We start from the raw sequence: 48,968 nt of genomic DNA on the forward strand, positions 1-48,968 counted from the left end.
CTCGTTCTGACGGAGGCCACATGCAACTGGACAAGCTGCGCAGCGCGCTGTTCGTGCCGGGAGATCGCCCGGAGCGCTTCGCCAAGGCCCTGGCCAGCGGCGCCGATGCCGTGATCGTCGACCTGGAGGATGCCGTGCAGGCGTCCGCCAAGGCCCAGGCGCGCGAACATCTGCGCGCTTTCCTCGACGCCCACCCCGACGCCGGCGTCTGGGTACGGGTGAACATGGCCGGGCACCGGGAATACGATGCGGACCTCGACCTGTGCCGTCATCGTGGCGTGGTCGGCCTGCTGCTTCCCAAGTCGGAAAGCGTCGAGCAGGTGGTCAATGCCGCCACGGTCGGCAAACCGGTACTGCCCATCGTCGAGAGCGCCCTGGGCCTGCGGGCGTTGCCGGAAATGGCACGGGTTGCCGGCGTGCAGCGCCTGACCTTCGGCGGCCTCGACCTGTGCCTGGACCTGGGCATCAGCGCGGGTACCCCGGTCGCAACACGCCTGCTCGACCAGGTGCGCTACGAGCTGTTGCTGCACACCCGCCTAGCCGGCCTCGCCGCGCCACTGGACACCGTGTTTCCCGAGATCGCCAACCTCGAGGGCCTCGCCCACTTCGCCCGCGATGCCCGAGATGCCGGTTTCGCCGGCATGCTGTGCATCCACCCGCGCCAGGTGATCGGCGTGCACCAGGCGCTGGCGCCAACCCGTGAACAGTTGGATTGGGCACAAAAGATCGTCGGCGCGGCCCAAGGCAATGGTGCTTTCCAACTGGACGGGCAGATGGTCGATGCACCGGTGATCGAACGCGCCCGGCGCCTGCTCGCGCTGCACGACTGACAGTACCGACCTCGCTTGCGCCGGCCCTCGTGGCCGGCTTTTTTTTACACCGCCGCCAAACCACAGATGCGCTTGCAGGTAGATATCCAGGCAGCGCAAACACGAACGCCCGGTCCATCGTGGAGACCGGGCGTGCGTTTACCTCAGGGTCGGGATTCCGGCATCGGCAAGGGGTGGCTCGCCGTCCGGGCGCACCGGGCAAGCCGGTGGATCGGGCAGCCGCCTTCTTGTGGAAGGCGGCCCCGCGACTCATTTCAGCGACAGCGTGTAAGAGAGGATCAGGCGATTCTCGTCCAGCTCGCCGGCGCCATCGGAGCGCACCGTCGCATTGCGCCAGCGCACGCCGAAATTCTTCAGCGGGCCGCTCTGCACCACGTAGGTGATGTCCAGGTTGCGCTCCCATTCCTTGCCGGCCTTGCCGCCGATCTCATAGCCGTCGCCACGGATGTAGCGGTTGATCATGGTCAGGCCGGGGATGCCGAAGGCGCTGAAGTCCAGGTCATGGCGCACCTGCCAGGAGGTTTCCTGCGCACGGGTGAAATCAAGGATCTGCACCACGTTGGCGCCGTAGGTGTCGGCATCCTGCAGGTACGGGAAGGGGCTATCGCCGCTGTTGTCCTGGTAGCCGACACGAAAGGTCTGCGCGCCATAGTTGGCCGAGAGCATCGCGGTGGTCAGGCCGTTGTCGATGTCCCCGCCACGGGCAGCGCCGTTCTCCGAGGAATCGAAGTAGCCCAGGTTGGCGCTCAGTACCCAGTCGCCCACCTTGCGGCTGCCCTGGAAGCCCAGGTAGTTCTGCTCGTAGACGTCCTGCAGTTCGGCACGCCAGTAGGCGAGGTTGACCGTCGGCGAAAAGGCGTAGGTAGCGCCGAAGTAGTCGAAGTGATCACCACTGACGTTGTAGTTGCCGGCGATGATCTCGTCGTGGTTGCCACTGGAGTTGCGGAAGTTGACCTTGTCGAAACGGCCCAGGTCCAGGGTCAGGTTGTCGATGTCGCTGGAGGTCAGCGTGGCGCCGTTGTAGATCGGCGGCAGCAGGCGCGCATCGCTGGAGAGCAGCACCGGCGTCTTGGGGGTGAAGCCGCCGACCTTCAGCTCGGTCCTGGCGATCTTCATCTTCGCCACGCCCGAGAGGTCGCTGTAGCTGCCGGGGCCGGAATCGCCGAAGCGGTTGGGCAGCAGGCCGGTACCGGCGCGGGCGTCGGAGGAATCGAGCTTCAGGCCCAGCGCGCTGTACAGCTCCAGCCCCACGCCGACGGTGCCTTCGGTGTAGCCCGACTTGGCGCTGAACATGAAGCCCTGGGCCCATTCCTCGCGCTTGGATTGCGGCGCGTTGTCCTGGCGGAAGTCGCGGTTGAAGTAGATGTTGCGCAGGCCGAGGTTGACGCTGCTGTCCTTGATGAAGTCGGCATGGGCCAGCGCCGGGAGCGCCAGGGCCGGCGGCAGCGCGAGCAGGCCGCAGAGCCGGGCCAGAGAAGGATTCTGCATGGAGGTATCCGTGTTGGTTGTTGTTGTTTTCGAATGACCCGGAAGGGGAACGCCGGGGTGCGCAGAAGGATGCAAACGCGAAGGCACGGACAGGTATTGGGTTTTTCTTAAGGAGCCGTTTCACGAAAACGAAGAGCGCCTCGCAGCCCAGGCGGGCGCGGCGACTTAAGCAATGCGGAAGGCAGGCTTTTGCGATGCGAAATTGCCCCGCCCGCGTCACCTTGCCCATGCTGGCTGGCATTCCCCTGGCAAGCCCATTCCCCCAAGAACAAGGCCGACCCCATGCACGACGCGCTGATCGTTTCTCCCCTGCGAACCCCCATCGGCAAGTTCGGCGGCGCCCTCGCCCCGCTGACCGCCGACCAGCTCGCCGCCGGCATCATCCAGGCCCTGCTGCAGCGCCTGGACATTTCCCCGGCGACGCTGGACGAGGTGATCGTCTCGCAGTCCTATGCCTCCAGCGAGGCTCCCTGCATGGGCCGCTATGCCGCGCTGGCCGCCGGCCTGCCGCTGGAAGTGCCCGGCTATACCCTCGACCGCCGCTGCGGTTCCGGCCTGCAGGCACTGGCCGACGCGGCGATGCACGTGCAGACCGGCCACGCCCAGGCGGTGCTGGTGGTGGGCGTGGAGAGCATGAGCAACATCGAGTACTACAGCACCGACATGCGCTGGGGCGCCCGCGCCGGCAGCGTGAAGTTCCACGACCGCCTGGAGCGCGGCCGCGAGCGCTCGCAGCCGCACGAGCGCTTCGGCTACATCTCCGGCATGCCCGAGACCGCCGAGAACCTGGCCCGCGACTACGGCATCAGCCGCGAGGAAGCCGACCGCTTCGCCGTGCGCAGCCACCACAATGCCGCCGCCGCGTGGCGTGACGGACGCTTCGCCGAAGAAGTGGTAGCGATCGACGTACCCGGCAGGCGTGGCAGTCGAACCACCGTATCGATGGACGAAGGCATCCGCGAGGACGCCAGCCTGGAAAGCATGGCCGGCCTGCGCGTGCTGCTGCCTGACGGCGTGTGCACGGCGGGCAATTCCAGCCAGCAGAATGACGCTGCGGCGGCCTGCCTGGTGGTCTCGCCGGACTATGCCCGACGCCACAACCTCAAGCCGCTGGCGCGCCTGGTGGACTGGGCGGCGGCCGGCTGCGACCCCGCGCGCATGGGCATCGGCCCGGTGCCGGCGGTGGAGAAGCTGCTGCAACGCACCCGGCGCACGCTGGCCGAGATGGACCTGATCGAGGTCAACGAAGCCTTCGCCGCCCAGGCACTGGCCGTGCTCAAGGCCTGGGGCCTGGAGGATGACGAGCGGGTCAACGTCAACGGTTCGGGCATCTCCCTGGGCCACCCGATCGGCGCCACCGGCGTGCGCATCATGACCACCCTGCTCCACGAGATGCAGCGCCGCGGCGCACGCTACGGACTGGAAACCCTGTGCATCGGCGGCGGCCAGGGCATGGCCGCGCTGTTCGAACGGGTGTGAGGACGGGCATGAACTGGATCGAAGTCAACCAGGCCGCCCTGCGCTACCAGTTGCTGCCAGCCGAACGCCCCGACACGCCGGTGCTGGTACTCATCCACGAGATGGGCGGCAGCCTGGAAAGCTGGGACGACCTCTGCGCCACCCTGGCCGGCGAACTCACGCTGCTGCGCTACGACACCCGCTGCGCCGGGCTGTCGGAAAAATTTCCCGGCGAGTTGGCCATCGACGATCACGTGGCCGACCTGGCAGCCCTGCTCGACGCGCTGCGGATCGATACCCCCGTCGCGCTGATGGGTGTCGCTGTCGGTGCGGCCATCGCCATCCGTTTCGCCGCCCGGTATCCCGGGCGCTGCCAGCAGCTGATCGGCCTGGCGCCGGCCTGCGGGGTCGCCGCTTCGGCTCGCGATGCCACCCGCCGGCGCGCTGCCGCGTTGCGTGAAGAAGGCCTGGGCGAACTGGTGCCGGCGCTGCTGGAAAAAACCTGGCCTGCCCCGCTGCGCACCGATGCCGGGCGCTTCGACGCCTTCCGCCTGCGCTGGCGCGCCGCCGATCCCCAGGGCTTCGCCGCGACCTTCGCCATGCTTGCCGGCCTGGAACTGGAAAACGACCTGCCCCGCCTTCCGCAACGCACCCTGCTGGTGGCCGGCGAATACGACGCCCTGCGGCCCCCGTCAGAAATAGACCGCCTGGCCCGATGCGCTGCACAGATCGAGCCTTTGCAGGTAGCCTCCGGGCATTTCATGCCGCTGCAGAGCCCCCGACTGGTCGCCGCGCTGGTGCGCGGTTATGTGTGCGCCGGGTTGTCCGGCTCGACGCTCTACCGGGCGTTCATCGAGCACCCGCAGCACCGCGTCGGCGCCAGTGGCCATGCCGCCTGAAGCACACCGTGATAGCAGAACAACGACAATGAGGAACCACGCCCCATGATGCAGTCGCGCAAGATCGGTGACATCAAGGTCACCCGCATACTCGAATACGCAGGCCCCACCCACGACCCGGCGTTCCTCTTCCCGCAGATGGACAGCCAGGTGCTGGAAGAACACCGCGAGCTGATGGCGCCGAACCACTGGATTCCGCACATGAACAAGCTGATCGTCACCATCCAGTTCTGGATCGTGCACGTGGGCAGCGAGATCGTGGTGATCGACACCGGCGTCGGCAACTTCAAGCCGCGCCCGGGCATCGCGCGGATGAACATGCTCAACGGCCTGGTGCGCGAGTGGATGATTGCAGCCGGCGCGCCGCCGGAGAAAGTCACCCATGTGGTCATCACCCACCTGCACGCCGACCATGTGGGCTGGAACACCACCTGGAAGGACGGGCGCTGGGAGCCGACCTTCCCCAACGCCACCTACCACTTCCCCAAGGACGACTTCGACTTCTGCCACCAGGGCAAGAACAAGGAAGGCGGTGTCATCGACGTGTTCGGCGAATCCTTCTTCGACAGCGTGATGCCCATCGTCGATGCCGGCCTTGCGCGGATGATGGTACCCGGCGAGGAAATCGCCGACTGCCTGCAGGTGCAGGCAGCGCCCGGCCACAGCCCCGGCCAGGTAATCTTCAAGGTACGCTCCGGCAACGAGGAAGGCATCTTCTGCGGCGACATCCTGCACAGCCCGGTGCAGATCGTCCGCCCGGACATCAACTCCGGCTACTGCATCTGGGAAGACACCGCCCGGCAGACGCGCCTGGCCTTCCTCAATGAAGCCGCCGACTCCGGCGCGCTGATCCTGCCGGTGCACTTCGGCGAGCCCCATTGCGGCTTCATCCGCCGCCAGGGCGAGGGCTTCCGCTTCGAGGCGGCGCACTGGTGAGCCCGTCGCCCGCGCCGCCCCATGCGGCGCGGGCCGTGCATGGCGGCGCCGGAGCGACGAACACCGTCTATGCAGGCCATTCACCAGCCAGTACCGTGGCATACCACTTGGCAAGAAGTACCTGACCATGGCGATGCATTTCGATATCACGGATTTCCGGCTGTTCATCAACATCGCGGAAACCAGCAGCCTCACCCGCGGCGCGGAGCGCTCCTTCCTCTCCGTGCCAGCCACCAGCAACCGCATCAAGAACCTCGAGGACAACCTCGGCATGCGTCTGCTGGAGCGCTCGCCCCAGGGCGTGACCCTGACCAACGCGGGCAAGACCTACCTGCAGCACGCGCGCATCATTCTTTCCCAGCTGGAGATGCTCACCGGCGACCTGCAGCAGTACGCCGAAGGCCTCAAGGGCCAGTTGCGCCTGCTGGCCAACACCACGGCCATTACCGAATACCTGCCGCCAGTGGTGGGCGAATACCTCAAGACCCACCCCGACGTGCACATCGATATGCGCGAGCGCCTGAGCGACGACATCGTGCGCTGCATCCGCGATGGCAGCGCGGACCTGGGCATCGTCTCCGGCAGCGTGGTCACCGACGGCCTGCAGAGCGTGCCGCTGGTGAGCAGCCGGTTGATGGTCATCGCCCCCGAAGGCCACCCGATCCTCGAAGGCGGCGAAGTGTATTTCAAGCAAGCCCTGCAATACGCCTTCGTCTCCCTGCTCGAAGGCAGCGCCATCCACGTCTTCCTCAGCCGCGCGGCGGCGGCGCTGCACATCCCCTTGACCATCCGCGTGCAGGTCGCCAGCTCCGATGCCATCTTCCGCATGGTCGAGGCCGGCGCCGGCATCGCCATCGTGCCCCAGGCCGGCTTCGAGCGGCTCAAGGGCAGCCAGAGAATCGGCTCGTGCAAGCTGCTCGACCCCTGGGCGGTGCGCACCTTCCAGCTCTGCGCCCAGGACTTCGACGGCCTCTCGGCCTTCGCCCGCGACTTCGCCGACAGCCTGATCGACTGCTATCGCGCGGCTTAACCCCAGGTTAAGTCCCCCTTTCGAAGAGGCCAATTGTCCACCCCAAGCGAGTCTGGGAGCCTTGTTGCACAAGGACGCGCCACGTTCCGGGGCGCTCCGCCACCAATAATGACAAGGACCACCCATGGCCGAACAACGCTGGAAGAAACGCCCCGAGGGCTCGAACTGGGGCGACTTCGGCCCCGACGACCAGAGGGGCCGGCTGAACCTGCTGACGCCGCAGAAGGTACTGCAGGGCATCGCCGAAGTGCGCGAGGGGCTGGCCTTCTGCCTCAGCCTGCCGCTGGACTACCCGGGCGGCAACGCGATGAACGTCAACCGCCTGCCGCCGATCCTGCGCCCGCTGTTGCGCAAGGGCGGGGTCAACATGAACTACCAGTACCAGTGGATCCAGGAAGGCCGCCCCGACGTGCTCAGCGATGATCTGGCGATCCTCCACCTGCAGTACTCCACCCAGTGGGATGCGCTCTCCCATGTCGGCGCGCTGTTCGACGCCAATGACGACGGCGTCCCCGAGCCGCTGTACTACAACGGTTTCAGCGCTGGCGGCGACGTCGAAGGCCCCAGCGACCTCCAGGACTGCGGTATCGCCGGGCCGATCAAGCCCCACAGCACCTCCTGCGCCCACGCGCTGGGCATCGAGCGCATGGCCGAGACCTGCGTGCAGGGCCGCGGCGTGCTGATCGACCTGCACCACCACTTCGGCCTCGAGCGCACACACATCGGCTACGACGAGCTGATGCGGGTGATGGACGCCGACAACGTGGAAGTCGAGGCCGGCGACATCGTCTGCCTGCATACCGGTTACGCCGAAGCCCTGCTGGGGATGAACCGCAACCCCGACCCGGCGGAACTGGATCGGCTGGCCGCCGTGCTCGACGGCCATGATTCGCGGCTGCTGAACTGGATCACCGACAGCAACCTGGTGGCCATCGCCGCCGACAACTACTCGGTGGAAATCTTCCCCGCCGGCCATGCCGGTGATTGCTGCTCGGTGATGCCGCTGCACCACCACTGCCTGTTCAAGCTGGGGGTACACCTGGGCGAACTCTGGCACCTCACGCCGCTGGCCAACTGGCTGCGCGCCAACGGCCGCAACCGCTTCCTGCTCACCGCCCCGCCACTGCGCCTGCCCGGCGCCGTGGGCGCCCCGCTCAACCCCATCGCCACAGTCTGACGGAGTTCCATCATGCCCAGAGAACGCGTGCTCATTACCGGAGGCGCCTCCGGTATCGGCGCGGCCATCGCCCAACGCTGCCGCGATGACGGCTTCGAGCCGGTGATCATCGACCGCATCGGCGACGGCCTGATCGCCGACCTGAGCGATACCCGCGCCACCGCCGCCGCCCTCGAACAGGCCCTGGCCGATGGCCCGATCACCCGCCTGGTGAACAACGTCGGCATGGTCTGCCCCAATCCCGCCGACGAGCAGAGCTTCGAAGAACTGGAGCGGGTCTGGGCGCTGAACGTCCGCTGCTCGCTGCAGTGCATGCAGGCGCTGCTGCCGGGCATGAAGGCCGCCGGCTTCGGGCGCATCCTCAACATGTCCTCGCGCGCCGCGCTGGGCAAGGAGCTGCGCAGTGCCTACGCGGCCACCAAGGCCGGGTTGCTGGGCATGACCCGCGTCTGGGCGCTGGAGCTGGGCCGGCATGGCATCACCGCCAATGCCATCGGCCCCGGCCCCATCCGCACCGAGCTGTTCGAGCGCGCCAACCCGCCGGACAGCCCGCGCACCCGGGCGATCATCGACAGCGTGCCGGTCAAGCGCCTGGGCGTGCCGGACGACATCGCCCAGGCGGCCTCGTTCTTCCTCGATGCACGCGCTGGCTTCGTCACCGGCCAGGTGCTCTACGTGTGCGGCGGCATGACCGTCGGCGTAGCCGCCGTCTGACCTGCATCACCCCGCTGGCCCGCCTCATCAGCGGGCCAGCAGCTTGTTAATCCGCGGTTAAACACCCCTTCCGCAGACTGAAATTGTGACCCCCAGGGCGCGCTGGCAAGCTGGTTTCCAGGCGTGATGAAGGCCGGAAAAGGCCGCATCCGCCCGCGATGAAAACGAAAAAGGACCCGCAGTCATGATCGACAAGCTTTGCCCCAGTGCCGCCCAGGCGCTGGCCGAGATTCCCGACGGCGCGATCATCGCCGTGGGCGGCTTCGGCGGTGCCGGGATGCCCGAAGACCTGATCGACGCGCTGATCGCCCAGGGCGCGCGTGACCTCACCCTGGTGAGCAACAACGCCGGCCAGGGCGATACCGGCCTGGCCGCTCTGCTCAAGGCCGGCCGCGTGCGCCGCATTCTCTGTTCCTACCCGCGCATGGTCGGCTCCCACGTGTTCGAGGAACTGTACCGTGCCGGCAGAATCGAGCTGGAGATCGTCCCCCAGGGCAACCTCGCCGAGCGCCTGCGCGCTGCCGGCTGCGGCATCGGCGGGTTCTTCACCCCCACCGGCTACGGCACCCTGCTCGCCGAAGGCAAGGAAACCCGCCTGATCGACGGCCGCCACTACGTGTTCGAAACCCCGATCCACGTCGACTACGCGCTGATCAACGCCGAGGTCGGCGACCGCTGGGGCAACCTGGTGTACCGCAAGACCGCGCGCAACTTCAGCCCGGTGATGGCCATGGCCGCGCGCCACACCATCGCCTCGGTGGGCCGCGTCTGCGCCCTGGGCGAGATCGACCCGGAGCAGGTGGTCACCCCAGGCATCTTCGTCAAACGCATCGTGCAGCGCACCCGCGCCGTCGCCCCCAGTGAAGTCGACCGCAGCAAGGCAGGTTGAGCATGGACAAACAGACCCGCAACGCCATGGCCGCCCGCGTGGCCCGCGACATCCCCGAAGGCGCCTACGTCAACCTGGGCATCGGCCTGCCGACCCTGGTGGCCAACCACCTGCCGGCGGACAAGGACATCTTCCTGCACAGCGAGAACGGCGTGCTCGGCCGCTGGACCGGTGCCAAGCCCGGCGAGGAAGACTGGGATATGATCAACGCCGGCAAGGAACCCATCTGCCTGTCGCCGGGCGCGGCGTTTTTCCACCATGCCGACTCCTTCGGCATGATGCGCGGTGGCCACCTGGACATCTGCGTGCTCGGCGCCTTCCAGGTTGCGGCCAACGGTGACCTGGCCAACTGGCACACCGGCTCGCCGGACGCCATCCCTGCCGTCGGGGGCGCCATGGATCTGGCCATCGGCGCCAAGCGTATCTTCGTGATGATGGAGCACTTGGCGAAGGACGGAGCGTGCAAGCTCATCGAACACTGCACCTACCCGCTCACCGGCATCGGCTGCGTCAGCCGCGTGTACACCGACCTCGCCACACTGGAGATCACCGCCGAGGGCGTGCAGGTCATCGAGCTGGCGGGCGAGACCACGGCCGAGGCGCTGCAGGCCGTCACACCGATCCCGCTGGACTTCTCCACGCTGCGCAGCCGCCCTGCGCGGGCCTTGAGCCCGAGCGCCGAGCGGGCGCTGGGCTCCACCTGAGGACGCCGCCGTGAGCACCTTCGACCGTGCAAGAGCCTGGGATCAGGGCGATCTGACACAGCTGCTGAGCCTGGAAGACGGCCCGCAGGACACCTTCCGCGCCACCGTCAACGACAGCAACGTCAACGGCCGCGTGTACGCCGGACAACTGCTCGGCCAGGCCCTCTGGGCCGCCGCGCAGACCGTGCCGCACCGAGTGCCCAGTACCCTGCAGGCCACTTTCCTGCAGGGCGCGCGCCCCGAGGACGCGCTGGAATACAAGGTGGAAGCGCTGCAGGATGGCCGGCGCTTCTCCAGCCGGCACATCTATGGCGTGCAGGGCACCGCGCTGGTGCTCAGCGCCCACGCGACCTTCCAGCACCCCGGCGAATGCATCGATGCGACACCACGCCTAGAGCGCGAGGTCCCGCCCCCGGAAAGCCTGCCGGACCTGCGCGAACTGGCCGAGCGCTACCCCGGCCAGGGCGAGGCGGCGCAGGTGCGTTTCACCGGGCAACCACTGCTGGATATCCGCCCGGTGAACCCCGCGGTGTACTTCGGCCGCACACCGTCGCAGAACGAAATCGCCTACTGGGTACGCCTGCTGCAACCGCTGACGGCCGAAGGTTGCCTGCACCATGCGGCGCTTGCGTATCTCTCCGACTGCTGGTTCAACGGCGCCCTGACACCCCCTGCGGGTGCGAGGGAGCTGTGGCAACGGCACTACGTCGCCAACCTCAATCACACGCTGTGGTTCCACACCCCCGAACCGGCCTGCGACGACTGGCTACTGTTCGTCAGCCAGGCCACCCGCAGCCTGGCCGGACGCGGCCTGGCGCTGGCGCACATCTACCGCCGCGACGGCCGTCTGATCGCCAGCATGGCCCAGGACCTGCTGATTTCTCCGAGGACCGACTGACCGCTTAACCCGACCCAAAGGCAGGCTTTCGCAAAGGCAAATGGGCGCGCGAAGCAATCTGCCGCATGCTCGCTTCACGAACTGAGCCCCCGCCCGCCTGGCGGTCAGCTCGCACGACGAGCGCCACCCAAACGCGGCAACCGCGGCCACGCGCCGCGAACCGACACCCAATAACAATAAGGACGGTAATCACCATGTTCGACTGGTACAAAACCGGCTCCCGGCAGGAGCGCAAGACCTTCTGGGCCTGCTTCTCCGGCTGGGCGCTGGATACCTACGACGCGCAGATGTTCAGCTTCCTGCTGCCGGCGCTGATGGCGGTCTGGCAGATCTCCAAGGGCGAGGCCGGCATCGTCGGCACCGCCGCGCTGCTCTCGGCCTCCCTAGGCGGCTGGATCGCCGGCATCCTCAGCGACCGCTATGGCCGTGTGCGCATCCTGATCTTCACCATCTGCTGGTTCACCCTGTTCGGCTTCATCGCCGGCTTCACCCAGAGCTATGAGCAGATGCTGGTGATCCGCACCCTGCAGGGCCTGGGTTTCGGTGGTGAGTGGGCGGTCGGCGCGGCGCTGATGGCCGAGGTCATCCGCCCGGAACACCGTGGCAAGGCACTGGGCTTCGTGCAGAGCGGCTTCGCCCTGGGCTGGGCCGCCGCCGCGGTGATCATGACTGGCCTGCTCGCCTGGCTGCCGCAGGATCTGGCCTGGCGCGTGGCCTTCTGGGTCGGCGTGATTCCGGCTGGCTTCGTGCTGTTCATCCGCCGCCACGTGAAAGATCCGGAGATCTACCGGCAAGCCACCGCCAAGGTAGAAGAGAAGGCCTCGATGCTCTCCGCCTTCCGCCCCGCCGTGATCCGCCTGACTCTGCTGGCCGCCGTACTGGTCACCGGCCTGCAGGCCGCCGCCTACACCATCATGGCCTGGCTGCCGACGCTGATGGTCTCCGAGCGCGGGCTCAAGCCTGGCCCGGTGATCTTCACCATGCTGATCATGTGCGCGGGCGCTTTCGCCGGCTTCATGGTCACCGCCTGGATCGCCGACCGCTACGGCCGTCGCCCCGCCCTGCTGCTGTTCAGCGTCGGCGCTTGGATCTTCACCGTGGTCTACATGCTGGTGCCGATGAGTACGGAACTGCTGATGGCCATGGCCTTCCCCGTGGGCGCTTTCGCCACCGGCATCTTCGCGGTGCTCGGCCCGTTCCTGAGCGAACTCTTCCCCACCCATGTGCGCACCACCTGCATGGGCTTCTCCTACAACCTGGGCAAATCCCTGGGCGCGCTGTCCATCGCCGGCGTCGGCGTGCTCTCCGAGAAGATCGGCCTGGCGCAGTCCATCGGCACGTTCTGCCTGGTGGCCTACGCACTGTCCGTGACCGCCGTGCTGCTGCTGCCCGAAACCCGTGGCGTACGCCTGCAGGATGTCGACGCCAAGGTCATGAACGACGGCGAAAGCGAGCCCTCCAGCGGCGCCCAACTGTCCCAGAGCAAACTCTGACACCCGAGGAATCACCATGCTGTACTGCGTAAGAATGGACGTGAACATTCCCCGCGATATCCCGGCCGAGGAAGTCGAGGCGATCAAGGCCGCCGAGAAGGCCCGCGCCACCGAAATCCAGCGTTCGGGGAAATGGCCGCACCTGTGGCGCGTCGTCGGCCAGTACTCGAACATCAGCGTGTTCGACGTAGAGAGCAACGACGAGCTGCACGCTCTGCTCTCCAGCCTTCCGCTGTTCCCCTTCATGGCGATACAGGTCACCCCGCTGGCCAGGCACCCCTCCTCCATCGCCTGACTCTGGCGGCGGCTCTTCCGGGCCGCCGCCGTCTTCCCACGACTTTCAGGATGCGGCCACGCCATGCCAATGCTGCTGCAAGCGGACGCGCTCGACCTCAGTGAACTGATCCGCCCCGGCGACACCGTGCTCTGGGGCCAGGCCAACGCCGAACCCCTGCCACTGACCCAGGCGCTGATGGAGCAACGCGCGCGCATCGGCCGCTTCCGCGTCATGCTCGGCATCGCCAGCAGCCGGACCTGTGGCCCCGAACATGCCGACGTGGTCGATTTCCTCGCCTACTGCGGCGCCGGCGCCAACCGCGAACTGGGCAACGCCGGGGTGCTCGACATCCTGCCCAGCCACTATTCGCAACTGCCCGGGCTGATCGCCAGCGGAGCCCTGCGCATCGACGTGCTGATGCTGCAACTGGCACCCGCCGACGCCAATGGCCGCTACAGCCTGGGCATCGCCCACGAGTACCTGCTACCAGCGCTGGATCATGCGCGGGTGGTCATTGCCGAAGTGAACCAGCAGGCGCCACGCACCTTCGGCGAACGCACACTGGGCGAGGCAGACCTCGACGCCATCCTGCACACCGACCGGCCCCCACTGGAAAATCCCCCGGCGCGCATCCGCGAAGCGGACACCCGTATCGCCGCGCACATAGCCGAGCTGATCGACGACGGCGCCACCCTGCAGATCGGCATCGGCGCCATCCCCGACGCGGTGCTCGGCGCCCTGCGCGCCCATCGCGACCTGGGTGTGCATTCGGGCAGCCTGGGCGACAGCGTCGCGCAACTGATGCAGGCCGGCGTGATCACCAACGCCTGCAAGAGCCGCGACCGGCATGCCAGCGTAGGCGGGGTGCTATTGGGCAGCCGGGTGATCCACGACTACGCCCACGACAACCCGGCCATCCAGTTGCGCTCTACCGCCTATACCCACGACGCGGACGTGCTCGCCAGCCTGGACCGCTTCGTGGCGATCAACTCCGCCGTGGAGGTCGACCTCACCGGCCAGATCAACTCGGAAGTCGCCGCCGGCAGCTACGTCGGCGCCGTGGGCGGCGCCTTGGACTTCCTGCGCGGCGCTGCTCGCGCCAAAGGCGGCCTGCCCATCATCGCCCTGCCCTCCACCGCAGGCAGCGGCAGCCGCATCGTCGCCCGACTCAACGGCCCCGCCACCATCCCGCGCAGTGACGCCGGGTTGATCGTCACCGAATTCGGCGTCGCCGACTTACGTGGCAAGACTATTCGGGAAAGAGTGGCATGCATGCTGGAAATCGCCCACCCGCGACACCGTGCGGCGCTGGAGGCACAGCTCTAAGCTCGCGCTGGGCATGACGCTCGACTTCCGCTTTTAACGACCCAGCAATCCGCCATGAAGAAATCGAAGCTTCGAAGGAATGTCCGCTGAGGCTCGGAAACGATCCTTGACGCCGGCCCCAGCCAGGCAACTGCCCTCCTCGGAACTTGCCATGCACGGCCAGCACCGGCTTGCGCGGTTCACCGTGGAGGTTGCCGTTGGCGGAAGTGCCGACGGTTTGGTGGCAGCCCTTGTCGAACCGGTTGTCGAGGTTCGGCGTCGTCGACCGGTGCTCATGGCGTCCACTAGGGAAAAATGGGATTGCCCCGCAATCTATCCATCGCCTCTCGAATGCCTGGCGGCCCAGGCAAGTACAGCCGATAGCCGCCGTTGTGCCCCTCCGCTATCGGCCCGGGCTAGCGAGTGCTCTGCGCGTTATGGAAGATCTTGAAGAGGTCCGACTGCGACTTGATCTTGAGCTTGGCGTAGACGTGCCGCCGGTGGACCTTCACGGTCTCGGCGGAAATGTCGAGCTTCGCCGCCGCCTCCTTGTTGGAGCAGCCGCTGAGGACGAGCCGGATGACGTCCAGTTCCCGGGCGGTCAGGGGCGTGCCCAGGCGCGCCATCATCTGCTCCAGGTTGCCCTGCCAGCGTTCGCTTGGCCGTGAGGGCGGCTCGTTGACGCCGGCCTCGAAGAACAGGCGCTGGCGCATCAGCGCGCAGACCCAGGGGCGTATCAGCTCGAGCAGCGCGATCTGCTGCGGCTCGAAGCGCGAGCGGCTGCCCAGCGACAGGCACAGGCTGCGCTCCCCATCGAGGGCAACGTTGTACTGCACCTCGTCCTCGACCACGTTGTGGGTGAAGTACAGCCGGTAGTATTCCGTGTCGCGGAAGCATTCCGGGGCCACCTCGCAGAGGCGGAACAGGCCGCTTGCCGGCTTCTCGCGGTTGGCGACGTAGAAGGGGTCGAGCAGGTACAGGCCCTGCACGTAGTCGTGGAACAGCGGGTCGGGACCGCCGCCCTCGTAGGGGCTTTCGGCGAATATCCGCGGGCGGTCGTCGCTGAACAGCAGCGCCACCCAGCTGCCCAGCGCCATGTGGTCGCCCAGCACCTGGGCCATGGCGCGCCAGAAATCGGGCTGGTCGAGGCGTTCGGCCAGTTGCCCGAAGGCCCGGTGCCAGCCCACGTCCAGGAGCGTCAGGTTCATGCGGGTACCCCCGGGGTTAATCAATCGGCGGAATAGGAAATTCGGTGGCGGTTCGCATACTTGCAGCGGCCCCTCGGAAAAGTCCCCGACTTTCCCACTGTGGCCCCGGTTCATCAACAAGGTCCGAACAATGAAGCTTGAACTCGTGCAACAAGCCGCCCGCGACGGCGACACCCCGTACAACCTCCACCGCATCCTGCAGGCCATCGCCGGCTGCTCGCCGGACACGGACATCGTGGTGTTCCCCGAGGCGCAGATCACCGGCTTCCTCAACGCGCAGAACATCGCCGGCAACGCCGAACCGCTGGATGGCCCGAGCCTGCAGGCGGTACAGCGTGCCGCACGGGAGCGCGGCGTGGCAGTGGTCGTCGGGTTGATCGAGAACGACGGCGGCAAGTTCTACAACACCACGGTATTCGTCGCCCCCGAGGGCCTGCTGCTGAGCTACCGCAAGACCCATCTGTGGGTCTCCGAGCCGGGCCTGGTGCTGCCTGGCGACCGCTTCGCCACGCTGCAATGGCGCGGCGTGCGCATCGGCCTGCTGATCTGCTACGACAGCGAGTTCCCCGAAAGCGCCCGCGCCCTGGCCGAGCTGGGCGCCGAGCTGATCCTGGTCAGCGACGGCAACATGGAGCCCTTCGGCCACGTGCACCGCACCTCGATCGCCGCCCGCGCCCAGGAGAACCAGGTGTTCGCCGTGGTGGTGAACCGCGTGGGCGAAGGCGAGGACGCCATCACCTTCGCCGGCTGCAGCGCGGTGGTCGACCCCTTCGGCCATACCCTGTTCGAGGCCGGCAACCGCGAGTGCCGGCACTTCGTCGAGCTGGACTTCAGCCAGGTCGCCAGCGCCCGCGGACTCTACGACTACCACGCGGAAAAGCGCTTCCGCCTGCCCGGGGAACGCATCGAGCACGCCGATGGGCGTCATGAACTGCTGATTCCCTGACCTCACCAGCACCTTTCGCTACCTGCCAACAAAAGCACACCGCCGGCCGTCTCCCCTGGGACAGGCCGGCCAGGAGCCCCCATGAAACACCTGCGTCTTTTCTCGCTCGGCCTGGCCTCCCTGCTCGCGCTGGGCAATGCCCATGCCGAGCCGCCGACCGTGCACCTGTACAACTGGTCCGACTTCCTCGCCCCGGAAACCGCCAAGGAGTTCCAGGCCGCCACCGGCACCACGCTGGTCCAGGACGTCTTCGACGATGCCGAGGTGATGGAAAGCAAGCTGATGGCCGGCCGCAGCGGCTACGACGTGGTCATCATCCCGGACGACCTGATCCCCAACTTCGCCAAGGCCGGCGTGCTGCAGGAGCTGGACCGCTCGCAACTGGGCAACTGGCCGCACCTGGACGCCGAAGTGCTGCGCAAGCTGCAGGTGAACGATCCGGGCAACCGTTACGCGGTACCGTACATGTGGGGCACCACCGGCATCGGCTACAACCTGGACAAGGTCGCGCAACGGCTGGGGCCCGATGCCCCGGTGGACTCCTGGGACCTGATCTTCAGGAAGGAAAACATCAGCAAGCTGAGCGAGTGCGGCGTGGCCATGCTCGACGCGCCGGTGGAGATCATCCCCATCGCCCTGCACTACCTGGGGCTGCCGCCCAACAGCAAGAACCCCGACGACTACAAGAAGGCCGAGGCGCTGCTGCGCGACATCCGCCCCTATGTCCGCTACTTCGACTCCTCGAAATTCCCCTCCGACCTGGCCAACGGCAACATCTGCGCCGTGGTCGGCTGGGGAGGTTCGGTCTACGGCGCCAAGCAGACCGCCGAGCGCGCCCACAACGGCATCAGGATCGCCTACAGCATCCCCCGCCAGGGCGCGCCGGTGTGGGTGAACAACATGGTGCTGCTGAAGGACGCGCCTCACCCGCAACAGGGCTACGCCTTCATGGACTACATCCTGCGCCCGGAGATCACCGCCAGGAACTCCAACTACGTGGGCTACCCCAACGGCAACAAGGACGCCACCGCCCTGATCGACGCCCAGCTGCGCGACAACCCGGCGCTGTACCCGTCCAAGGAAGTCATGAGCACCCTGTACCCGCTGGAAACCCTGCCCCTGCGGCTCGAGCGCGTGCGTACCCGCATGTGGACCAGGATCAAGACAGGTACCTGACGGGCTGGGTCCAGGCCATGGAGGATGTGCGAGGAGTGTCTTGCGCATCCTTTTTGGGTCGATTGGCGTCGCAGGGCACTTTACTGCTGAACAATTGTTCAGTTATAAGATCGCAACCTTCCGGCTCTGCGCGGCACCACCCTGTGGGGTCGATTTCCTTTGCCCGGCTCGGCTTGCCCGCCCCGTGTCGTGAATGAACTGGAGTGCTCCCATGCAAAGCCCATTGTTCAAGACCCGTATCACTGAAATGCTCGGCATTCGCCATCCCATCCTTTGCGGAGGCATGGGGCCTGGTCTCTCCGACGCGACCTATGTCGCGGCTGTAGTCAACGCCGGCGGAATGGGATTCATCGTTGCCGCCGGCTTCCCTGATCCGGAAGAATTTCGTGAGCAGCTTCGGAAGTGCCGCCAGCTGACTTGCGGAAAGCGGTTCGGCGTGAACCTCTACATTTCAGGGCAAGCCAAGGCGGCTGGTCGCCTGCAGGAGCAAGTGAAGATTCTCGCGGAAGAGGATGTCCTCTGCGTCGAGACTTCTGGCGCAAGTCCCGAAGGTATTCTTCCAGCCCTGCGGGATGCGGGTATCAAGGTGCTGCACAAGGTTCCCGCGGTCCGTTACGCGCGTTCGGCTGAACGGCTTGGCGTGGATGCAGTGATCGTCGTCGGCAATGACTGTGGAGGCCATCCGGGTACTTATGGCATCAGCAGCATGGTCCAGGCGCCCCATGCCTCAAAAGAGATATCCATTCCGCTGGTGATTGGCGGAGGAATGGGAACCGGCCGCCAGTTGGCTGCCACGCTCATGATGGGGGCGGACGCCGTCCTGATGGGTTCGAGGATGCTGGTCTCCGAGGAACTGTGGATCCACCGCCAATACAAGGATCTGCTGGTTGAAAGCGATGGTACCGATAGCGTCATTGTAAAGACCGGGCTGCGACAGCATCACAGGGTGCTGAACAACGAAAGCGCAAAAGCAGTTGCAGCCCTGGATGCGACGGGGACCAGCGACTTCGAACGCTACCGCCCGCATGTCATGGGGGCGCTGACCACCCAGGCATACCTGACCGGCGACAGTAGCCTTGGCATGCTCGACTATGGCCCGTCAGTGGTATTTGCCGATGCCGTACAGCCGGTGGAAGCCATCTTCGATGAAGTTCTCGACGATGCACGGCAGGCGATGCTTCGCTTTGAAGGGCTCCGCTGCCAGGCCTGAACGTCCGCTGCAGGTCGAAAACCAACGTCGACAATCGATTCGCCCTCCCCTTCGTTGAGCGCCCACGCAGGTACGGCGAGAACGCCGGATACCCGCGGGCGTTACATATGTGCACGGCATTTCTGCCGTTGCATCGAAGGCCGAGATCTATGCCCCAGGGCTAATCAACCGCCGCAGCCATGTCCACATTGGCAGCCGTCTTTCTTGCGCAGAATTTCGTAGAGTTCGTCCTTGAGCTGCAGCTTCTGCTTCTTCAGCGACTCGATGGTGTCGTGGGTTGCGGGAGTGATGCCAGCTTCCATGTTCTTGATCTCCTGGTCGAGATCGTTGTGGCTATGGAAGAGCTTTGCAAAATGCGGATCCTCGGTCTTGAGGCGGGAAATCTTTTCGCGGAATTCGGGAAACATGAGGGTTCTCCAGGAGAGTGAAAAAGCACTTTGCAGGATCCGGGCTGGGCCAGTGTTGAGGTAGATCACTGAAGGCAGCGCAAAGAAAGGGCGTGTCCGCTCCTGGCCGGTGTCTGCCGGATCCCACCGACTGACTCGAGCCGAAAACCAACGGCAACAATCGATCCGCCCTCCCCTTCGTTGAGCGCCCACGCAGATACGGCGAGAACGCCGGCTGCCCGCGGGCGTTACAATGGCGCCAACGCCGATTTCCCGATCGGGCATGCCCGGAGCCAGCTTCAGATGTTCACCCTTGCAAACCTCGACACATCGCCACCCGAATCCCTGAAGAGCCAGGTTCTGCAGATGGTGGTGGACTACTTCAGCGACATCAGCCCGGTGCCGCTGACGCCCAGCAATCCGCTCTATCAGCTGTACCAGTACGTGATCGGCTACGAGGTACACCTGTACCTGCAGGCCATGAACGGCACCCCGGAGAGCCCCGCGCGGCTGATCCTGGCCCTGGATGACGACGATCCCTCCCAGGTGCTGGGTTTTGCCCTGTACCTGCCGAGCCTGGATGACGCCGAGGCCTGCACGCTGGCCTACCTGGCCGTCAAGGCCAGCCACCGCCGCCGCGGCATTGCCCGGGCCATGTTGCGGCAGATGGTCGAGCACCGGCCCCACGCCGAGCTGGCCTGCGTAGCGGGCAAGGTGCCGGTCTTCGAGTCGCTGGGCTTCCAGGTACTGGCGGCGCAGGGGCCGCAGGTGCTGCTGAACACCCGCGACCACCGCTCGGACGGCATGGTGGCGGTACAGGACCTGGCCCCGATCTACCAATCCAGGGAAGTGCGGCAGATCCACGCCTACCTGCTGCAGCAACGCGGCAAGAAGGCCATGAGCGACGCCGAGAACAAACGCGACCGCCTGCTCGACCAGTTGGCCTACCAGGCTCAGGCATTGGTGAAAGAGCGTTTCCCTACGCTTCACTGAGGGTCGATTTTTCCTGCCTTGAATGTCCGTTTCCGGCCAGGAGCGGACGTTCACGGAGGGCCGAGTACAACCTCATCAGATACTTTTTCATCGACCCATTAAGTGAAAAGCCCGGCATGCCAGGCTTCTCTTATCTGAGAAATATTTCTCTCAATCTATCTGGAAGCACTGGAAGAGGATGCGCATCATCAAGACTGAGCCGATCAACATCGTCAGCCAGTCCTAGAACGCCACCATCCGGATCGCAACGTCACCCCAGAATATTTCGATTGATAGGTCTCGCACCCGGATCTTGAAGCCAATCGCTCAGTGATCCACCTCTTGAATAGCGTTGGAAATGTGGGGTTCCCAATACGTATAAAGAGGCAAGCAAACAAGGTGGAAAATAATCCAACACGCATATATAGCGGCCGGCTGGAAGCACAAACCCGTCGTAAACTTCCCATGAGCCATCTCATGCCTCAACATGTGCCCGCCCTTTAAGTTGAACAAAAGATGTATAACATATACAACATCGGAGCCAAATATGCTTTCAAGTTCATCCCGTTTATTCGAATACATCTGACTGAGAGATTGATCCTCCTGGGTCAGATCCACATTCATTTTGGCGGTGCTCTTACCCTGACTGTTTAAAACATGTCTGAGAGAGTTTTCCAACTGAGGAATTAGGAGATGGCAAGCAGTAACCATATCCCCCTGAATCAGCCGAGCAAAACCGGTCGCAAATACCGCTTCATGCCCGGCAGGGACAAATGGGCTATTAAAAGTCAACGACTCCAAATGCCGCTCATCAATCGATTGATATCGAGACATTGTTATACAGGCCGGCTTTACATGAGCTTCAACCGCGTAATTAATCTCCACATCAATCTTGGATAGGCTTTCGTAGTCAAACCACTCAACAGAAGGATTTACATCAATTGGAGTTGAGGGCACGTTAGCAATTACCTTCCCATTCGCATCTGAAAAGCTCTTTCCAAAAAATGAAGAGAGGAATGAATTCTTTCTCCCTTCCAAGCACTGCCTGTGAAGCTCGAACTTTTCAGGAATACGTATAATGAATGCCAACCGAAATAGCATTTCATGGACGTCTAGACTCTCAAATTCGTCGATGGTGGCTTGGCGTTCCGCAGTCAAATCCATCGGAATTCTGAACGTCCCAAACTCAGAAAGAGATGCCTGCTCGAATTCCTGCAACTCTCTTTTCAGAGCGTCAATCCGCTCCTGTGCATTACCAATTTTTCTGAGCGCGCCAATTGCATCCCTCGTCCAGGTCGCTTTCACAATCGCGGAGGTCGCTCCATCGCGCATTCGCAGTATCTGATCTACTGCTCGCTCCTTGCAGTTCCTGGCAGCAGCACTATCACCAACTCTGCTGTAGGCATAAGCAGCCAACTCCCAGACTTTTTTTACCGCCTCGGGATGCTTTTTTGCCAGATTCTTTGAAGCCAATTCCTCGGAGTCTTTAGATATTTTATTCCAACTAATTAGCGCATGCGGCTCGCCAAGATTAGCCAGCCTGCAAAATGACACTAGATCTCCATTTTCTTGAGCTTTTGTATACGAGACCGCAAAGATCTCCTTCATCTTAGCTGAAGGTTTTTTGCGCTGACCGATGAATGCGCTTATCGAAATGGCTCTTTCGATAAGATCAACCACCTTGTGGGGCACCCAAGACTCGGACTCGTACTGGAACAGAAGTTCTTTCTTGAAAAATGACTCAACAGCTGAGAAGTAAGAGTCGATGGCAAGCCTAGCCATCGCATAGAGTTTCTTTTGAACAAACCAGCAACTATCAGCAACCCGAGCCCTAACCAACGGGTGATCAATCTTTTCGGCGACCTCTACCAGAACATCCTGCTGAGCGCCAAAATAGTCGGACGGAATCAAGGTTCTCTTCCCATCCATCACAATCTGCGGCGTGAACGTATCGGCTCTAGTTGGATTGAAGTGATAACCACATACAACAGCAAGAACTCTATAAGCTCTTCCGCTGGAGGAATCGCCCCGCCCATCAGCCTCGCCCGCCGCGTCCTGGAACACTCGCTCTAGGGTGTGGAAATGCAAAGAGTTGCTCATGGAGAGGATCGACCTAGCGAGGATCACTTCGAAATCCTCCGCGCTAGCTAAATCCATAGGGCTTACTGGTTTCTCATCGTCCTGTTCTGTCATTTCGTGCGATCCATCCGAAGTAAGATAAGCAAAGCTTATCTCACTTTTCCTGAGGCGGAATGGGGCTAGTGGGTTGAGACACTTATCCGGCTAGGAACGAACTTGCGAAAAATCCGCTGCGGGTCGAAAGCAGCCCCTGCACAGGGGAACACCATTGATAGCCAGGGAAGGGAATGTCGTTCAATTCACATAGACGAAAGCTGCTGGATGAAAGCCAGCCATTCTCGCACCGCGCTTCGCACGCGCGCTCGTGCGCCCTTCTGGTGGCCCGGAAGTCAGGGCTGAAGCGGGATGCTCTCCTCGAACTGGTGGAGAGCAAAACCGGCGTCGATCTGCATGCCTCCAAGTCAGCCGCTGAACTGCTGATTGCCCTGGAGGCACTGGAGAACATGCGCTTAGGTCGAGAGTGCCCTGTCGACTCGGAATTGCTGCTATCTGGGGCAGCAGCCGACCAGGAAGTGGGCTGACGCCAAGGTCTGCTTCCGAAGGCAGGATCGGCGGCGGGCTGCAATGAGCTGGAAACAACCCGTTTGAGGCGAGCTGGTCGGGGGCAAGTATCGACCGCTGGCTGATGCAATTGCTTCATGGTAAAGGCATAATGCCATCACCCGCCTCCGCTGCCCAGGACAGGTCGCCTACCCCTATCCCCGTGGCCTCCGCTTCAATCCCACGCCAGTCATTCGAAGTGCCCTGGCAGATTTTTCTAAATGGAATTTACCTTGAGTTCTTCGTTACTTTCGCACAGGGAAAACAACCGTGTATCAGGCATGACGCGCAAGGGGCCAGCCCTTCGATGCGTAGTCGCTTTGGTCATGCTGCTCCAGGCCACCCTCGCACATGCCTTGTCCACGGCCTGTTCGACACTGAACGCGAACAGTGGCACCACCTCCTACACCGGGCGGTTCGCCAGCACCGACTTCGACAGCGGCGAAAGCATCACTTTTTCGTATACCGACAATGGCCAGGGTGCAGGTGGCAGTCCGATAACCTCGGATCTCGTGAACCTGCGTTCACGCACCATAACCACTGTCTATTCCGACTACCGCAGCTATACCGGCAGCGCCGGGTCGTATACGGCGACGGTTTCCTCCGCCCAACTGGCGGCTGGCGGCCTTTACGCGCAGATTTCCACCGGCACGTACATCAGTGCGGTCAGCATCACCTGCTCCGCGGCCGTAGTCGCCGACGCCTCCCTGGCCGGCCTGAGCTTGTCCGTCGGCACGCTGTCGCCGACGTTCGCAACCGCCACCACCACTTACACGGCAGCCGTGAGCAACAGCGCCAGCGCGGTCGTGGTGCGACCTACCGCCCGGGCCAGTGACAGCACCATTACGGTCAATGGCGCTGCAGTTGCCTCGGGCTCGGACTCGTCGGCGATCAGCCTGGCGGTCGGAGCGAACACGATCACCGTGGGGGTCACCGCCGCCGATGGCCAGACGACCAAAACCTATTCCATCACCGTGACACGCACCGAAGCAGCCCCGCTGGCGACCGACGTCACAGCCGGCGTGGCAGCCAACTCGACCAACAATGCCATTACCCTGGCGATCACAGGCTCCCCCACCTCTGTGGCCGTCGCCTCCGCGGCCAGCCACGGCACGGCCACAGCCAGCGGCACCTCGATCACCTACACCCCGGTCGCCGGCTATTCCGGCACCGACATCTTCACCTACACCGCCACCAACGCTAACGGCACCTCGGCCCCAGCGACCGTCACCATCACCGTCAACGCGCCGACCCTGGCCATCAGTCCGACCACTCTGCCCAACGCCACCGCCAGCAACAGCTACAGCCAGAGCCTGAGCAGTGCCAACGGCACGGCGCCGTACAGCTACGCCGTGACTGCCGGCGCCCTGCCGGCCGGGCTCACCCTGAACAGCGGCGGCACTCTCAGCGGCACACCCAGCGCCGTCACCACCGGCAACTTCACCATCACCGCCACCGACGCCTACGGCGCCACCGGCAACCGCACCTACAGCCTGACGGTGGATGCCGCGACCATCGCCATCACGCCTACCACCCTCGGCTCGCTCGCCGTCGGCTCGGCCTACAGCCAGAACCTGAGCGCCAGTGGCGGCAACGGCAGCTACATCTGGTCGACCAGCGGCACGCTTCCGCCGGGTATCACCGTCAACAGCAACGGCCTGGTCAGCGGCACACCGACCACCGCCGGCAACTACAGCTTCATCGTCACGGCCACCGACAGCCTGGGCTCGCCCGGCTCGCGCGGCTATAGCGTGACGGTCAACGAGCAGGCGCCGGTCGCCGGCAACTCGAGCCTGACCGTACAGGGCGGCAGCGGCAGCACCCCGGTCCCCCTGAACCTGAGCGGCGGCTCGGTGACTCTGGTCACCATCACCACCCTCGCCACCAACGGGACCGCCACCGCAACAGGCAGCGGCATCACCTATGCCCCCAACCCGGGCTTTGCCGGCAGCGACAGCTTCAGCTATACCGCCACCGGCCCAGGCGGCACCTCCAGCGTCGCCACCGTCAGCGTCGCGGTCACGGCACCGACCATAATCATTTCCCCAGCCACGTTGACCAACGCGACGCAGAACACCGCCTACTCGCAGACCCTCACCGCCAGCGGCGGCACCGGGCCGTACACCTTCAGCGTGGTCACCGGCAGCCCGCCAGCGGGCTTGAACGTGTCGTCCGCCGGCGTTGTCAGCGGCACCCCGACCGCCACCGGCACCTTCAGCTTCACCGTGCGCACCACCGACAACGGCGGCTTCAGCGCCAGCCAGGCCTACACCCTGGTGGTCACCGCCGACCAGACCCCGGTGGCCGGTCCGGTGAGCGCCACGGTGGCGGCCAACAGCTCGGCCAACCCCATCACCCTGAACCTGAGCGGCGGCGCCGCCACCAGCGTCAGCGTGACCGGCAGCCCGAGCCACGGCAGCACTGCGGTCAGCGGCACCACCATCACCTATACCCCCACCGCCGGCTACTCGGGCAGTGACAGCTTCACCTACAGCGCCACCGGCAGCGGCGGCAGCTCGGCGCCAGCCACGGTAAGCCTTACCATCTCGGCACCGACCCTGGCACTCACGCCGGCCAACCTGGTCAGCGCCACAGCGAACACGGCCTACTCGCAAGGCCTTGCTGCCAACGGCGGCACCGCGCCGTACAGCTTCAGCGTGACCAGCGGCGCCCTGCCCTCCGGCGTGAGCCTGTCGTCCGCCGGCATCCTCAGCGGTACTCCGAGCGCCGCCGGTACCTTCAACTTCACCGTGCAGGCTACCGACAGCCTCGGCGCAACCGGCTCGCAGGCGCTTGCCCTGACGGTCGCCTACCAGGCGCCGGTCGCCGGGCCGGTGAGCGTCACGGTGGCAGCCAACAGTTCCGCCAATCCCATCACCCTGAACCTGGGCGGCGGCGGCATCACCGGCATCGGCGTGGCCAGCGCTCCAAGCCACGGCACCACTTCAGTCAGCGGTACCAACCTCAGCTATACCCCCACCGCCGGCTATTCGGGCAACGACAGCTTCACCTATGCCGTCACCGGCCCAGGGGGCACCTCGGCAGCGGCCACGGTGAACATCACCGTCACCGCGCCGACACTGGTCATCACGCCGTCCACACCGGGCCTGCCCGGCGCGACCCAGAGCATGGCCTACAGCGCCAGCCTTGCCGCCAGCGGTGGCATGGCGCCCTACAGCTATGCGCTGAGCGGCAGCCTGCCAGCAGGCCTGTCCCTGGACAGCGCCACCGGCGCCATCACCGGAACGCCCACGGCGGTGGTCAACAGCAACTTCACCATCAACGTGACGGACGCCAATGGCGCCAGCGGGACCCGCAGCTACAGCCTGACGGTCGTGGCCCAGGCCGTCGTGGTGCCGCCTTCCAGCGAAACGCTGGCCCCGGGCCAGAGCGCCAGTGTCGATCTCACCCGCGATGCCAGCGGCGGTCCGTTCCTGCGCGCGCGCCTGTTGTCGGTGAGCCCGGCGTCGGCGGGCACCGCCAGCCTCAGTGGTCCGTTCACCCTGCGTTTCGTGCCGGCCGCCGCCTTCGCCGGCAGCGCAGTGGTGAGCTTCAGCCTGGAAAACACAGGCGGCAACACGGCAACCAGTACAGTGACCTTCAGCGTGCAACCGCGCCCTGACCCGACTCGCGACGCCGAAGTGATCGGCCTGCTCAACGCTCAGTCGCGGGCCGCAGAGCGCTTCGCCAGTACCCAGATGGACAACTTCAACCGCCGCCTGGAGCAACTGCACCGCCCGACTTGCGACCGCGATTCGTTCAACGCGGATGTACGACGCGGGCGCGACAACCTGAACCTCGGCGGCCTGGGCAAGGCGCTGCGCGACGAACTCGAAGGCAACGGCGTCGACGCGGACGACGACGAACAGCGTCGCAAGGAAAAGGACAGCTCTCGCGCCAGTGCCGGCGAATGCTCCGAAGAAGCCCTCGCCTTCTGGACCGACGGCTTCATCAACAGCGGCTCCAACCAGGCACGCGGCGCCAAGGACAACAGCTTCACCACGTTTGGCCTGAGCGCCGGCATGGACTATCGCCTCTCGCCACGTACCGTGGTCGGTCTAGGCGTCGGCTACGGTAACGACCGTACCGACATCGGCGAGCACGACAGCCGTAGCGAAGGCGATGCTCTGGGACTGGCGGCCTACCTGAGCGCCAACCCGCTGTCGGAGGTCTATATCGATGCCCTGTTGGGCTACAACCGCATCCGTTTCGACTCGCGGCGCTACGTCACGGCCGACCCTTCCAACGGCTATGCCAGCGGTTCCCGCGACGCCGACCAGTTGTTCGCCTCACTGACCGCCAGCTACGAATATCGCCAGGGCGCGCTATCACTGGCGCCATACGCCCGGGTGAACAGCAGCTACACCCGCCTCGACGGGTATAGCGAGCACGGTGGCGGGATCTATGCGCTGTCCTATGAAGAACAGGATCTGCGCTACTTCACCTCGTTCCTGGGATGGCGCACAAGCTATGACATCCAGACCAGCCTGGGTGTGCTGACCCCGCGCGTGGGCCTCGCCTGGGGCCACAACTTCAACCGCAATCAGGACTACCGCGTGCGCTACGCCGACCAGGGCGATGACGGCATGCTCTATCGGCTGTCGCCCGACCCGATGGACACCAACTTCATCGACATGGACTCCGGCCTGAGCCTGAGCCTGGGCCGTGCCTGGCGCGTCGCCCTGTCGTACAGGAGCGCGCTGGGCACCAACGAGCGCAACGAGATGTTCCGCATCGGCCTGGACGGGAAATTCTGATCGACGTCCAGCAACGAAAAAGGCCACCGCAAGGTGGCCTTGATCTTTGGCTCAGGGGCATTGTTGAACGACAGCTATCGGCCAATAGCTGCCTGTCGTAATCGGCTCAAATCGACCCAAAGCAGAAGTTCGATTTGGAAAGTCCGATGGCTGCTTCGCAGCGGGAGCGATCGATCGTTAGGCTGCTACGAACGCTAGCCACCGGCGGGAAGCAGCCCTCCGGGACAGCCAGCTCGAGCCAGCATGGCCCCTCTCGCTTGACATCGCCGCTGAATCTGAATGGCTTAGATTGAGTAGCCGTTCTTCGCCGTCTTCAAGAGAGACTGCCCGTAGCTGCTCGGTTGCTTGATTTGCCTGCTTGCGAACACGCTGATGTCCAGGTCCGGCTTCCCACGGGCAGTGGTGACCTGTTCGATGCCTACTGACGTCAGAACGAGGTAGCAACCCTCGCCCCACAGAGACTCCGCATCGATATCAACCGGGCCGGCATCACGCCACCAGTAGAACCTTGCGACCACAGCGCCACTCGGGTCGAGGAAGACGCTGGGCTCCTCGTCATGCGCGCTCCAGCGAAGCCGCTTCACCCAGTTCGGGCACAAAGCGAACGAATAGGCCGCTGCGTCAAAGCCCATGTCCACGGAGCAAACTACTCGCCTTACCAGCGTTGGCGCCAGATCATTGTCAAGTGCGACATACTGGCCTAGCCAAACAGCGATGGGCAGCCTGGCATAGCAGTCGTCGAAGTCTTCACTGTCAATCTCTGTCGAGGGTGCTCTAAAGCGGTAGAGGCGGTGCTCCGACAGCCGTGGCTTGAGGATCTTGAAGCGGGATACTTCGGCCACGACTAGGCCGTGGCGGTCTGCTGGGAAGGGGGCAACGTCACCGCCGACTTCGTCAATCCACTTCCGCTCTCGCTCGGACCAACCCGCACTTCGGTCAAGCAGCGGCATGCGAATCCATTCGGGACGCACTCGCGGGAGCCTCAGCGGCCGAGGCGGAAGCGGGCAACCCAAACGCTCCAACAGCGTCGTCCTGTCGCGGCCTTTCAGCTTGCCGGCCAGCCGCAGTTCTCCCGCGACGTGGCGAAGGGCGGCAATGGCAATGTAGGCGTGGGGCTTCAGGTAAGTGATCTGCATCTCGAGGACGCGAAGCTGAGCCTCAAGCCTCTTGACGCCAGAGAGCCCGAATGCCTCAAGTCCACCCCAATCCTGGATGAACATCGCCGCGCGTCGGCGGACTGTCATCTCCTCAATGCCTGCCGCCTTCGCAATGTGACGTGCCGTCGAGCGCAACATCTCGGTCCAGCCAAGCGGCGACTCGACGCGCATTGCACCAGTTCTCTCGTCCGTGAATGCCTGGTCGCCCTCTGGCGGGTGCTCGAGTTCGAGGCGATAGAAGAGCGGAAGTGGCATCGCGTCCAAGGGGACAGCCAGCCCCCACCAATGCGACAAGAGCACGGCTGACTCTGCCACCGCTATGTCACGGTGACTGACCAACGCAGCCACGGCGCTGCCCAACTCGGGTGCGAGGTCCGCACTGTCAGCAGCCAGCAGCGTTCCGAGCGCCTGCAAGGGGGCATCTAACTCGCCGGCCATAAGTCGCCGCATAAGGGACTTGAACAAAGCTTGGCCGAGTCCGGCTTGCCTTGCCAAGCTCAACGTGCAATTGCGTGCGTGCCGCTGAACTTCTGCAACGGGCAGCCGATAGGCAAAGTGCAGCAGATCCTCCAAAAGTTCCGTGTCTCTGAGCGGTAGCTCGCTCGGCTGGAAGGGCCGCCCCAGTTGGAACTCGCGAGTGCAGGTCATCTGCTCCTCAAGCAGAGACCAGATGGCTGGCCAATCCGGCGTCGCGCTAATTACCGGCAGTATCGAATCTAGCTCTGTCAGTAGCGACTGGGTGCTCTCCTGGCCCGCCGTCACTGAATCGACGATGTTCTCGAAGGCAGCAGGGCATGTGGATGGGCCCTGCAAGAGCTTCTTCGCCTCAAAGTAAAAGAACTTGCCGCCACCCATCCACTGGCTCCAGGAGCTCCAGGGCTCCTTGCTTGACTCGTAGCCTTGTATCAGCTTCTTGGCGTACTCGACCTCCCCAGCCGCAGCCAACTTTCTAACCATCAGGAAGCGGCAGCGCGCGTCATCCTGCAAGACCTGCCAGCGCTCAAACATCCTCCGCACCAAATGAAGCGGGGCCGTCTCGGCCAGATATCTGAAACGGTACGGGGCGTTGTAGTTCAGTTCGTCGCCATCCGCTTCAAACGCGCGCTCAAGCTGCTCGAGAGTAGTCTCCGAGTCGTACTTGCTTGGCGTATACGAGTGTCGAGGTTCCGGCGCTTCTGACGTCCACCGGGCTACGGCGGCATCGAGCTCGGCCGATGAAAACCCATGTCTTCCGGCAGCGGTGTCAAGGCGCTGGAGCAGTCCGACCCTCTCGTGTGCCCTGCTGGCTACCTCGATCGCCCCCAAAAGCATCCGCGTGAGCGGTTCAATCTGTCTGGGTCCTGCGGCGTCGGCGGCGATGTCGATGAAGTCGCCGACGTGGTACGGGTCCCGGTAGTGCGGTTCCATGTAGAACGGCAGACACAGACCGCACCAGACCGTCGCGCAAGCCAAGACGAGTTCAGGGCTTCGCCGGACCATCCCCGTCATGAGCAGGTCGACGCGGTTCGGCCAGCCAATCAGATGCCAATCCGCCAGTGTCTTTGACACCTCGAAGCCGAAGCGAGGTCCGACCTGCGTCGCTTCCTCGATTAGCGACATCGTCAAACGATGCGCGGCCGACGACCCTTCCGTTTCGGTCATGCCACCGACCTGGCGCATCAAGGTCGAGACTCGCTTGACACGGGTCTCCGGGTCAGCGGCGTTCGCAAGGACCAGGATGTCTTGCCAGATTGCGTACTGCGGGTCTTTCTTGGGGGCCAACGCGTAGCCAAGGCATTGCTCGGGAACCGTCGCCAGCAACTGTTTCGCCCGCGCTAAGTCCCCGACCGCAGCCAACGCGATGGCCAGATCCGCCAACCCGTCGATCTGCTCGCTCGGCGTGCTCTCCTGAAGCTCCGCCACGAGTGCGTTGAGTCGATCGACGGCCGCCACCCGGTCACCGTCAACCCGATACGCATCGACGGCCAATCTGCGTCGCAGGTACGCAGTGCCCCCCAGTGTCGATGAGGCGATGGCTGCGTCAATTTCCCGAAGTACCGCACGGTACTCAGTCTCGCCGCGCATGGCACCGAGCCTCAGCAGCGCTTGCGCGAGAATGGGGACCGCTTTGAAGGCCTGCTGAATGCGATATGACTCGCTGCCGCCATCTGAAGTCAGACGTAGGACGTACCCAAGGGCAATACGAGCTTCGTCCTGGATGATGCCAGCCGGCAAGGACGCGATGTCGATGGTGGCGCGACCTAGAAGCACGCCTATCGTCGAGGCGTGCTGCTGGAACGGATGAAGGAAGGTGTGCTTCGATAGTGTCGCGCTTGGCAGCGGCTTATTGAGCAGCGTGCAAAGCCTCGCGTGATGCATCACCGCGCCGACCAGATTACCCAGCCCAGCCAGGTCCGTCTCGTCGTCGCACATAGAGATCATCGGTGCGACCAGCTTGTCGAACAGGGCCTCGGCTAGGTCACGACGGTCAGCTTCGAATGCAATTAGTGCCATCCGGCGTCGGTAGCCGTTGGGTACCTCTACGAAGCCAGGAAGGGCGGCGGCAGCATCAAACAGGGCAAGCGCTTGCGCAACGTCGCCACGCCGACTGGCCACAAGACCTGCGTGAACCATCACCGAAGGCTTGTCTTCGTTGGCTACCCCGAGATTGCTGCAGAGGTCTTGTGGATCGGCGCCAACCTTCTGAAGGAGCATCGCCTCTGCGGCTTCCCTCCTCAGATGCAGTTGCAGCGCGGCGACAGTTTGCGGATCCACCTTTTCGGGCTGGCGGAGCCCCTCTGCGGCGAGGTGGTCAATCGCTATCTGGATCTGCTCGGTGTCTCGGAAGTGGACGGCGCGCCTTGCCCACCTCTCGAACTCCGTTATGTTGTGGTCGTGCCCGTGGTCCTGGAACTTGGACGTATGGAGCTGCGACAGTGGCTCGAGGCTTTCAAACAGTTCCTTCGCCCGCTGGAAGTCCCCTCGCGCTAACAGGGCGTCGACGACCTCGTAGCCCTGGCTGGGGAAGTACTGCACGAAGGCCAGGGCTGCATCAATGTCCCCAACCGCCAGCATCGCCAGCGGAAGCTGGTTGGCGTACTCAAGGGCAGTTTCCCGCCGCCCCACTTCGTCACGACACAGCAGCAGCCGTGCGAAGGCGGTCGCGTCGTGCGTTCCACGCACTGCCAGCAGAGCCAGGCGGATATCGGCGTGGATCTCGGCGATAGAACACCCGTCAGCCAGTTGCTGCCTGAAGCGAGCGGGCATCGCCAGTGCAAGTACATCGGCACCGTCGCCGGCACGGGCGCGGTAGCGCAGCTCAAGCCAGTGCTGCGCCGATTCGGGCGGCGCGTTCTTCGCCAACTGGGCGAGGTCACGGTACACGCGCTGCGAGTATTCGGCGTCGACGCTTCCGAGGCGGGTTCGCGGTTGAGCGATGACGAACAGCCGAAAGCTGTTGTGGAAGACGCTCCACCCCTGGGATGAACTGCGGAGCAGGTGCCGTGCAACGATCAGGGCGCGTTCAATCGCGGACTCCTTGACCATCGTGGCCAGCAGCCGCAGGTCCATGGGTGCCTCAGCCCGAGCGATGAAGCCCAGCACGTCCATGGCATCGACATCGCTTGCGATCTCGCGCCAAGCAGCGGTGTACACGGTCTCAATATCGCCGTCGAACGGCATCCCGCCGCTGAGAAGGTGCTTACGGCCGGCTTCGTCCGCGTGCAACAGCGCCTGAATCAAGTAACGCGTTGCCAGCGGGTGGCCATGCGTGAGATTGCTTAGATCCAACCTCGGAATCTCGGCAGGCAGGCCAAGCGCATCCGCCATCCGGGCGACCTCCTCGCGGCCGAGAGGCCCCATGAGAACCTGTCGCTCGCTCTTCTCCGCTTGCTCTCTTACGGCGGGCTTCAGATTCGCGAGATCCAGCCGCTGTGTGCCAAGCACGAACACAACCCCGTTGGGGATGGCCGCGGGAAGAGGCAGCTCGCCCAGAAGCGAATTGGTCGGCCGCTCTTCGCGAGGCACATGGTCGAGCCCGTCGACGACGATGATTGTTCGGATCCCGTCGCGGTCGAAGCGTTCACCAGCCTGCCGCACCAGGACTCCGAACTGTTCGCGGCGCTCATGCAGCGAGTCATCGCGAAGACGAAGTCCAACCAAACCGCTGTTGCGCAGCTGCGTGCCGACGTCGATCAGGAAGTTGTCGGCCTCCCCACGACCCACGCCTTGAGCAGCGCCCGGCACGTACGCCAAGTAGCGAACGAGCCGGACATTTGCTTCAGTGGCCAGCGCAATCTGCAGGAGAGTGGACTTCCCGGAGCCAGGCGGTCCTATGAGTGAGACATAGCCCTGGTCGGCGGCATGCAGCGCGGCTAGCAGCTTGACCTCAGTGTCGCGGTTGCGCTGGACATAGGCGCCGACCGGGAACCGGTGGATGAGCAGCGTCTTGGCGGGATCGCGCCAGCCAAGCTCACTAAGCAGCTCTTCACGCGTCCACCTGTCTTTGTCGCGGGCATCGGCGACCAGCTTGGGCAGTACGCTTGCAATCTCGGATGCCTGCCGCGCCTGCTCGGCGTTCAACTTGTGCGACTGGATGAAGTTGGCCGCAGCTCCGCACACCACACGGAGGCTGTGCAAGAACTGTTCGAAGTCGTCATCGCCCAGGCCGGCTTCACGGCGCAGGTGGTTGATCAGTCGACTCCATTCCTGCGTGTACCAATCCGCTAGCGGCCGATTTGGATGCTGTTGGAGTTCCTCAAGAAATGCCGCGCTGTGGGGCGGCGTGCCATCGCCTGGCTTGTCAGTAATCGACGGAAAGTCATTAACAACCAGGCGAATCTCGACCCGGCTTCCCGGGTTGTCCTTGCGCAGGCACTGCCAAGCATGAACCAGGGGCCTCAAGAGGCCGTTGGCACCAGTAAACAGCGTCTCAACAGTGAAAGTGCCTGGGAACTTGGACGTCTTGAACTGGTGGCCGACCACCAACCCATCGAAACCGAGCACCAAGTCGTCGGCAATACCCGCGTTGCGGTCTGCGACGCCGATCCAGAGCAGCTCGTCGCGCTCGAGCGCAGCATAAATGGCAGCGCCCGCCCGCTCGTACTGGCCAATGTATCCACGGAGTGCTCGACGTTCGCCCTCCGCCGGCGCAGTTGCAGGAGCTACAGAGGTTGATGGATTCGGTTTCTTGGACATTTTTGGAGCCATGTGAATGGATTAGGTAGTTGACGCCAACTGATACCAAGAAAACTGCTTCAGCATAACCCGAGGCGTCCAGCAACAGACGGTAGATGCGGCTAAGTCATTGAGCGCTGCTCTGAAACGGAGCCTGGCCAGCCCCAATCGGAGCGGTCATTCACGAGATGGGGCGTGAATGACTAACATCAGCCTATTCCTGCCGTTCAGTCAGGAAATTCGAGCGACAGGTCGTGGCCGGTTTCTGCCTCTTACGAACGACTGCAATGGGTCGGAAGCTGTCGCTGGCCGAGGGCAGCTATCGGCCAGGAGCGGACAATGCGTGTCGCAAAAACAGGGACGGTTCATATCTGTCCACCCTCTCCGGGAGAGTGCACGGTGAACCCCGGGCTTTCCACTCCAGGATGCTGGGCCAGAATCATCTACAGCCGATTGTTCTGCACCATCGACAATTCCTGTTTGTCCTCCGCAGCTCAATTTGGCTTCGTCACTTCACTTTGATGATCACCTTGCCTTTCGCCCGCCCCGTCTCAACGTAAGCCAAGGCATCTGCTACCGAGTCGAATGGGAAGATTCGATCTACCGCTGGCTTGATGGCGCCGGACTCAATTAGAGAACTTATTTCGCCAAGTTGACTGCCGCTTGCCCGCATGAAAACAAATGTGTAGTGGATGCCACTTCGCTTTGCCTTTTTCCTGATGCCATGGCTCACCAGGCGCAGAACCTGCTTCAGCGGCCAGGCCAGCTTCTGGTCGACCGCGAACGCTGGCGTGGGCGGGCCGGAGATGGATATGAGATGGCCGCCCGGCTTAAGTACCCGTAGCGACTTTTCCAGCTCGTCGCTTCCCAGGCTGTTCAGCACCACGTCGTAGTCGCGCAGCTCGGTGGCGAAGTCCTGTTTCTTGTAGTCGATGACGACATCTGCGCCCAGCGCCTTGACCCACCCGAGGTTGCTGGTGCTGGTGGTCGTCGCGACGAATGCCCCCAGATGCCTGGCCAACTGGATGGCAATGGAGCCCACGCCACCGGAGCCGGCCTGGATGAATACTTTCTGCCCCTTTTTGAGCTTGGCGGTTTCAACCAGCACCTGCCAAGCGGTCAAGGCGACCAGCGGGATGGAGGCCGCTTCCTCCATGCTCAGGTTGGCAGGCTTGTGCGCAAGCGACCCTTCCCTGACGGCGATGTATTCGGCGAAGGTGCCGATTCGGAAATCATCCGGCCGCGCATAGACTTCATCACCCGGTTCGAACTTGCGCACGCCCGGGCCAACCCTGACGACCGTGCCGGCGACGTCATGCCCCAGCACGAGGGGCATACGATAGGGCAGGACGAGCTTGAACGCTCCGCTCCTGATCTTGACATCGAGCATGTTGACGCCTGCTGCGTGGACCTGGACCAGGACGTCATCATCCTGCAGTTCGGGCTCTCGTGCTTCGGCAATACGGCCGACTTCCTTCTTGCCGTAGCGATCGATGATGAAGGCTTTCATGGCGATGGTCTTCTCATGTTCTGGGTGCGTGATCTGTTCGCAAGAGGCTTTCGTTGCGCCATTACTCAAGGAACGCCAAGGCTTGTGCCACGAAGTCTTCGTGGTACTGGAAGATGCCGCCGTGCCCGGCATCTTCGTAGATCACAAGCTTCGAGCCCGGAATCCGCCGGGCCATATCGCGGCTCAGCGAGGTGGGTACCATGATGTCGTTGTCTCCGTTGGCGATGAGGACAGGTAGGCGCATGCGGGAGAGGTCTTGTGGTGCCTGCTGCCCCCAGTCCTTGATCGCCTTTAGTTGGCGAAGGAATGCGCCAGGTGTCGGCCCTTTGTCGCGACCGGTACTGCGCTCATTCAGGCGCTTCAGAAAGGCGCTCGCTGCCCGCCGACCATTGGCCGTTGAAGTGAAGAACAAATACGTCTTGGGATCGCGCAGCGTCAGCATGCCCTTGAGTATCAGTGGCCAGGACACAGCGCCAACACGGTTGATACCCTGACCGCCCGCCGGGCCTGTGCCCGTGAGGATGAGCCTGCGCACGAGGCCCGGCGCTTTCAGCACCACGTCCTGTGCCACGAAACCACCGAGCGAGAAGCCCAATAGATCGACTTGCTCGAAACCCATCGCATGGATGAGAGCGATGGTGTCACTGGCCATCTCGCCCACGCTCATCGGCGCATCGCCACCCGATGCGCCGATTCCTCGGTAGTCGATGGCGATAACGCGATGCTTGCGTGCCAGGCCATCCACAATGCCTGGGTCGAAGTTGTCCAGCACAGCGCCCCAGTGATTGAGCAGCACCACTGGAACAGCGTCCCGCAGGCCCAGCTCGCGGAAGGCGAACCGGGTTCCGCCGGCTTCAATTAGATGGGTCTGTGCGTTGGCATAGGAAACCGCCGACTGGGGGTCTGGATTGAAACTGCTCATAGGGGCGCTCTCTGCGGGTCAGATGGCTCCAGGCCGGAACAATGCAGCGTTCGACCCGGAGCCGGTTTGCTTATCTGGCTTCAGCCAGGGTGGGGTAGTCGGTGTAACCCGCAGCGCCGCCGCCATAGAGCGTGGCCGGGTTGAGCTGCGCCAGCGGCGCGCCGCTTTTCAGGCGTTCGACCAGATCAGGGTTGCTGATGAACGGCCGGCCGAAGGCAAACAGGTCAGCTTTGCCCGCATCAAGCTGGGCGGCGGCGAATTCCAGGTCGTAGCCGTTGTTGGCGAGGTAGGTCTGCCTGAAGCGGCGGCGCAGCGCGTCGTAGTCGAATGGGGCCACGTCGCGCGGGCCGCCCGTCGCACCCTCGACCACATGCAGATAGACAATGCCCAGCGTGCTGAGCTGCTCGACGATGTAGTCGTACTGCGGCTGCGGATCGCTGCTGGAAATGCCGTTGGCCGGTGACACGGGCGAGATGCGCACGCCGGTACGGTCAGCACCGATTTCCTGCGTCACGGCGGTGGCGACCTCCAGCAGCAGGCGTGCGCGATTTTCGATGGAGCCACCGTAAGCGTCGGTGCGCTGGTTGGCTCCGTCCTTGATGAATTGTTCCAGCAAGTAGCCATTGGCGCCGTGGATCTCCACGCCGTCGAAGCCGGCGGCGATCGCGTTGGCGGCGGCCTGGCGGAAGTCGTTCACGATGCCTGGCAGCTCGGTGAGTTCGAGGGCGCGAGGTTCGGAAACGTCGGCAAAGCCGTTGTTGACGAAGGTCTTGGTCGCCGCCCGGATGGCCGAAGGTGCGACCGGTGCGGCGCCACCCGGCTGGACATCGACGTGTGAAACCCGGCCCACATGCCAAAGCTGCACGAAGATGCGCCCGCCTCTGGCATGCACGGCGTCCGTGACCTTGCGCCAGCCGGCGATCTGTTCGGGTGTGTACAGGCCCGGAGTGTCCTGGTAGCCCTGGGCCTGGGCGGACACCTGGGTGGCCTCGGTGATGATCAGGCCGGCAGAAGCGCGCTGGGAGTAGTAGGTCGCGGCCAACTCGCTGGGCACAAGCCCGGCACCTGCCCGGTTGCGGGTCAGCGGCGCCATGACGATGCGATTGGCCAGCGTCAGAGCTCCCAGTTGGTATGGCTCGAAGAGCGCGTTCGTACTCATGTTGGTGTTCCTTCTCTCGAATTTGGGTAGGCATGGTCGATGGGCGGGTTGCGGCCGACAGCCAACCAACGAAGGTCATTGCCTGGTGGAGTGCATACCCGCTCGCGCCATTACTCCGCCAGGAACTGGATGGCGTGCTTGAGGAAGCGCTCGGGGTATTGGAACTGCGCGCCGTGGCCGGCGTCCGGGTAGATCAGCAACTGAGCGTCAGGGATGTTCTGTGCCAAGTGCCAGGAGTTGATCGTCGGGATCATCACGTCCTTGCGTCCGTTGAGCACCAGCGTGGGTTGCTGGATCGCATTCAGGTAGGCGTAGGGGTGCTCACCGGCCAGTGGCGGCAGGTAAGCGGCATGGGCTTCGCCCTGTGCCCGGGCGACCGCGGCGGAACTGGGCGGGTCCTGGTCGACGCGCTGATGGCGGCGCTCCCAGAAAGCCAGTCCGGCCTGCCTGGCTGCTTCGGAGCGCCCGAAGAACAGGTAGAGGAAGTCCTCTGCCGTAGGGACCGGACGCGGAGCGACCTCGAGCACCTCGGGCTCCATGGTCGGATCACCGCCACGCAATCCAGTGCCAAGCAGCAGCAACTTGCGAACAAGCTTCGGATGACGCAGTGCCACCTCCTGCACCTGGAAGCCCCCAAGCGAGAAACCCAGCAAGTCCACCTGGGCCAGGCCAAGCGCCTGGATCACCAGTGCGATGTCGTCGGCCATGTCTTCGATGCGGTTGCGCGGGGCTCCGGTCGACGAGGCGATGCCGCGGCCGTTGAAGAGGATGACCTCGCGGCCTTCGGCCAGTCCGTCGGTCAACAGCGGGTCCCAGTGGTCCATACCGCCACGAAAGTGTTGCACGAAGAACAGCGGTGGCTGCGAGCGGGAGGCGTTGCCCCAGCGGCGGTAGGCGAATTTGTCGCCATCGAGCTCGATGAACTGGGTAGGTGCGGTCAGGTGCGTGTGGCTCATGGTCAAGGTCCTTTCAAGTAGGAACTCAAAATATGATGACCATAATCTAATCTGTCAACGTTTTGATGATGACCGTAATCAATGTATGCTGATGGCCTCTGGCAGATAGCGAAATCACCCGGCTCGATATGAAGGTCACCAAGGCTCAAGCACAGGCAAACCGGGCTCACATCGTCGAAACAGCGTCTGAGCTATTTCGAGAGCGAGGCTATGACGGTGTCGGCATTGCCGACCTGATGGCCGCTGCAGGCTTCACGCATGGCGGCTTCTACAAGCATTTCGGCTCGAAGGCCGACCTGATGGCGGAAGCCGCTGCTTGTGGCATCTCGCAGACGGTGGCAATGACCGAGGGCTCCGGTCCTGGAGAGTTTTTGCAGCAGTACTTATCCAGGCAGCACCGTGATGCCCCTGGTCAGGGTTGCACCATGGCAGCGTTGTGCTCGGATGCTGCGCGCCAGCCGGAGTCTGTCAAAGAGGTCTTTGCCACCGGACTGGAACGCCTGCTGGCGGCACTGAGCCCTGATGTCACCGGGAATGAAGCCATGTCGCGTGAGGCGCGCGCCAGGAACATCAGCGTGATCGCGCATGCTGTCGGTGCGCTCGTGTTGTCGCGGGCTTGTCCCGACGACTCTCCGCTTGCTGACGAAATTCTGGAAACCTGCCGTTCGGCGATTCAGTCCCACTCATCGGCACGGCCTGAACGGTAGCGGCCTGGAGGCTCGGTACCGGACTACCACTCACTGAGCGTCAACTGCGCCAGCATCTTCAGGCAGCAGCCACATGGGATGATGTCGTCCTGAGTTGTCTGTCCCAGAACTGGTAGACGGGTAGTCAAGAGCTGCGGCTCAACTGACGTCCGCTATGGATCGATTGCTACCGGTGACCATGGTTCGCCCTGGATAAACGAACCATGCGCCGCTTTCCGCCAGAACCCGCCCGTCATCCGGACCAGGGAGACTCAAGGTGCCCTGGCACTGCCGCCCCGCCAGCGCGTTCGATTGGGGATGGCACGAAGAATGTCCCAAACCGGAGCCCCACAATCAGCCTCTGCACCAGCAGTTCGAACAGCCTGGCCAGGCATGGCAGGTCGAAGTGCGCGGTCATGCGTTCGGTCGAATCCCAGTACCCGGTGAGGATCCAGGTGTCGCCAGGGCCGCTTTCGCAGGCCAGGCGGTAGGCAGCACAGCCAGAGGTACGGTTCAAGTTCGCCAGCAACGCTTCCAATCTCGTTCGCAGCACCGCTGCCGAGCCGCTGGCTGGTCTGATCTCGACGGTGCTGATTGCAACTAGGCACATGGACGTCATCTCCTGCCGCTTACCGGCCCAGTAACTTGCGCGCCAACTCCAGGCCTTCCTCCCGGGTAGCGACGACCAGCAATGGGTAGCCCCAGAACGCTTCGAACTTGCCCGCAAACAGTTCGGCTGCCTTCTGCCTGGCGAGATCCGGCTCGATGAAAATCTGCGCCTTGACGAACGACCGCAAGGCGGCCTTGTGGCGCTTCATCCAAAGGGACAACTGTTTTCTTTCTTCGTGGGAATGTTCGTGCTCCTCCTGTTGCGCTCGCTCATCCAGCAGGACGAAAGGTTCCGAACGCGCCAGCAATGCTTCGAAAGCCTTGAACCCCTCGTCGTCGGTGTGAATCCCGGATGCGCCAACCTTCATCCAGACCAGCGGAAAGTGTGTGGAATCGATAACCATGCGAGCCGTCCCCTGCGTTGAGGTGGGTGGCGCCCCGGATACAGGGCGCCATCAATTCACCTGCAAGATAACTAGCCCGGCTGAAGTGCGTCATTGCACAATCTAGCCACACTGTTTCTCATTTCAGCCAACAGCTTCGGGGAGGCGTCATGGACTCCACTACCGCTGACGATCCATCGCTCACGTGGGACATCGATAGCATCGCGCGCCAGGTCACTGCGCTGAATGCATCGCAGGTTGCCAAGGACTGGGAGCATGCGCTTCACCACCATCGCAAGGCGCAGTTGATCTATTCGGTGCGCGGAGTTCTCAACTGCGAGGTGGACAGGGGCGTGTGGATCGTTCCGCCACAGTGCGCAATCTGGATTCCCGGAGACATGCCGCATTCGACCCGGGGCTCGGGAGAAACCGAGTGCTATTGCCTGTTCGTCGAACCGGACGCGATCGAAGGCCTGCCTACCCAGTGCTGCACCCTCTCGGTCTCGCCCCTGCTGCGCGAGCTGCTGCTCAAAGCGACGGGATTCGAGCAGCTGTACGCCGAGAACGGCCCGGAGGCGCGCTTGATCGCCGTGTTGCTGGACGAGCTGCGAGATGCGCCCATCGAGTACCTGCATTTGCCGATGCCGCAAAACCAGCGCCTGCGCCAGCTCGCGCAAATGCTGCTTGCCGATCCTTCGAGCAAGACGTCGATGGCTGAATGGGCCAAATGCATCGGCATGAGCGAACGCAGCATGAGCCGCCTGCTGATGCAGGAAGTCGGCATGAGTTTCGGCCGGTGGCGCCGGCAGCTGCACATCATCCTTTCGCTGCGGCGCCTGACCAATGGAGAGAGTGTGCAGGCGGTTGCATTGGACCTGGGCTACGAAAGTGCCAGCGGCTTCGTGACCATGTTCCGCAAGGCGATGGGCAAGCCACCGGCGCGCTACCTGCTCGAGCGTGCAGCCACTGCGGGGAGTGCTGGTGATGCCACGCCTGGGGGCGGCATCGTGCTGGCGCCTTGAGCGTCGGGTTGGGCAGGTTAAGCGTCACGATCGACGGTTCGTCCTGGATAAGCGAACCATGGTTCTCTTTCGTCAAAGTGCGGACGTCGCGAACCCGTCCCGGTAGAAGAAGAAAGCCAACTGGGCCTGCATCGCCGGGAATGGGGTATGTTGCTGCCTCTACGCTTTCGCACCGGCCCGCCATTATCGCTTGAGTATTCGATGCTGATCTCCACCCTTTCCAACGGTCGATCAATAACAGCCTCCCCGAAGGTCGAACCCCGTGTGCCATGGTGGAGTTTCACCAAAACGGTGTTAGCCGCGACCGCCCTGACCTTGGTACGCGACGGTCGACTCGCTCTGGATGCTGCGCTTCCTGAAACCGCTTGCACCTTGCGTCAACTTCTACGCCACGAAGCAGGCCTCGCTGACTATGGCGAGCTTCCCGAGTACCACGCCGCCGTTGCCAATCATGAACCGGCGTGGCCCGCGGACGAGATGATGCAGCGCCTGGATGGCCACCGGCTCCGCTACAGCCCTGGGGCTGGCTGGCGCTACTCGAATGTGGGTTTCATGCTTGTCGCCCGGCTCATCGAGCGTGCCGCAGACCTGCCGCTTGAAGAAGCGCTCAGGCAGCAAGTCCTGGCCCCGCTCGGCATCTCGGCGGTTCGCTTCGCAACGGAACGCGCAGACCTGAACGGGGCGTACCTCGGCAATTCGTTGAATTACGACCCCGGCTGGGTCTACCACGGATTGCTGACGGGCCCTGTTTCGCAGGCTGCCCTTTTCCTGGATCGCCTGCTCGCCGGAGAACTGCTCCCTGCCAACCTGCTTCAGGAAATGCAGGCGACACGGACATTGGGTGGCCCGATGCCCGGCCGGCCGTGGGTCACGCCAGGATATGCCCTGGGCCTGATGCGAGGGACGATCGAGGGCGGCCTGACCCTGGCCGGGCATACCGGGTGTGGCCCCGGAAGCGTGGTGGCGGTCTATCGATGCGCAGTTGGAGAAACAGCCGCCTGCTGCGCAGTTTTCTCGACGGGGTCAGATGAGGGAAGTGTCGAAGCGCTGGCCGTACAGGAAATACGCGAGGCACTTGAGATGGCGCGCTGAGACGTCGTAGGTCTTGTCGCAGCCTGCGATGGATATCACCCACTCGCCGATTCGACGTTCGTTTAGCGTCGAAAGAAAATCGCTCACTGGCAGCAGAAACCGGTCAGCAGCGAAATCGCCCCTTCTTCGCGACGCTTTCAGAAGACCAGGTAACGCCCCCAAACAACATATAAATAATGCGACCCGAAAGCATACAATCAGCCAGCCAGGGAGATTAGTTGCGAACACCGAGCTTATCTCCGACCAAAATTGGGATGACCGAAATAAATTCGCTCCATTTCAGCCCCATTTCATCCTCAAACATCTAGAAGGCTACCCTCTTGTCTCAAAGGAAAGCGATCAGAGATCACGCACACTCTCTACAGCCCATCGGACAGGCTTACCCTTCTAATAAACATAACAGCTTTTTCTGTCGACAGACTCACGACGCCATGAGCGTATAATACCGTCGGAGGATACAAATATGGAGTACTGACAAAATGGGACTGTATATGTTATATAGTAGCGAATCCCCCCACTCTCAACCTTTGAATAGTCAATTGACCGTCTGCTATTGACCCCCCTAACAAAATAGACTCTCTCCTTTCCCACCAATGATGTTTTCGGATCGAACTTCATTCCTATCAATGTATCTCTGCTTTTCTCCCAAGCATCATAGGACAGACACCCTGAAAGCCCTAAAAACAAAAAGGCACTTAAGAATGAAGCAACCATCCACTTACTAATGATCGGCAGCATTTCGGATACTCTTTATCATCTCTCGATACTTATCATACAAGGCCCCATAGTTAACCAGCATAGCCGGCGGCATACTTCCCAAGTTCTCAAGGACACTCATATTACTCCCTTTCAGAGCTTCCAAACTTATCATCCATTGGTCATGCAAAGTTGCAAAAGAATTGAAGCCTGGGACTTGATTCAAGGCATCACTTATAGGAGTACCATGACAGATCGAATAAAAGCTGGAGCAAGCGAGATCATTTAGAGGCAGGTTCAACCCAATATTCTTTCCCTCTCGATCAAGTACCATCGGGACAAAACCACCATCACTATCAAAGGCCGAGCCATTAGGTCGATCAACACCAGGCCTTGCATCTGGCCCTCGCCCAACCGAATATTGGTACAACTCCATCAAGGCTCCCGTAGCAGCAATACTCAGCCACGTATCCTTGTCGCTCCCATTAAGGATGCCTTTTAGTGCTGTATTGGCAGCATAAGCCTTGATCCGGTCGCCATAGCTGATCAGTTTGTAGTTCCCCTCGGCAGTCAACTCCCTACCCCAGCCCTCCGTATAGCCAGCGCCGAATCCCGCAATAAGTGCCGCAGTGGCAAAACCTTTCAGGCTGTCCTCACTGGTGATGTCCTTGAGTGTTTGCCTCAGATCGCCCTTGTTCCCAACAAAACTGGCGGCCCCGGTTCCAGCGACAGAAGAAATAGCAGTCGCCGCCATCGCGTTCCCCCAACCTGCGGCAGCAGTGCCAACCGCAGCACCAGCTTCAACCAGAGCGGCATTACCTGCAGCCGCCATCGTAGTTCCAGAGCCGGCCCCAGCGCCTGCAGCAGAACCTACTGCACTGGTTGCAGCTCCGTAGGTTGCAGCAGCCACGATGATGGCAATGGCAATTGCAGCCCCGGTGCCAATACCCGAACTGCTGTAATCGAAGGAATCGTGCACTTCCTTCACCCGCCGCCAATCCACATCCCCCCGCGCCTCGGCCTCCTTCAGCCAGGCCAGGTTCGGATCGGCCTGCACCATCGCATCGATGGTCTGCCCGACGCTCTTCTGGTCGATGTGCCTGATATCGATCTTCAGGCCGTCCACGGCCTTGATCGCCAGTTCGCCCTGGGCGATCAACTGGCTCTGGCGTAGCGTCTCGTCGGTCTGGCCCTTGCCCTTGGCGGACTGCCAGGCGAGGTCGCTCTTGCTCTTCTCGTGGCTTTCCTGGTGCAGGTCCTTGACCGCTTCGAAGGTCACCGCGCCGCCGCTGACGATGGCGATGTCGTTGCCGCTTTCGAGCCTGGCGGCCTGGTAGGTCTGGTCGCCGCCGCTGAGCAGGGTGATGTCGCCGCCGGCGCTGATCTGGCTGCCGACGGCCTTCACGTCGGTGACTTCGTCGCGCTTGAAGCTCTTGCTGCCGAGGCTGCCCTTCTTCTGCTTCTGGTACAGCGAGTAGTCGCTGTCATGGCCGGCCAGCAGCTGGAGCTTGTCGCCGGCCACCAGGAAGGCTTCCTTGCCGGCGTCCACCCGGCTCGCTTCGAGGGTCAGGTTCTGGCCAGCGCTGAGGGTGACGTCGCCGGCGGCGTCCAGTGTCGTGCCGCGCTGGCTGACGCGGCTGTCTTCGCTGTCGATCTTCTTGCCGCTGCGCCGGTAGTGGTATTCGCGGTTGCTCTGCTCCTGCGCGGCGCCCAGCAGCAGGTTGCCGGCGGCGGCCAGGTTGGCGTCGCCGCCGGCCTCCAGGTGGCTGGCCTGCACGCCGATATCGCGGCCGGCGCTGACCTGCAGGTCGCCGCCGGCCTGGACGCCGGCGGCGTGCTGGCGCACCTCGGTCTGTTCCCAGTGATGGCGCTTGTCGCGACGGGCATTGCCGTCGACGGACTCGACGGCGCCGATCAGCACGTCGCGCCCGGCCTGCAGCTGGATGTCGCCCTTGGCCTGCAGCTGGCCGCCCAGGTTGAGCAGGTCGCGCCCGCTGCTGATCGACAGGTCGTCGTCGGCCTCGATGCGCGCGGCGCTGTCGAGCAGGCTGGTCTGCAGGCTGGCGCCCCTGGCCTGGCCCTGCACCTGGGTCAATGTCCGTTCGTTGACGACGTCGCCGGTCAGCGTGGCGAGGCTGACGTCGCGCCCTTTGAGGATGCCGCCGGCGGCGTTGCGGATGCTTTGCGTGGCCAGCAGTTGCAGGTGCCGGTTGCTCTCCATCAGGCCGCTGTTGCCGATGTTGGCGGCGGTGGCGCCGAGGTCGTTGCTGGCGCGCAGGGTGCCGGCGTTGTTCAGCTCGCCGCCGCTGATCAGGGCCAGGTCCTGCCCCTGGATCAGCGCGCCGTTGGGCGCCAGGCGATGTTCGGCCTGGGCCAGGTAGAGCACCGGCACCAGCACCTTCCGGCCGTTCACCTCGGCCTCTTCCAGCCAGACGATGTCGTGGGTCAGCGCCGCCACCTGTTCGGCGCTCAGGGCCACGCCGACGCTCAGCCCGAGGCTGTCCTTGTGGGCGATGGCGTTGTCCATCAGGTACCTGAACAGCGCTTCGTCGCTGGAGAGCCCGGCGATGAAGCGCTGGCCGGTGCGCGCCACCAGGGCCTGGCGGATCAGCCGCTGTTCGTAGAGGCCGTCGCCCAGGCGCTGCTGCGCCCGGGCCGGGTCGTAGCCCAGCTGGGCCAGCAGGTAGTCGGAGCCGAGGAACTGCTTGAGCCCGGCCAGTGCCGGGTTGGTTTCGATCAGGTAGGGGTGGCCGCTGTCCGGGGCGTTGAGCCGGAACAGGCCGTGCTCGCCCTGGGGCAGGCGGAAGCCCGGCAGGGCGATGGGGTTGACCGCCTGCTGGGCCAGGTCCGGCGGCAGCTGTGGATTGAGCACCACCACCAGGGGTTGCGACTGGCCGTCGACCTGCACGTCCTCGACCCGTGCCACCCCGCCGTCGTAGGCGATGCCCGGGTGGATGACGCCGTTGTCCAGGCGCTCGCCGGCGCTGATTTCCACCGTGCCGGCCGCCTGGATGACGGCGTTGGCGGAGGTGGCGCCGCCCGGCCGGTATTCCCAGATGTCGCTGAGCAGGCCGAGGTCGTACAGCGCCGCTGGCAGTTCCAGCAGGTTGTCCGGGTCGTAGTGGTTGGCCTGGTAGTCCGGCACGTGCAGCGGCCGGTAGATGTTGCCATTGGCGTCGCGGTAGACATGCAGAAGCATGCCGTTGGCCAGTTCCAAGGGGCTTATCGTGCCCTGGTTGAGCCCGCCGATGAGGTCGTCCCAGTAGCTGAACACCGAGGGGTCGGCGTTGTTCGCCAGGTTGTAGGGCAGGACGTAATGGCCGACGAAGCGCTCGATGGTGCCGTCGGTGACCCGCCCGCTGTTGAACAGCCGCGTGCGGATGCTCTCGCCGCCGCTGATGCCCTGGTTGACGAAGCTGGCGGCGCTGATGGCGATGTCGCCGCCGGCGGCCAGGGTGCTCGCGGTGTTCTCGAAGTCCTGGGCGTCCACCCGCAGGTTGCCGCCGGCCTGGATGAAGGCGGCCGGGGACGCCTCCTGCACCTCGCTGGCGTAGACCTCCCGGGCGATGTAGTCGACGTTGTAGTGGTCGCCGGAACAGTCGTAGCAACGGACGATGATTTCCCCGGAGATCAGCTTCTGCCCGAGGCGGAAGCCGTCCTGGGTGTTCTTCAGGCTGTCGCTGGCGATCGCCAGGTCGCCCTGCGCCTCCAGGGTGGCCGAGCGGTTCTCCACCACGCCGGCGCGCCCCTGCTGGTCGTCCGCGGCGATGTCCAGGGCGCCCAGGCTGTAGACATCGGCGTAGCGGTTGACGAAGCGCTGCACGCGCAGCGCCATGTCGCCGCCGCTGAACAGCAGGCCGTTTTCGTTGCGCAGCTCCGCGCTTTCGATCCGCAGGTTGGCGGCGCTGCCCAGGGTGCCGGTGTTGTTCAGGTTCGCCGCGCGGGCCAGCAGGTCGCCGGCCGCGGTGATGCGGCCGGCATTGTCCAGGCTGCCGCCGACGTTGATGCGGGTGGCGGCGCCGCCGGTGATGCTGGCGCTACCATCCAGGGCGAGGCTGGCAGCATCGAGGCCCAGCTCGCCCAGGCTGCTCAGTTGCCCGCTGCCGCTGTAGCGCCCGCCCAGGTGCAGTGCCAGGTCGCCGTCGCTGGCGATCAGCCCGGCGTTGTTCCAGTCGCCGCCGCTGCCCTCGAGCTTTTCGCTGGCCAGCAGCCGTCCCCCGGCCGCCTGTTGCAGTTGGCCGATGTCCAGGGTCAGTTCGCGCGCCTGCAGGCTGCTGCGGTTGCTCCAGCTGGCCGCGCTCAGGCTCAGCGCGGCGTTGGTGACGAAGCTGCCGCCGGCCTGGCCGAGCTGCACCAGGTCGATGCCGAATCCGCCGCTGCCCAGGTGGCGCACGCTGCCGCCGTCGTTGCGCAGTTCGCCGCTGGCGAGCAGCAGGTCGGCGGCGGCGCTTTCCAGCAGGCCGTCGCTGTTGTCCAGCAGGCCACCGATGCCCAGGTGCGTGGCACCCTGCTGGCCGAGGGCGCGTACGCGGCCCTGCAGGTTGGACAGTTCGGCGGCGGCAAGGGTGAGTTGGTTGCCGGCCTCGATCAGGCCGTGGGCGTTGTCCAGCGCACCGCGCAGGCTGAAGTCGATGTCCTGGGCGCCGACCTGGCCGCCGTGGTTGAGGAAGTCGCCGCCATGCAGGCGCAGGGCCTGGCTGGCGAAGAGGCCGCCGGAGCGGTTGTCGAAGCCGGCGCTGTTCACCCGGGCGTCGCCATGGGTGGCCGCCAGGTGCCCATCGGTGTTGGCGACGCTGTTGGCGTCGAGCAGCAGTGCCGCGCCCTGGGCGATGCCGTCGCGGTTGTCGAAGTGCCCGACGGTCAGTTGCAGCAGGCCCCGGGCGCTGCCGAGAACGCCGCCGGCGGAGTTGTCCAGGCGGGTGGCGCGCACCCGCACGCCATTGCCTTCCAGGCGCCCGCCGCGGTTGTCCAGGTTGGCGCCGAGGTCCAGCGCCAGCCCGGCCTCGGCGTATATCTGGCCGCCCCGGTTGTCGAGGCTATCGCCCTGCAGCTCGACGGCCTGGGCGGTGATGCCGCCGTGCTGGTTGTCCAGCCGGCCGACGCGCCCCTCGAGCCGCCCCTGGCTGCTCAGCAGGCCCTGCTCGCGGTTGTCCAGGCTGGCCAGGTCCAGGCGCAGGCCCTGTTCGGCGGCGAACAGGCCGAGGCGGTTGTCCAGGGTGCCGCCGCTGACGCGGACATGCTGGCCGCCGATCTTGCCCTGGCGGTTGTCCAGGCGCTGCGCGGCATGGGCATCCAGGTTGCGCGAGGCGATCAGGCTGCCGGCGTTGCGCAGGTGCTGCGCAGTGATCGAGAGATCGCCGGCGGCGTTGCGGCTGTTGTCGGCATTCACGCCGGCTTCGATCACGCCGCTGTTGCTGAGCTGGTTCGCCTTCAGCTCGAGGGTCGAGCCCGCGGCCAGGCTCTGCGTATTGCTCAACGCCCCACCGGCCTGCACGCTCGCATTGCCGCCGGCATAGGCCGGGCCGTTCAGGGCCACGTCCTGGCCCTTCAGGGCGAGGTCGCCGCTGGCCGCGGCCTGGGCCAGTTCCAGCTTGCCGTTGGCGTCGATGCGGATGTCGCCGGCGCTGGCGGCCATGTTGCCGGCCAGCTTCACGCCCACGCCCTGCTCGGTGCCCACCAGGCGGATGGTGTTGGCGTACATGCCGCCCAATGCCGCGCTGTCGATGGCCAGTTGCGGCTTGGCGCGGCCGTCGTCGGCCTTGGCGCTGGCAGCCAGGGTCTCGGCGTCCACCTGGTTGCGCCCGGCCACCACGGTCAGTTGCTTGGCGTACAGGTCGGCGTTGAGTTTGGCGCTGCGGGTAATCAACTCGAACCGGTCGAGGTTGCTGGCGTTGAGCCCGGCGCCTTCGACGGCGATCTCGCCGCCGTCCACGTCGTAGCCCTGCAGGCGTTCGCCGGCCAGGATCGGCTTGCCGGTGGTGAGGGTGGCCCGCGGGGTGTTGATGAAGCCGCAGCCGTTGCAGATGATGCCATTGGGGTTGGCGACGATGACGTGGGCACCCTGCCCCGCCACTTCGGTGTAGCCCTTGAGCTGCGAGGGGCTGCCGCCGGTGACTTCGTTGAGGATCTTCTGCGCCGCCTGGCCCTTGAGGTTGGGGTTGCCGATGATGATCCCGCCCAGCTGGGTACT

At 64.0% G+C, this 48,968-nt stretch carries 34 protein-coding genes; 22 read left to right on the top strand and 12 right to left on the bottom strand.

The features are described from left to right. Nucleotides 1-20 precede the first annotated feature (20 nt). Nucleotides 21-830, top strand: a complete 810-nt coding sequence (locus DK254_RS06020) for a CoA ester lyase (protein ID WP_109933058.1) — start codon at nucleotides 21-23, stop codon at nucleotides 828-830. Between the two features lie 249 nt (nucleotides 831-1,079). Here the strand turns inward: DK254_RS06020 and DK254_RS06025 are convergent, their stop codons facing one another. Continuing rightward, nucleotides 1,080-2,318 carry an OprD family porin gene (locus DK254_RS06025; protein ID WP_023101139.1) on the bottom strand — a complete coding sequence of 413 codons (1,239 nt, stop codon included), beginning with the start codon at nucleotides 2,316-2,318 and terminating at the stop codon, nucleotides 1,080-1,082. A gap of 282 nt (nucleotides 2,319-2,600) precedes the next feature. On the opposite strand from DK254_RS06025, the gene DK254_RS06030 reads away from it, so the two are divergent. From DK254_RS06030 to DK254_RS06085, 12 genes are all read left to right on the top strand, one after another. Further along, entirely contained in the window at nucleotides 2,601-3,797 is a 1,197-nt protein-coding gene (locus tag DK254_RS06030; protein ID WP_109933059.1) for an acetyl-CoA C-acetyltransferase, read from the top strand. Nucleotides 3,798-3,805: 8 nt separating this feature from the next. Continuing rightward, nucleotides 3,806-4,675: an alpha/beta fold hydrolase gene (locus DK254_RS06035; RefSeq protein WP_109933060.1), complete on the top strand. Its 870-nt coding sequence runs from the start codon at nucleotides 3,806-3,808 to the stop codon at nucleotides 4,673-4,675. Nucleotides 4,676-4,720: 45 nt separating this feature from the next. Continuing rightward, the gene (locus DK254_RS06040; protein ID WP_109933061.1) at nucleotides 4,721-5,611 is read left to right on the top strand and encodes an MBL fold metallo-hydrolase; all 891 of its coding nucleotides are present in this window, start codon (nucleotides 4,721-4,723) and stop codon (nucleotides 5,609-5,611) included. A 127-nt stretch (nucleotides 5,612-5,738) separates the two neighbouring features. Further along, nucleotides 5,739-6,641 (top strand): LysR substrate-binding domain-containing protein, encoded by a 903-nt coding sequence (locus DK254_RS06045; protein WP_109933062.1) that lies wholly within the window; start codon nucleotides 5,739-5,741, stop codon nucleotides 6,639-6,641. A 124-nt stretch (nucleotides 6,642-6,765) separates the two neighbouring features. Continuing rightward, entirely contained in the window at nucleotides 6,766-7,818 is a 1,053-nt protein-coding gene (locus DK254_RS06050) for a cyclase family protein (protein ID WP_109933063.1), read from the top strand. Nucleotides 7,819-7,830: 12 nt separating this feature from the next. After that, nucleotides 7,831-8,532 (top strand): SDR family oxidoreductase, encoded by a 702-nt coding sequence (locus tag DK254_RS06055; RefSeq protein ID WP_109933064.1) that lies wholly within the window; start codon nucleotides 7,831-7,833, stop codon nucleotides 8,530-8,532. A 184-nt stretch (nucleotides 8,533-8,716) separates the two neighbouring features. Beyond that, a complete protein-coding gene (locus tag DK254_RS06060; protein ID WP_023101131.1) occupies nucleotides 8,717-9,421 on the top strand; it encodes a 3-oxoacid CoA-transferase subunit A in 705 nt (234 codons plus the stop codon). 2 nt (nucleotides 9,422-9,423) lie between these two features. Beyond that, the gene (locus DK254_RS06065; RefSeq protein ID WP_109933065.1) at nucleotides 9,424-10,125 is read left to right on the top strand and encodes a 3-oxoacid CoA-transferase subunit B; all 702 of its coding nucleotides are present in this window, start codon (nucleotides 9,424-9,426) and stop codon (nucleotides 10,123-10,125) included. Between the two features lie 10 nt (nucleotides 10,126-10,135). Next, nucleotides 10,136-11,023 carry an acyl-CoA thioesterase II gene (locus tag DK254_RS06070; protein WP_023101129.1) on the top strand — a complete coding sequence of 296 codons (888 nt, stop codon included), beginning with the start codon at nucleotides 10,136-10,138 and terminating at the stop codon, nucleotides 11,021-11,023. Nucleotides 11,024-11,217: 194 nt separating this feature from the next. Then, entirely contained in the window at nucleotides 11,218-12,516 is a 1,299-nt protein-coding gene (locus tag DK254_RS06075; protein ID WP_109933066.1) for an MFS transporter, read from the top strand. Between the two features lie 16 nt (nucleotides 12,517-12,532). Continuing rightward, nucleotides 12,533-12,811 carry a muconolactone Delta-isomerase gene (gene catC, locus DK254_RS06080; protein ID WP_109933067.1) on the top strand — a complete coding sequence of 93 codons (279 nt, stop codon included), beginning with the start codon at nucleotides 12,533-12,535 and terminating at the stop codon, nucleotides 12,809-12,811. Nucleotides 12,812-12,874: 63 nt separating this feature from the next. Beyond that, complete coding sequence (locus tag DK254_RS06085) at nucleotides 12,875-14,119, top strand: acetyl-CoA hydrolase/transferase family protein (protein WP_109933068.1); 1,245 nt, start codon at nucleotides 12,875-12,877, stop codon at nucleotides 14,117-14,119. 395 nt (nucleotides 14,120-14,514) lie between these two features. Here DK254_RS06085 and DK254_RS06090 read toward each other — a convergent pair whose 3' ends face one another. Then, nucleotides 14,515-15,306 (bottom strand): helix-turn-helix transcriptional regulator, encoded by a 792-nt coding sequence (locus tag DK254_RS06090; RefSeq protein ID WP_109933069.1) that lies wholly within the window; start codon nucleotides 15,304-15,306, stop codon nucleotides 14,515-14,517. A gap of 130 nt (nucleotides 15,307-15,436) precedes the next feature. Between DK254_RS06090 and DK254_RS06095 the strand changes: the two genes are divergently transcribed. From DK254_RS06095 to DK254_RS06105, 3 genes are all read left to right on the top strand, one after another. Next, nucleotides 15,437-16,252, top strand: coding sequence for a carbon-nitrogen hydrolase family protein (locus tag DK254_RS06095; RefSeq protein ID WP_109933070.1), 816 nt, complete (start codon nucleotides 15,437-15,439; stop codon nucleotides 16,250-16,252). A gap of 81 nt (nucleotides 16,253-16,333) precedes the next feature. Continuing rightward, the gene (locus DK254_RS06100; RefSeq protein ID WP_109933071.1) at nucleotides 16,334-17,428 is read left to right on the top strand and encodes a polyamine ABC transporter substrate-binding protein; all 1,095 of its coding nucleotides are present in this window, start codon (nucleotides 16,334-16,336) and stop codon (nucleotides 17,426-17,428) included. A 211-nt stretch (nucleotides 17,429-17,639) separates the two neighbouring features. Further along, nucleotides 17,640-18,638 (top strand): nitronate monooxygenase family protein, encoded by a 999-nt coding sequence (locus DK254_RS06105; RefSeq protein ID WP_109933072.1) that lies wholly within the window; start codon nucleotides 17,640-17,642, stop codon nucleotides 18,636-18,638. A 164-nt stretch (nucleotides 18,639-18,802) separates the two neighbouring features. Here the strand turns inward: DK254_RS06105 and DK254_RS06110 are convergent, their stop codons facing one another. Continuing rightward, nucleotides 18,803-19,045, bottom strand: coding sequence for a YdcH family protein (locus DK254_RS06110; RefSeq protein ID WP_058488385.1), 243 nt, complete (start codon nucleotides 19,043-19,045; stop codon nucleotides 18,803-18,805). 282 nt (nucleotides 19,046-19,327) lie between these two features. On the opposite strand from DK254_RS06110, the gene DK254_RS06115 reads away from it, so the two are divergent. Further along, nucleotides 19,328-20,017 (top strand): GNAT family N-acetyltransferase, encoded by a 690-nt coding sequence (locus DK254_RS06115; protein WP_109933073.1) that lies wholly within the window; start codon nucleotides 19,328-19,330, stop codon nucleotides 20,015-20,017. 306 nt (nucleotides 20,018-20,323) lie between these two features. On the opposite strand, the gene DK254_RS06120 is transcribed toward DK254_RS06115, so the two are convergent. Next, nucleotides 20,324-22,189: a hypothetical protein gene (locus DK254_RS06120; RefSeq protein WP_109933074.1), complete on the bottom strand. Its 1,866-nt coding sequence runs from the start codon at nucleotides 22,187-22,189 to the stop codon at nucleotides 20,324-20,326. 173 nt (nucleotides 22,190-22,362) lie between these two features. On the opposite strand from DK254_RS06120, the gene DK254_RS06125 reads away from it, so the two are divergent. Next, on the top strand, nucleotides 22,363-22,656 hold the full coding sequence (locus DK254_RS06125; protein WP_109933075.1) for a hypothetical protein: 294 nt from the start codon (nucleotides 22,363-22,365) through the stop codon (nucleotides 22,654-22,656). A 531-nt stretch (nucleotides 22,657-23,187) separates the two neighbouring features. Further along, a complete protein-coding gene (locus tag DK254_RS06130; RefSeq protein ID WP_158546400.1) occupies nucleotides 23,188-27,432 on the top strand; it encodes a putative Ig domain-containing protein in 4,245 nt (1,414 codons plus the stop codon). 284 nt (nucleotides 27,433-27,716) lie between these two features. On the opposite strand, the gene DK254_RS06135 is transcribed toward DK254_RS06130, so the two are convergent. The 5 genes from DK254_RS06135 to DK254_RS06155 form a co-directional block, all read right to left on the bottom strand. Further along, entirely contained in the window at nucleotides 27,717-33,764 is a 6,048-nt protein-coding gene (locus tag DK254_RS06135; protein WP_109933077.1) for an ATP-binding protein, read from the bottom strand. A gap of 487 nt (nucleotides 33,765-34,251) precedes the next feature. Then, nucleotides 34,252-35,253 carry an NADP-dependent oxidoreductase gene (locus DK254_RS06140; protein ID WP_109933078.1) on the bottom strand — a complete coding sequence of 334 codons (1,002 nt, stop codon included), beginning with the start codon at nucleotides 35,251-35,253 and terminating at the stop codon, nucleotides 34,252-34,254. Nucleotides 35,254-35,314: 61 nt separating this feature from the next. Continuing rightward, a complete protein-coding gene (locus DK254_RS06145) occupies nucleotides 35,315-36,175 on the bottom strand; it encodes an alpha/beta fold hydrolase (RefSeq protein WP_109933079.1) in 861 nt (286 codons plus the stop codon). 70 nt (nucleotides 36,176-36,245) lie between these two features. Then, the gene (locus DK254_RS06150) at nucleotides 36,246-37,334 is read right to left on the bottom strand and encodes an alkene reductase (RefSeq protein ID WP_109933080.1); all 1,089 of its coding nucleotides are present in this window, start codon (nucleotides 37,332-37,334) and stop codon (nucleotides 36,246-36,248) included. Between the two features lie 110 nt (nucleotides 37,335-37,444). Then, nucleotides 37,445-38,290, bottom strand: coding sequence for an alpha/beta fold hydrolase (locus tag DK254_RS06155; RefSeq protein ID WP_109933081.1), 846 nt, complete (start codon nucleotides 38,288-38,290; stop codon nucleotides 37,445-37,447). 128 nt (nucleotides 38,291-38,418) lie between these two features. Between DK254_RS06155 and DK254_RS06160 the strand changes: the two genes are divergently transcribed. Further along, nucleotides 38,419-38,997, top strand: a complete 579-nt coding sequence (locus DK254_RS06160; RefSeq protein ID WP_109933082.1) for a TetR/AcrR family transcriptional regulator — start codon at nucleotides 38,419-38,421, stop codon at nucleotides 38,995-38,997. A gap of 232 nt (nucleotides 38,998-39,229) precedes the next feature. Here the strand turns inward: DK254_RS06160 and DK254_RS35140 are convergent, their stop codons facing one another. Together DK254_RS35140 and DK254_RS06170 are read right to left on the bottom strand one after the other, a co-directional pair. After that, nucleotides 39,230-39,595, bottom strand: a complete 366-nt coding sequence (locus tag DK254_RS35140) for an antibiotic biosynthesis monooxygenase (RefSeq protein WP_109933083.1) — start codon at nucleotides 39,593-39,595, stop codon at nucleotides 39,230-39,232. Nucleotides 39,596-39,605: 10 nt separating this feature from the next. After that, complete coding sequence (locus DK254_RS06170; RefSeq protein WP_109933084.1) at nucleotides 39,606-39,989, bottom strand: hypothetical protein; 384 nt, start codon at nucleotides 39,987-39,989, stop codon at nucleotides 39,606-39,608. Nucleotides 39,990-40,138: 149 nt separating this feature from the next. On the opposite strand from DK254_RS06170, the gene DK254_RS06175 reads away from it, so the two are divergent. After that, entirely contained in the window at nucleotides 40,139-40,990 is an 852-nt protein-coding gene (locus DK254_RS06175) for a helix-turn-helix domain-containing protein (RefSeq protein WP_109933085.1), read from the top strand. Between the two features lie 201 nt (nucleotides 40,991-41,191). Then, nucleotides 41,192-42,082, top strand: coding sequence for a serine hydrolase (locus DK254_RS06180; RefSeq protein WP_109933086.1), 891 nt, complete (start codon nucleotides 41,192-41,194; stop codon nucleotides 42,080-42,082). Nucleotides 42,083-42,803: 721 nt separating this feature from the next. Here DK254_RS06180 and DK254_RS06185 read toward each other — a convergent pair. After that, on the bottom strand, nucleotides 42,804-48,968 hold a 6,165-nt coding region (locus DK254_RS06185; protein ID WP_218281404.1), incomplete at its 5' end, for a filamentous hemagglutinin N-terminal domain-containing protein.

The organism is Pseudomonas sp. RW407 (assembly GCF_003176655.1).
Classification (GTDB): Bacteria; Pseudomonadota; Gammaproteobacteria; order Pseudomonadales; family Pseudomonadaceae; genus Pseudomonas; species Pseudomonas delhiensis.

Bases quoted from the DNA above. Each gene is read 5' to 3' on its own strand.
- DK254_RS06020 (WP_109933058.1), top strand. From the start codon at position 21: ATGCAACTGGACAAGCTGCGCAGCGCGCTGTTCGTGCCGGGAGATCGC.
- DK254_RS06025 (WP_023101139.1), bottom strand. From the start codon at position 2,318: ATGCAGAATCCTTCTCTGGCCCGGCTCTGCGGCCTGCTCGCGCTGCCG.
- DK254_RS06030 (WP_109933059.1), top strand. From the start codon at position 2,601: ATGCACGACGCGCTGATCGTTTCTCCCCTGCGAACCCCCATCGGCAAG.
- DK254_RS06035 (WP_109933060.1), top strand. From the start codon at position 3,806: ATGAACTGGATCGAAGTCAACCAGGCCGCCCTGCGCTACCAGTTGCTG.
- DK254_RS06040 (WP_109933061.1), top strand. From the start codon at position 4,721: ATGATGCAGTCGCGCAAGATCGGTGACATCAAGGTCACCCGCATACTC.
- DK254_RS06045 (WP_109933062.1), top strand. From the start codon at position 5,739: ATGGCGATGCATTTCGATATCACGGATTTCCGGCTGTTCATCAACATC.
- DK254_RS06050 (WP_109933063.1), top strand. From the start codon at position 6,766: ATGGCCGAACAACGCTGGAAGAAACGCCCCGAGGGCTCGAACTGGGGC.
- DK254_RS06055 (WP_109933064.1), top strand. From the start codon at position 7,831: ATGCCCAGAGAACGCGTGCTCATTACCGGAGGCGCCTCCGGTATCGGC.
- DK254_RS06060 (WP_023101131.1), top strand. From the start codon at position 8,717: ATGATCGACAAGCTTTGCCCCAGTGCCGCCCAGGCGCTGGCCGAGATT.
- DK254_RS06065 (WP_109933065.1), top strand. From the start codon at position 9,424: ATGGACAAACAGACCCGCAACGCCATGGCCGCCCGCGTGGCCCGCGAC.
- DK254_RS06075 (WP_109933066.1), top strand. From the start codon at position 11,218: ATGTTCGACTGGTACAAAACCGGCTCCCGGCAGGAGCGCAAGACCTTC.
- catC (WP_109933067.1), top strand. From the start codon at position 12,533: ATGCTGTACTGCGTAAGAATGGACGTGAACATTCCCCGCGATATCCCG.
- DK254_RS06085 (WP_109933068.1), top strand. From the start codon at position 12,875: ATGCCAATGCTGCTGCAAGCGGACGCGCTCGACCTCAGTGAACTGATC.
- DK254_RS06090 (WP_109933069.1), bottom strand. From the start codon at position 15,306: ATGAACCTGACGCTCCTGGACGTGGGCTGGCACCGGGCCTTCGGGCAA.
- DK254_RS06095 (WP_109933070.1), top strand. From the start codon at position 15,437: ATGAAGCTTGAACTCGTGCAACAAGCCGCCCGCGACGGCGACACCCCG.
- DK254_RS06100 (WP_109933071.1), top strand. From the start codon at position 16,334: ATGAAACACCTGCGTCTTTTCTCGCTCGGCCTGGCCTCCCTGCTCGCG.
- DK254_RS06105 (WP_109933072.1), top strand. From the start codon at position 17,640: ATGCAAAGCCCATTGTTCAAGACCCGTATCACTGAAATGCTCGGCATT.
- DK254_RS06110 (WP_058488385.1), bottom strand. From the start codon at position 19,045: ATGTTTCCCGAATTCCGCGAAAAGATTTCCCGCCTCAAGACCGAGGAT.
- DK254_RS06115 (WP_109933073.1), top strand. From the start codon at position 19,328: ATGTTCACCCTTGCAAACCTCGACACATCGCCACCCGAATCCCTGAAG.
- DK254_RS06120 (WP_109933074.1), bottom strand. From the start codon at position 22,189: ATGACAGAACAGGACGATGAGAAACCAGTAAGCCCTATGGATTTAGCT.
- DK254_RS06125 (WP_109933075.1), top strand. From the start codon at position 22,363: ATGTCGTTCAATTCACATAGACGAAAGCTGCTGGATGAAAGCCAGCCA.
- DK254_RS06135 (WP_109933077.1), bottom strand. From the start codon at position 33,764: ATGTCCAAGAAACCGAATCCATCAACCTCTGTAGCTCCTGCAACTGCG.
- DK254_RS06140 (WP_109933078.1), bottom strand. From the start codon at position 35,253: ATGAAAGCCTTCATCATCGATCGCTACGGCAAGAAGGAAGTCGGCCGT.
- DK254_RS06145 (WP_109933079.1), bottom strand. From the start codon at position 36,175: ATGAGCAGTTTCAATCCAGACCCCCAGTCGGCGGTTTCCTATGCCAAC.
- DK254_RS06150 (WP_109933080.1), bottom strand. From the start codon at position 37,334: ATGAGTACGAACGCGCTCTTCGAGCCATACCAACTGGGAGCTCTGACG.
- DK254_RS06155 (WP_109933081.1), bottom strand. From the start codon at position 38,290: ATGAGCCACACGCACCTGACCGCACCTACCCAGTTCATCGAGCTCGAT.
- DK254_RS06160 (WP_109933082.1), top strand. From the start codon at position 38,419: ATGAAGGTCACCAAGGCTCAAGCACAGGCAAACCGGGCTCACATCGTC.
- DK254_RS35140 (WP_109933083.1), bottom strand. From the start codon at position 39,595: ATGACGTCCATGTGCCTAGTTGCAATCAGCACCGTCGAGATCAGACCA.
- DK254_RS06170 (WP_109933084.1), bottom strand. From the start codon at position 39,989: ATGGTTATCGATTCCACACACTTTCCGCTGGTCTGGATGAAGGTTGGC.
- DK254_RS06175 (WP_109933085.1), top strand. From the start codon at position 40,139: ATGGACTCCACTACCGCTGACGATCCATCGCTCACGTGGGACATCGAT.
- DK254_RS06180 (WP_109933086.1), top strand. From the start codon at position 41,192: ATGCTGATCTCCACCCTTTCCAACGGTCGATCAATAACAGCCTCCCCG.